The organism is Thermoactinomyces sp. CICC 10521 (assembly GCF_016055135.1).
GTDB classification, from domain to species: Bacteria; Bacillota; Bacilli; order Thermoactinomycetales; family Thermoactinomycetaceae; genus Thermoactinomyces_A; species Thermoactinomyces_A daqus.
The window spans coordinates 1-57,671 of sequence record NZ_JAECVZ010000019.1 but is presented as its reverse complement, the minus strand read 5'-3'; the positions used below and the strand labels follow the sequence as shown (position 1 = coordinate 57,671).

The 57,671-nt window shown below is 49.9% G+C and carries 51 protein-coding genes, 1 pseudogene and 1 riboswitch (1 of these 53 running past the window's edge); of the genes and pseudogenes, 44 read left to right on the top strand and 8 right to left on the bottom strand.

Annotation, left to right across the window (positions count from 1 at the left end; translation table 11 throughout):
- The 18 genes from rbfA to metE form a co-directional block, all read left to right on the top strand.
- A protein-coding gene (gene rbfA, locus I8U17_RS12960) for a 30S ribosome-binding factor RbfA (protein ID WP_033099620.1) crosses the window boundary here: on the top strand, window positions 1–338 show its 3' portion. Its footprint begins 19 nt before the window's first position; only the last 338 of its 357 coding nucleotides appear in the window; its start codon lies beyond the left edge, outside the window; the stop codon is at window positions 336–338.
- On the top strand, window positions 338–1,312 hold the full coding sequence (locus I8U17_RS12955; RefSeq protein ID WP_033099621.1) for a DHH family phosphoesterase: 975 nt from the start codon (window positions 338–340) through the stop codon (window positions 1,310–1,312). Before rbfA ends, I8U17_RS12955 begins: the two co-directional genes overlap by 1 nt.
- Window positions 1,309–2,217 carry a tRNA pseudouridine(55) synthase TruB gene (gene truB / locus I8U17_RS12950; RefSeq protein WP_198055736.1) on the top strand — a complete coding sequence of 303 codons (909 nt, stop codon included), beginning with the start codon at window positions 1,309–1,311 and terminating at the stop codon, window positions 2,215–2,217. Before I8U17_RS12955 ends, truB begins: the two co-directional genes overlap by 4 nt.
- Window positions 2,217–3,161 carry a riboflavin biosynthesis protein RibF gene (gene ribF, locus I8U17_RS12945; RefSeq protein ID WP_198055737.1) on the top strand — a complete coding sequence of 315 codons (945 nt, stop codon included), beginning with the start codon at window positions 2,217–2,219 and terminating at the stop codon, window positions 3,159–3,161. Before truB ends, ribF begins: the two co-directional genes overlap by 1 nt.
- A gap of 142 nt (window positions 3,162–3,303) precedes the next feature.
- Window positions 3,304–3,573 (top strand): 30S ribosomal protein S15, encoded by a 270-nt coding sequence (gene rpsO, locus I8U17_RS12940; RefSeq protein ID WP_033099624.1) that lies wholly within the window; start codon window positions 3,304–3,306, stop codon window positions 3,571–3,573.
- Window positions 3,574–3,704: 131 nt separating this feature from the next.
- On the top strand, window positions 3,705–5,822 hold the full coding sequence (pnp, locus tag I8U17_RS12935) for a polyribonucleotide nucleotidyltransferase (RefSeq protein WP_033099625.1): 2,118 nt from the start codon (window positions 3,705–3,707) through the stop codon (window positions 5,820–5,822).
- Between the two features lie 110 nt (window positions 5,823–5,932).
- The gene (locus I8U17_RS12930) at window positions 5,933–6,898 is read left to right on the top strand and encodes a polysaccharide deacetylase family protein (RefSeq protein WP_232331085.1); all 966 of its coding nucleotides are present in this window, start codon (window positions 5,933–5,935) and stop codon (window positions 6,896–6,898) included.
- Between the two features lie 81 nt (window positions 6,899–6,979).
- Window positions 6,980–8,230 carry a M16 family metallopeptidase gene (locus I8U17_RS12925; protein WP_033099627.1) on the top strand — a complete coding sequence of 417 codons (1,251 nt, stop codon included), beginning with the start codon at window positions 6,980–6,982 and terminating at the stop codon, window positions 8,228–8,230.
- On the top strand, window positions 8,227–8,670 hold the full coding sequence (gene dut, locus I8U17_RS12920; protein ID WP_033099628.1) for a dUTP diphosphatase: 444 nt from the start codon (window positions 8,227–8,229) through the stop codon (window positions 8,668–8,670). The genes I8U17_RS12925 and dut overlap by 4 nt, the downstream gene beginning before the upstream one ends.
- Before the next feature lie 15 nt (window positions 8,671–8,685).
- Window positions 8,686–8,868: a Spo0E family sporulation regulatory protein-aspartic acid phosphatase gene (locus I8U17_RS12915; RefSeq protein ID WP_033099629.1), complete on the top strand. Its 183-nt coding sequence runs from the start codon at window positions 8,686–8,688 to the stop codon at window positions 8,866–8,868.
- 226 nt (window positions 8,869–9,094) lie between these two features.
- On the top strand, window positions 9,095–9,337 hold the full coding sequence (locus tag I8U17_RS12910; protein WP_033099630.1) for a YlmC/YmxH family sporulation protein: 243 nt from the start codon (window positions 9,095–9,097) through the stop codon (window positions 9,335–9,337).
- Between the two features lie 109 nt (window positions 9,338–9,446).
- Window positions 9,447–10,343, top strand: coding sequence for a dipicolinate synthase subunit DpsA (gene dpsA / locus I8U17_RS12905; protein ID WP_198059512.1), 897 nt, complete (start codon window positions 9,447–9,449; stop codon window positions 10,341–10,343).
- Between the two features lie 8 nt (window positions 10,344–10,351).
- On the top strand, window positions 10,352–10,954 hold the full coding sequence (locus I8U17_RS12900; protein ID WP_033099716.1) for a dipicolinate synthase subunit B: 603 nt from the start codon (window positions 10,352–10,354) through the stop codon (window positions 10,952–10,954).
- Window positions 10,955–11,057: 103 nt separating this feature from the next.
- The gene (locus tag I8U17_RS12895; protein WP_033099632.1) at window positions 11,058–12,095 is read left to right on the top strand and encodes an aspartate-semialdehyde dehydrogenase; all 1,038 of its coding nucleotides are present in this window, start codon (window positions 11,058–11,060) and stop codon (window positions 12,093–12,095) included.
- A 14-nt stretch (window positions 12,096–12,109) separates the two neighbouring features.
- Window positions 12,110–13,339 carry an aspartate kinase gene (dapG, locus tag I8U17_RS12890; RefSeq protein ID WP_033099633.1) on the top strand — a complete coding sequence of 410 codons (1,230 nt, stop codon included), beginning with the start codon at window positions 12,110–12,112 and terminating at the stop codon, window positions 13,337–13,339.
- A 28-nt stretch (window positions 13,340–13,367) separates the two neighbouring features.
- Window positions 13,368–14,240 (top strand): 4-hydroxy-tetrahydrodipicolinate synthase, encoded by an 873-nt coding sequence (gene dapA, locus I8U17_RS12885; protein ID WP_198059511.1) that lies wholly within the window; start codon window positions 13,368–13,370, stop codon window positions 14,238–14,240.
- Between the two features lie 183 nt (window positions 14,241–14,423).
- Complete coding sequence (gene rnjA, locus I8U17_RS12880) at window positions 14,424–16,097, top strand: ribonuclease J1 (protein WP_033099635.1); 1,674 nt, start codon at window positions 14,424–14,426, stop codon at window positions 16,095–16,097.
- A 208-nt stretch (window positions 16,098–16,305) separates the two neighbouring features.
- A riboswitch (cobalamin riboswitch) is annotated at window positions 16,306–16,509 on the top strand.
- A gap of 143 nt (window positions 16,510–16,652) precedes the next feature.
- Entirely contained in the window at window positions 16,653–18,944 is a 2,292-nt protein-coding gene (gene metE, locus I8U17_RS12875) for a 5-methyltetrahydropteroyltriglutamate--homocysteine S-methyltransferase (RefSeq protein WP_198059510.1), read from the top strand.
- Between the two features lie 232 nt (window positions 18,945–19,176).
- On the opposite strand, the gene I8U17_RS12870 is transcribed toward metE, so the two are convergent.
- Window positions 19,177–19,524, bottom strand: a complete 348-nt coding sequence (locus I8U17_RS12870; protein ID WP_033099636.1) for a YkgJ family cysteine cluster protein — start codon at window positions 19,522–19,524, stop codon at window positions 19,177–19,179.
- Between the two features lie 507 nt (window positions 19,525–20,031).
- Between I8U17_RS12870 and I8U17_RS12865 the strand changes: the two genes are divergently transcribed.
- Entirely contained in the window at window positions 20,032–21,297 is a 1,266-nt protein-coding gene (locus I8U17_RS12865) for an alkaline phosphatase (protein WP_198059509.1), read from the top strand.
- A 63-nt stretch (window positions 21,298–21,360) separates the two neighbouring features.
- Here the strand turns inward: I8U17_RS12865 and pdaA are convergent, their stop codons facing one another.
- Together pdaA and I8U17_RS12855 are read right to left on the bottom strand one after the other, a co-directional pair.
- Entirely contained in the window at window positions 21,361–22,146 is a 786-nt protein-coding gene (gene pdaA / locus I8U17_RS12860) for a delta-lactam-biosynthetic de-N-acetylase (RefSeq protein WP_198059508.1), read from the bottom strand.
- Window positions 22,147–22,276: 130 nt separating this feature from the next.
- Entirely contained in the window at window positions 22,277–22,642 is a 366-nt protein-coding gene (locus I8U17_RS12855) for a four-helix bundle copper-binding protein (protein WP_198059507.1), read from the bottom strand.
- A 195-nt stretch (window positions 22,643–22,837) separates the two neighbouring features.
- Here I8U17_RS12855 and I8U17_RS12850 point away from each other — a divergent pair, with 195 nt between their 5' ends.
- The 4 genes from I8U17_RS12850 (at window position 22,838) to I8U17_RS12835 (ending at window position 27,602) form a co-directional block, all read left to right on the top strand.
- Window positions 22,838–23,542 (top strand): cysteine hydrolase family protein, encoded by a 705-nt coding sequence (locus tag I8U17_RS12850; RefSeq protein ID WP_198059506.1) that lies wholly within the window; start codon window positions 22,838–22,840, stop codon window positions 23,540–23,542.
- Window positions 23,543–23,680: 138 nt separating this feature from the next.
- Window positions 23,681–25,792, top strand: a complete 2,112-nt coding sequence (locus tag I8U17_RS12845; RefSeq protein ID WP_198059505.1) for a HelD family protein — start codon at window positions 23,681–23,683, stop codon at window positions 25,790–25,792.
- On the top strand, window positions 25,764–26,249 hold the full coding sequence (locus I8U17_RS12840; RefSeq protein ID WP_198059504.1) for a hypothetical protein: 486 nt from the start codon (window positions 25,764–25,766) through the stop codon (window positions 26,247–26,249). Before I8U17_RS12845 ends, I8U17_RS12840 begins: the two co-directional genes overlap by 29 nt.
- Before the next feature lie 378 nt (window positions 26,250–26,627).
- Window positions 26,628–27,602, top strand: coding sequence for a pyridoxal-phosphate dependent enzyme (locus I8U17_RS12835; protein ID WP_198059503.1), 975 nt, complete (start codon window positions 26,628–26,630; stop codon window positions 27,600–27,602).
- Between the two features lie 50 nt (window positions 27,603–27,652).
- Here the strand turns inward: I8U17_RS12835 and I8U17_RS12830 are convergent, their stop codons facing one another.
- A complete protein-coding gene (locus I8U17_RS12830) occupies window positions 27,653–28,270 on the bottom strand; it encodes a DedA family protein (RefSeq protein WP_152568464.1) in 618 nt (205 codons plus the stop codon).
- 303 nt (window positions 28,271–28,573) lie between these two features.
- On the opposite strand from I8U17_RS12830, the gene I8U17_RS12825 reads away from it, so the two are divergent.
- Genes I8U17_RS12825 through I8U17_RS12815 form a run of 3 tightly spaced genes read left to right on the top strand, consistent with a single transcriptional unit; the run spans window position 28,574 to window position 31,002 of the window.
- Complete coding sequence (locus I8U17_RS12825; protein WP_235281589.1) at window positions 28,574–28,810, top strand: FeoA family protein; 237 nt, start codon at window positions 28,574–28,576, stop codon at window positions 28,808–28,810.
- A complete protein-coding gene (feoB, locus tag I8U17_RS12820) occupies window positions 28,807–30,819 on the top strand; it encodes a ferrous iron transport protein B (protein WP_198055750.1) in 2,013 nt (670 codons plus the stop codon). The genes I8U17_RS12825 and feoB overlap by 4 nt, the downstream gene beginning before the upstream one ends.
- A gap of 15 nt (window positions 30,820–30,834) precedes the next feature.
- Window positions 30,835–31,002, top strand: coding sequence for a FeoB-associated Cys-rich membrane protein (locus tag I8U17_RS12815; protein WP_081943679.1), 168 nt, complete (start codon window positions 30,835–30,837; stop codon window positions 31,000–31,002).
- 127 nt (window positions 31,003–31,129) lie between these two features.
- Here I8U17_RS12815 and bacA read toward each other — a convergent pair whose 3' ends face one another.
- Window positions 31,130–31,933: an undecaprenyl-diphosphate phosphatase gene (gene bacA / locus I8U17_RS12810; RefSeq protein ID WP_033099645.1), complete on the bottom strand. Its 804-nt coding sequence runs from the start codon at window positions 31,931–31,933 to the stop codon at window positions 31,130–31,132.
- 275 nt (window positions 31,934–32,208) lie between these two features.
- Here bacA and I8U17_RS12805 point away from each other — a divergent pair, with 275 nt between their 5' ends.
- The 8 genes and pseudogenes from I8U17_RS12805 (at window position 32,209) to I8U17_RS12775 (ending at window position 41,059) form a co-directional block, all read left to right on the top strand.
- Window positions 32,209–33,279 (top strand): undecaprenyldiphospho-muramoylpentapeptide beta-N-acetylglucosaminyltransferase, encoded by a 1,071-nt coding sequence (locus I8U17_RS12805; protein WP_232331084.1) that lies wholly within the window; start codon window positions 32,209–32,211, stop codon window positions 33,277–33,279.
- 387 nt (window positions 33,280–33,666) lie between these two features.
- On the top strand, window positions 33,667–34,407 hold the full coding sequence (locus I8U17_RS12800) for a ClpP family protease (protein WP_033099646.1): 741 nt from the start codon (window positions 33,667–33,669) through the stop codon (window positions 34,405–34,407).
- On the top strand, window positions 34,404–34,619 hold the full coding sequence (locus I8U17_RS12795) for a YlzJ-like family protein (RefSeq protein WP_033099647.1): 216 nt from the start codon (window positions 34,404–34,406) through the stop codon (window positions 34,617–34,619). The genes I8U17_RS12800 and I8U17_RS12795 overlap by 4 nt, the downstream gene beginning before the upstream one ends.
- Before the next feature lie 344 nt (window positions 34,620–34,963).
- Entirely contained in the window at window positions 34,964–36,307 is a 1,344-nt protein-coding gene (locus tag I8U17_RS12790; RefSeq protein WP_198059502.1) for an FAD-binding oxidoreductase, read from the top strand.
- Window positions 36,297–37,625, top strand: a pseudogene (locus tag I8U17_RS18375) ((Fe-S)-binding protein); the annotation flags it as partial. The gene I8U17_RS12790 and the pseudogene I8U17_RS18375, both read left to right, overlap by 11 nt.
- Window positions 37,626–37,667: 42 nt before the next feature.
- Window positions 37,668–39,098 carry an FAD-binding oxidoreductase gene (locus I8U17_RS12785; protein ID WP_033099723.1) on the top strand — a complete coding sequence of 477 codons (1,431 nt, stop codon included), beginning with the start codon at window positions 37,668–37,670 and terminating at the stop codon, window positions 39,096–39,098.
- A gap of 59 nt (window positions 39,099–39,157) precedes the next feature.
- On the top strand, window positions 39,158–39,361 hold the full coding sequence (locus I8U17_RS12780; protein ID WP_198055751.1) for a hypothetical protein: 204 nt from the start codon (window positions 39,158–39,160) through the stop codon (window positions 39,359–39,361).
- A 222-nt stretch (window positions 39,362–39,583) separates the two neighbouring features.
- Entirely contained in the window at window positions 39,584–41,059 is a 1,476-nt protein-coding gene (locus I8U17_RS12775) for an NAD-dependent malic enzyme (protein ID WP_198059501.1), read from the top strand.
- A gap of 157 nt (window positions 41,060–41,216) precedes the next feature.
- On the opposite strand, the gene I8U17_RS12770 is transcribed toward I8U17_RS12775, so the two are convergent.
- Genes I8U17_RS12770 through I8U17_RS12760 form a run of 3 tightly spaced genes read right to left on the bottom strand, consistent with a single transcriptional unit; the run spans window position 41,217 to window position 44,090 of the window.
- Complete coding sequence (locus I8U17_RS12770) at window positions 41,217–41,930, bottom strand: LutC/YkgG family protein (protein ID WP_033099650.1); 714 nt, start codon at window positions 41,928–41,930, stop codon at window positions 41,217–41,219.
- Window positions 41,927–43,354: a LutB/LldF family L-lactate oxidation iron-sulfur protein gene (locus I8U17_RS12765; RefSeq protein WP_198059500.1), complete on the bottom strand. Its 1,428-nt coding sequence runs from the start codon at window positions 43,352–43,354 to the stop codon at window positions 41,927–41,929. The genes I8U17_RS12770 and I8U17_RS12765 overlap by 4 nt, the downstream gene beginning before the upstream one ends.
- Complete coding sequence (locus I8U17_RS12760; RefSeq protein ID WP_033099652.1) at window positions 43,344–44,090, bottom strand: (Fe-S)-binding protein; 747 nt, start codon at window positions 44,088–44,090, stop codon at window positions 43,344–43,346. The genes I8U17_RS12765 and I8U17_RS12760 overlap by 11 nt, the downstream gene beginning before the upstream one ends.
- A gap of 382 nt (window positions 44,091–44,472) precedes the next feature.
- Between I8U17_RS12760 and I8U17_RS12755 the strand changes: the two genes are divergently transcribed.
- The 10 genes from I8U17_RS12755 (at window position 44,473) to I8U17_RS12710 (ending at window position 57,529) form a co-directional block, all read left to right on the top strand.
- The gene (locus I8U17_RS12755) at window positions 44,473–46,809 is read left to right on the top strand and encodes an FtsK/SpoIIIE family DNA translocase (RefSeq protein WP_033099653.1); all 2,337 of its coding nucleotides are present in this window, start codon (window positions 44,473–44,475) and stop codon (window positions 46,807–46,809) included.
- A 190-nt stretch (window positions 46,810–46,999) separates the two neighbouring features.
- Window positions 47,000–48,016 carry a BMP family lipoprotein gene (locus tag I8U17_RS12750; protein ID WP_033099654.1) on the top strand — a complete coding sequence of 339 codons (1,017 nt, stop codon included), beginning with the start codon at window positions 47,000–47,002 and terminating at the stop codon, window positions 48,014–48,016.
- A 171-nt stretch (window positions 48,017–48,187) separates the two neighbouring features.
- The gene (locus tag I8U17_RS12745; RefSeq protein WP_033099725.1) at window positions 48,188–49,690 is read left to right on the top strand and encodes an ABC transporter ATP-binding protein; all 1,503 of its coding nucleotides are present in this window, start codon (window positions 48,188–48,190) and stop codon (window positions 49,688–49,690) included.
- Window positions 49,691–49,713: 23 nt separating this feature from the next.
- Window positions 49,714–50,763 carry an ABC transporter permease gene (locus I8U17_RS12740; protein ID WP_198055816.1) on the top strand — a complete coding sequence of 350 codons (1,050 nt, stop codon included), beginning with the start codon at window positions 49,714–49,716 and terminating at the stop codon, window positions 50,761–50,763.
- Window positions 50,756–51,691 (top strand): ABC transporter permease, encoded by a 936-nt coding sequence (locus I8U17_RS12735; protein WP_033099655.1) that lies wholly within the window; start codon window positions 50,756–50,758, stop codon window positions 51,689–51,691. Before I8U17_RS12740 ends, I8U17_RS12735 begins: the two co-directional genes overlap by 8 nt.
- 509 nt (window positions 51,692–52,200) lie before the next feature.
- On the top strand, window positions 52,201–53,598 hold the full coding sequence (locus I8U17_RS12730; protein WP_033099656.1) for a peptide MFS transporter: 1,398 nt from the start codon (window positions 52,201–52,203) through the stop codon (window positions 53,596–53,598).
- Between the two features lie 149 nt (window positions 53,599–53,747).
- A complete protein-coding gene (gene yfmF, locus I8U17_RS18810; RefSeq protein WP_033099657.1) occupies window positions 53,748–55,052 on the top strand; it encodes an EF-P 5-aminopentanol modification-associated protein YfmF in 1,305 nt (434 codons plus the stop codon).
- On the top strand, window positions 55,039–56,331 hold the full coding sequence (gene yfmH, locus I8U17_RS12720; RefSeq protein ID WP_198059499.1) for an EF-P 5-aminopentanol modification-associated protein YfmH: 1,293 nt from the start codon (window positions 55,039–55,041) through the stop codon (window positions 56,329–56,331). Before yfmF ends, yfmH begins: the two co-directional genes overlap by 14 nt.
- A 107-nt stretch (window positions 56,332–56,438) precedes the next feature.
- Entirely contained in the window at window positions 56,439–57,188 is a 750-nt protein-coding gene (gene ymfI / locus I8U17_RS12715; RefSeq protein WP_033099659.1) for an elongation factor P 5-aminopentanone reductase, read from the top strand.
- Between the two features lie 86 nt (window positions 57,189–57,274).
- A complete protein-coding gene (locus tag I8U17_RS12710; RefSeq protein WP_198055756.1) occupies window positions 57,275–57,529 on the top strand; it encodes a DUF3243 domain-containing protein in 255 nt (84 codons plus the stop codon).
- Window positions 57,530–57,671 lie beyond the last annotated feature (142 nt).

The window sequence follows — 57,671 nt, the reverse complement described above, 5'->3', positions numbered from 1 at the left end:
GCCGTGTCGGCGAACAGGTAAAGAAAGAGCTGAGCCAAATCATTCAGCAAGAGATCAAAGATCCGCGCATCGGCTTTGTCACCATCACCAGGGTGGAAATGACGGGCGACTTGCAAATTGCCAAAGTGTATATCAGCGTATTGGGAAGCGCTCAAGAAAAAGGAGAAACGCTGTCCGCACTGGAAAAAGCCAAAGGTTATATCCGTTCGGAAATCGGGCGCCGCATCCGGTTGCGCCACGTTCCCGAGCTGCTGTTTGTGATGGATGAGTCGCTGGAGCACAGCGAACACATTTCCCGCTTGCTTTACGAAGTGAAAACAGAGGGGACTAAAGAATAATGGTGTGGTTTGAGTCTCTTCAACATTTCATCAGCGAAGCGGATCAAGTGCTGATTGTATCTCATGTCAATCCGGATGGAGATGCAGTCAGCTCCACCCTTGCCGCAGGATACCTGTTGAAAAGATGGGGCAAACAGGTGACAATGGTGAATGAATCCCCCGTTCCCAAGAAATTTTTCATCCTGGAGGGAACAAAAGAGATCGTTTCCACTGATCAGATTAGCGGGCGCTTTCGTCATGTGATCGCGCTCGATTGTGCTGATCGGGAACGGATGGGCAACATCCGGCAGTTGCTCGCAGAAGATGCCTTCATCATCAATATTGATCATCATGCGACCAATGAACGCTTTGGAGATGTCAACATCGTCGTGCCCGATGCGGCGGCGACGGTTGAGATTCTGTTCGATTGGGTTGAACAGGCGGGGGTTTCCCTAGATCAACGGCTGGCCAGTTATCTTTATACCGGTTTATTGACTGATACCGGCGGATTTCGCTATTCCAACACCACCCCCAAAGTCCTGAGAATTGCCGCACAGCTGGTGGATACGGGCATCGAGTCCCACAAAATCGCCGATGCCGTTCTTGAAACGGTGACCATCGAACAGCTTCAATTGCTGCAAAAAGCGCTCTCCAGCCTGCGCCGATCCGATGACGGGCTTGTGGCTTGGATGAGTTTGAGCAGGAAGGATACGGACGCTTTTTTGCAGTCACATGAAGATCTGGATGGCATTGTGAATTACGCCCGAAACATCTTGGGGGTTGATGTCGGAATCCTGTTCCGGGAAACGGAGGACGGGACGGTAAAAGTGAGTTTGCGGTCCCGGGAGTTCGTTGATGTCGGAAAGGTGGCCAAAGCGTTTGGCGGCGGTGGACATGCCCGGGCAGCCGGATGCACCTTTCACGGTTCGCTCAAGGAAGCGGAAGAAAAAATGCTTCCCCGCCTTCGCCTGGAACTGGAGTGTGAAAAAAGATGACATACCACGGGATTTTGCCGGTATTTAAGCCAAAAGGGCTCACTTCCCACGACGTTGTGGCCAAAGTGAGGCGTTTGGCAGGACAAAAAAAAGTGGGACATACAGGCACGCTTGATCCGGAAGTGGAGGGCGTGCTGCCTGTTTGTTTGGGACAAGCGACCCGCATAGCCGAGTATATTCAGGCCATGCCGAAGCGGTACCGCGGTTCGTTTATGGTGGGAATCTCTACCGATACGGAAGACCAGACGGGTGAAATCACGGCAAAGGCAGATTCCGTGGAAAAATTGGATCATCCTTGTGTTGAAGCGATTTTCAGCCGCTTTACAGGAGAGATTGAGCAGGTTCCGCCGATGTATTCTGCGGTAAAGATCAAAGGAAAGAAACTGTATGAACTGGCTCGTGAGGGAAAAGAGATTGAGCGTCCTTCGCGGAAAGTCTTCATTTATGAACTGCATCTGCTGGGGATCGAAGATACACCTTATCCCAAGATTTCGTTTGATGTCCTGTGTTCCAAAGGGACTTATGTCCGTACGCTTTGCGTCGATCTCGGACGAGCGCTCGGTTACCCTGCCCACATGACCGGGCTTGTCCGCACGCAAAGCGGTCCGTTTCACTTGGAAGATTGCTGGATGTTGGAAGAACTCGCCCAGGCGGCAGAGCAGCAAAAGCTGGGAGAATATCTCGTTTCCCCCGGCGATGCGCTCAGCTTATGGCCATCGCTGGTTGTTGGTGATGAAGATGTCAAACGCGTCCTGGACGGTTGGGAACTTCGGTTTTCAGGCTTGCCTGCATCGGGAAGCCTGGTGCGGGTTTACTCGGAATCCGGACGATTTTGTGCTTTGTATCGAGTGATGCCCGGCGGATTGGCGAAACCGGAAAAAGTGTTTCGGGAAGTGGAATGTTGATGGAAACGATATTTTTAACTTATCCGATTGAGAAACAAGATCCAAAAGCGCAAAAAATTGTGCTTGCGATCGGTTATTTTGACGGTGTGCATCTCGGGCATCAGGCTGTGATCAAGGAAGCGGTCATGCTGGCTAAAGAACTGGATGCGGTGCCGGCGGTCATGACGTTTCATCCCCATCCGCGAGAGGTGTTGGGGCAGGCGGGCGTGAATCGCTACCTGACTCCGCTTCCGGCCAAGCTGGATCAGTTTGCGAAGTTGGGAGTACAGCGAACGTATGTTATAAAATTCGACCTTGATTTTGCCTCGCTCAAGAAGGAAGATTTTGTGGAGAAAGTATTGCATCCGCTGGGGGTCAAAGGGATTGTCACCGGCTTTAATTTTACGTTTGGCCGATGTGCCGCCGGAAAGGCGTCCGACCTCCCGCTTCTCGCCCGGGGCCGGTTTGTGACGCGCATTGTTGAGCCGATCTTGTCAGGAGAAATCGCCGCATCCAGCACCCGCTTGCGTCAGGCGCTGGATGCGGGAGATGTAGAAGTTGCCTGCCGAATTCTGGGCCGTCCCTATGAGCTGAAAGGGAAAGTGGTGACCGGGGACCAGAGAGGACGGAAGATCGGTTTTCCCACTGCCAACCTCGATTTGCTTGATCCTTATCTTGTGCCCAAACGGGGCGTATACATCGTCAGTGCTTCAGTCGGCGGTGAAAAATCATATGGGATTATGAATATCGGGGTTCGTCCCACCTTTGCGGACCCGGTTCCCCGCGAGAGCCTGGAAGTTCATCTTCTGGGGAAAAATGTGCAGTTATATGGACAGATTTTATCAGTGGAATTCCTCTCATTTATCCGGGAAGAGAAGAAGTTTCCCTCTGTGGACGAATTAATTAAGCAAATTCAGTCCGATCGGGAATACGCGGAGAACTGGCTGAAAGAATTTGTAGAATAATGGTTATTGTACTCCGTGCTTTCCTGTGATATACTTATCCGGTGTCAGCAGGCGCTGTCTGCTGGGTTTAACCCTGGCTCGGTGGATCGATGCCTCGGCGATACTCTGGGTCACGGGGGTTTTAGCAAAAGGAGGATACACAATGGCATTGACAAACGAACGCAAAAAAGAAATCATTGACCAATTTAAAAAGCATGAAGGAGATACAGGATCTCCGGAAGTGCAAATTGCGATTTTGACCCATCGCATCAATGAGCTGAACGCTCACCTGAAAGACCACAAAAAAGATCATCATTCCCGCCGTGGTCTTTTGAAAATGGTAGGGCAACGCCGTAATTTGCTCAACTACCTGAAGAACAAAGACATTACCCGTTATCGCGAGCTGATTGAAAAACTCGGATTGCGTCGATAGCCAAAAAGTGGGGCATTTGCCCCGCTTTTTAACTTATTGTCTTTTAAAATGACCGGAGAAGGATCATAATGTACATATGAAGAATTATGGATTGTTTATGTACGTTTTCGAGAGGAGGAAAATACTGTAACATGGAACCGGCAATATTTGAAACGATGCTCGCAGGTCGTAAACTGATCTTAGAAGTTGGAAAATTTGCTGGTCAGGCAAATGGTTCCGTCATGGTTCGCTATGGGGAGACGGCGGTTTTGGCCACAGCCGTAGCTTCCAAGGAGCCGCGGGACACGGATTTTTTCCCGCTCACGGTCAATTATGAAGAGCGGTTGTATGCAGTAGGAAAAATCCCGGGCGGTTTTATCAAACGCGAAGGACGGCCCAGTGAAAAAGCGATTCTTGCTTCAAGGCTGATCGACCGTCCGATCCGTCCGCTTTTTGATGAAGGGTTTCGCCATGAAGTCCAAGTGGTGACAACCGTAATGTCGGTCGATCAGGATTGTTCCTCTGAGATTGCTGCTCTGATCGGGGCCTCGGCAGCACTTTCCATTTCCGACATTCCTTTTAAAGGGCCGATCGGCGGTGTCGTGGTCGGCAGGGTCGACGGGAAGTTCGTCATCAATCCGACAGTGGAGCAGATGGAAAAATCGGAAATGCACCTGGTCGTGGCCGGCACCAAAGACGGAATCAACATGGTGGAAGCCGGATCTGATGAAATCCCCGAATCGGTGATCTTGGAAGGGATTCTTTTCGGCCATGAGGTAATCAAAGAGCTGGTTGCCTTCCAGGAACAGATTGTGAGCCAAGTGGGTCTTCCAAAAATGGAGACACAGCTGTATCAGGTGGATGAAACCATCAACCAGCGGGTACGCGAACTGGCAACTTCGGCGATCATTGACGCGGTTCAGGTGACGGAAAAGCAGGCGCGCCAAGATGCGATTGACCAAGTGAAAGAACAGGTGGCACAGCAATTGGCGCAAGAGATGGCCGAGGAGGAATATGCGGAAAAAGAAAGCGAGATTTTCCACGTATTCGATCAGATCGTAAAAGAACAAGTACGCCGTCTTATCTTGGAAGAAGAAAAGCGGCCGGATGGACGGAAATACGACGAGATCCGCCCTCTGTCCAGCGAAATCGATATTCTGCCCCGCACGCACGGTTCCGGTTTGTTCAAACGGGGACAGACGCAGGTTCTCAGCGTTTGTACCTTGGGTGCGCTCGGTGATGTGCAGATTTTGGACGGGCTTGATCTGGAAGAGTCCAAGCGGTTTATGCATCATTATAATTTCCCTCCTTTCAGCGTGGGCGAAGCGAAACCGATTCGTGCACCCGGACGCAGGGAGATCGGACATGGTGCTTTGGGGGAACGGGCCCTGGAACCGGTGATCCCCTCCGAAGAGGTATTCCCGTATACGATTCGCCTTGTTTCCGAAGTTTTGGAATCAAACGGTTCCACTTCCCAAGCGAGCATTTGTGCATCCACCCTCGCCTTGATGAGTGCCGGGGTGCCAATTAAAGCGCCGGTGGCCGGGATTGCCATGGGATTGGTCAAAGAGGGAGACAATGTGGTTGTCCTGACTGACATCCAAGGCATGGAAGACCATCTCGGCGATATGGATTTCAAGGTGGCGGGTACCCGAAAAGGGGTAACAGCGCTGCAAATGGATATTAAAATTGAAGGGATCGACCGGGAGATCCTGGAGCGCGCCCTTGATCAAGCGCGGAAAGCGCGCCTGTTTATCCTGGATCATATGGCCGAAGTGATTTCCGAACCGAGAAAAGAGCTCTCGCCGTATGCGCCCAAGATCCTCACAATGAAAATTCATCCTGACAAAATTCGCGATGTGATTGGCCCGAGCGGTCGCGTCATCAATAAAATTATCGAGGAGACCGGCGTCAAGATCGATATTGAGCAAGACGGACGCATTTACATCGCTTCGCCCGATCCCACACAAAATGAACGGGCAAAACAGATCATTGAAGATCTGGTGCGCGAAGTCGCCGTGGGAGAAACCTATCTCGGCAAAGTGAAGCGCGTGGAAAAATACGGCGCATTTGTGGAACTCTTCCCTGGAAAAGAGGGGCTTGTCCATATTTCCCAATTGGATATCAACCGTGTGGGCAAGGTGAGCGATGTAGTCAAGGTCGGTGATTCGATCATGGTGAAAGTGACAGAGATCGACGACCAAGGCCGGATTAACTTATCCCGGAAAGTGCTTCTGAAGGAGCAGGCGGATAAGAAAAAAGAATCGTGACAGGGAAGCAACAAAAGAGTCAGAGCGATCTGTCTCTTTTTTTACGTTTTCAGGGGAAGAATAGGAAGATGCCTGCCCGCATATGGTAGGAAAAAAGGAGGTGACAAGCCTTGTTTCCGATCCGGGCGGCATCCATACTCTTGTCTGTTGTTTTTATGGTCGTCTTGGTGCAAACACCAGTAATCGAATCTTATGTGGCATCTGTGAAAAATCATAAATCAATACAGGTATTTCATTATTTTGATGAAGAAAACCCGCTTTATGAACGGGTGAAAAAAGAGGCAGCCAAGTATTACATAAAACCGATTGATGCACGGGTTGATCGGGTATGGAAAGCGATTCCCGGCCTAAATGGCAGGGAAGTGAACATAGAAGAAACGGTGCGACGGACTCTCAGACAAAAAGATCAGTCGAAAATCGTTTGGGTTTATCGGGAGATTCCCCCGAAAGTCTCTTTGAGCGATCTCGGTCCCCAACCGGTTTACCGTGGGAATGAACGAAAAAAAGCGGTTGCTTTGATGGTGAATGTGGCCTGGGGCACGGAATATATTCCTGACATGCTAAAGATATTGAAAGAGGAAAAGGTAAAAGCCACATTTTTTCTTGATGGTTCGTGGCTGGAAAAAAATCCGGACATGGCACGGCGAATCGCAGCCGACGGGCATGAGATCGGCAATCACGCTTATTCGCATCCGTTGATGAGCAAAATTAGCAGGAATCAAATGGAACGGGAAATCGGGAAAACCGAGTCCCTGATTGAGCGAACGTTGAACACCAAAAGCAAATGGTTTGCTCCTCCCGCAGGTGATTTTAACCGGATGGTATGTGAAGTCGCAGCCAAGCACCAGCTGCAAACGGTTTTATGGACTGTTGACACTGTCGATTGGCGCAAATCCGTCTCCCCGGGGATGATGGTTACCAAAGTGAAAAGGGAACTCGGACCAGGTCACCTTTTGTTGACGCATCCGACAGACCGGACGGTAAAAGCTTTGCGGCAAATTTTGCGTGAGGGGAAGAGAAAAGGATTAAAATGGACAACGGTCGGTGAAGTTCTTTCATCCAATCGGGCAGATTGATTTGAGCGGATATGCAAGTTTTGTTATAGTATGGATACTGCTTGATTAATGCTCTCTTGCCGTGGATAAGGAGGATCTTACTTGATCGTAAAACATACGTTGCCAAACGGGGTTCGGATCGTCGCCGAGAAAATCCCGCATGTCCGCTCTGTCGCGCTGGGCATCTGGGTGGGTGCGGGTTCAAAAGATGAAAATCAACAAAATAACGGAATTTCCCATTTTATTGAGCACATGATGTTCAAGGGGACGGAAAAAAGATCGGCGAGGCAGCTGGCGGAGGCTTTTGATGCGATCGGCGGCCATGTCAACGCATTTACTTCCAAAGAAATCACCTGCTATTACGGAAAAGTGCTGGATCAACATTTTTCCACCGCTCTGGAAATTCTCACGGATATGTTTTTTGGCTCCGTTTTTGCCGAGGGCGAAATTGAAAAAGAGAAAAAGGTGATTGTTGAGGAAATTCGCATGGTGGAAGATACACCGGACGACTTGGTTCACGATTTGCTGTCGGTCGCCTCACTCGGGAATCACACTCTCAGCTATCCCGTGCTCGGAAATGAGGAGACGGTCCTCCGCTTTACGAGAGAAGCCCTGCTTGAATACAAAAAGGATCATTATACGCCGGACCAGGTGGTGGTTGCGGTGGCCGGGAATCTGCCGGATGATTATTACGACCAAATCGTCGCATCATTTGGCGGATTTCAAGGAAAGTCGGCGGTCAAAGGGACGAATCCCCTCCGATTTGTGCCGGGGGTGAAAGTAAGACAAAAGCCGACGGAACAGACTCATCTCTGCATTGGCCTTCCGGGACTTTCGATTCGGGATTCACGCATTTATACGCTGGTTTTACTTAATAATGTTCTCGGAGGAAACATGAGTTCGCGTTTGTTCCAGGAAATCCGGGAAGAGCGGGGCCTCGCTTATTCTGTTTACTCATATCACTCCGCGCATCGCGATGGGGGCGTGTTTGCCGTTTATGCCGGAACCAAGCATGGCCAGGAAGAAGAAGTGTGCGAATGCATTTGCCAGACACTGGAGCAAGTGAAACGGCATGGATTGACCGCTGATGAATTGAACAAAGCAAAAGAACAGCTGAAAAGCAGTTTGATGTTGGGCTTGGAGAGCACAAACAATCGCATGAGCCGTTTGGGAAGAAATGAGCTTCTGCTGGGAAGGCATCTGTCCATGGATGAAATCGTGGACAGTGTGGAGCGGATTACCTTAAATGATGTCAATGAGCTGGCTTGTGAGCTTTTCACCTCTCCCATGTCGCTGGCTCTCATCTCACCTGACGGTAAAATACCAGAAGGTTTCAGGGAGGAACTCGCTTGATCGGTGTCAAAGTTATTCAACTACAAGGAAACGAAGATTTGCCTCTTCCAACAAAAATGTCCATTGGTTCCAGCGGATTTGACCTTCATGCAGCGGTAAAGGAAACATCCGTGATCGAGCCGGGGAAATGGAAGTTGATCCCTACCGGAATCGCCGTTTCCATGCCGACGGGCCTGGAAGCGCAAGTACGGCCCCGAAGTGGCCTGGCCTTAAAGCAGGGGATCACCGTTCTCAATTCTCCCGGTACGATCGACGCTGACTATCGGGGCGAAATTGGTGTCATTTTGCTTAATTTGGGGGATGAACCGTTTAGCGTTGAACGCGGAGATCGCATTGCCCAGCTTGTCTTCGCAGAGGTGCCGCAGGTATCGTTGGAGATCGTGGAGCAGTTGGATGAAACAGCTCGCGGTGCAGGTGGGTTTGGTCATACCGGCAAATAGGAAGAGGGGATCTTCATGGCTGAAATCTTGCCATGCAAGGCAGTGGAAGAAGAATTGGAGCGGCTCAGGCATGAGCTGTATCAGTTTGTGAGCGGTGAACCCGTTCGCTTGGGAGCTGCGGAAGTCTTGCCGCTTTCCATGAAGTTGGATCTGCTCATCCTCGAAGTGCAAAAAGCCAAAAAAAAGTGTTGTCAATAAAGAAAGCCTGGGGGGCGCATCAGATAATCCCCCGGGCTTTTTTGTGTCAAAGCGCAATGAGGAACGGGTCTGTTCAGGCTTTCCCCCGGATCGTGCTTGCGATAAGAGGAATGTTTATTTTCCCCTGCAACAGCGGGGGGATTTTTCTTATGTTTTGCTTTTTCCGTTCATAAATATGAGGTAAAGAAAGTTTTTTTATCATGCTGAGCAAAAATGGAGGAGAAATATGCGTTGGAGTGAATTTGCCGAAAAGGAATGCATTGATTTGGTTAACGGTGAGCGACTGGGAAACTTTTTGCATGCGGATCTGACTTTTCACCCGCAGACCGGAAAAATCGAATCCATTTTGATCCCGGTGGGTTCCTCGTGGTTCAAAAAGAAATCGCGGCAGATTGAATTATCCTGGCGTCTGGTCAAAAAAGTGGGGCCGGAGATGGTGATCATCAGCACGGCTGAGCAGAAAGGATAAAAAGTGCGGAACCGAATACCCAACACCCTCATATGATGCAAGCAAGGATTGATTAGTTGGCAATGCCTTTTTGTGTACTTATTCTTCCGGGGAAAGGAGTTAATTGCATATGCTGGAAGGTAAGCATGTTGTCTTCCTCGGTGGAGATGCGAGACAGTTGGAAGTTATAAAAAGCTGTATCCAGATGGATGCCAGGGTAAGTCTCATCGGTTATGACAATTTGCAAAGCCCCCTCAGCGGCGCGACCTTGAAGGAATTATCGGCAGATGTGTTGAGGCAGGCTGATGTCCTCGTTTTACCCATTATCGGAACAGATGAGTACGGGATGGTAAACAGCGTATTTACCTCCAAAACCCTGGTGCTCACAGAAGAACATGTGGCGGCGCTTCCCAAGCAATGCCTGATGTTTGCTGGGATGGCAACACAATATTTGAAAAATCTCTGCCAAAAATATCAGATCGCTCTGTTTGAACTGATGGAGCGGGATGACGTTGCCATTTATAACTCGATTCCGACCGTGGAGGGAGCATTGATGATGGCGATCCAAAATACGGACATCACCATCCACGGTTCTGAATGCATCGTTCTCGGGCTGGGAAGATGCGGGATGTCGCTGGCGAGAACGCTTCATGCAATCGGGGCACGGGTCAAGGTGGGGGTGCGTGGTTCCGCCTATAAAGCAAGGGTCTTTGAAATGGGGATGGAATCGTTCGATATCGAGGATTTGGCTCAGTATGTCCGCAATGCCGATTTGATTTTTAATACGATTCCCGCCCTCATTATCACTTCCACAGTGCTGGCACAAGTTCCTCATGATGTGGTGATCATTGATCTGGCTTCCAAACCGGGCGGAGTGGATTACACCTTTGCCGAGAAACGGGGAATCAAGGCGATTTTGGCTCCGAGTTTGCCGGGTATAGTGGCGCCGAAGACGGCGGGTCGTATCCTCGCCCGAACCATCACGCAACTGATGACAACCGAATTGCAAAAGGAGGGAGCCGTGTAGTGAGGGAGATCAGCTTTGCCGGATTGACAATCGGTTTTGCCATGACAGGGTCCCACTGCACGCATGACGAGGTTCTGCCGCAAATGCAGCGATTGGTTGAAATGGAGGCAAAAGTGGTTCCGATTATTTCCCATACCGTCGCAACGGTGGACAGCCGGTTTGGGACGGCGGAGTATTGGAAGCGAAAAATCAAAGAAATTACCGGGCAGGAACCGCTTATGTCCATCCCCGAGGTTGAACCTCTCGGCCCCGCCAAAACTTTGGATTGCCTGGTGATTGCCCCTTGTACGGGGAATACATTATCGCGTCTGGCAAATGCGATGACAGATGGGCCGGTGCTGATGGCCGCCAAGGCGCAGATGCGCAATCACCGGCCGGTCGTGTTGGCCATTTCCACCAACGACGCGCTGGGGTTGAACGCAAAGAATCTGGCCTGTCTGCTGACAACAAAAGATGTATATTTTGTTCCTTTTGGTCAGGATGCTCCGGAAAAAAAGCCGAAATCAATGGTGGCGCGGATGGAACTGATCCCCGAAACCTGTTTGTCAGCCATTGAAGGAAGGCAGTTGCAACCATTAATAGTTGAAAAATATCGCGATTTCACTTCATAATAGATAAGAGCTTTCGCAATAAGACAGACGTCCTCCAATTGCCTGCTTTTTTGCTGTTTGGAGGACGACTCCCATATGATCAGGATTATTGGAGGGAAATTGAGTGGCAAACAGGGAATACACAGTAGCTGTCGTCGGAGCAACCGGGGCTGTGGGACAACAAATGCTCAAGTATTTGGATGAACGAAATTTTCCGGTAAAAGAATTGCGCCCTCTTGCATCCAAAAGATCTGCCGGGCAAACGATCACTTTTCGCGGGGAAGAAGTGGTGGTCGAAGAAGCGACGCCGGAGAGCTTTGCCGGTGTTGACTTTGCCCTGTTCAGTGCGGGCGGCGGTGTCAGTAAGGTGCTCGCGCCGGAAGCGGCGAAAAGAGGAGCGGTTGTGATTGATAATTCCAATGCGTTTCGGATGGATCCGGAAGTTCCCCTGGTGGTGCCGGAAGTAAATCCGGAAGCGGCGAAAAATCATAAAGGGATTATTGCCAATCCAAACTGTTCAACCATTCAAATGGTCGTTGCACTAAAACCGCTGTATGATCGCTACGGCATCGAACGCGTGATCGTTTCCACCTACCAGGCTGTTTCGGGAGCCGGCTGGCAGGCGATCCACGAGCTGGAGCAGCAAACGAAGGCGAGTTTGAACGGGGATGAAGTGACCGCCAGTGTGCTTCCGGTGGGAAAATTGGATCGGCATTACCAAATGGCTTTTAATGTGATTCCGCAAGTGGATGTAGCTGAAGAAAACGGGTTTACCCTGGAAGAGATGAAAATGGTCCGTGAGACGAAAAAAATCTTTGCCGATGACTCGATCGGCGTAACGGCGACATGTGTGCGCGTACCGGTTTTCCGCGGACACAGCGAATCTGTTTATGTGGAATTAAAATCAGATTTTGAATTGGATGAGGTTCGGGCACTTTTAAGCGAGATGCCGGGAATTGTGGTTCAGGATGACATTGCCGGGCAAATTTACCCGATGCCGCTTCATTCTGCGGATCGCACCGAGGTGTTTGTCGGACGGCTGCGGCGTGACCTGAATCATCCGCGCGGACTCAACCTGTGGGTCGTTTCCGACAATCTGCTCAAAGGGGCAGCCACCAATGCGATTCAAATTGCGGAAGTACTCATTGAAAATGAAAGATAGAGAAGGGATACACCATGAGGATCATCGTACAGAAATTTGGCGGAACCTCAGTGGCGACCCCCGAACAGCGCCAGCGCGTATTGCATCATATTCGCAAGGCGCTGGCCGAAGAATATCGTCTGGTCGTCGTGGTTTCTGCGATGGGGAGAAAGGGAGACCCCTATGCAACAGATACACTATTAAGTATTTCCAAACAATATGGGGACGTAATCACTCCGCGCGAAAAAGACTTGTTGATGAGCTGTGGTGAAATTATTTCCGCCGCCACGATTTCTTCCCTCTTAACAAAACATGAAATTCAAAACTGTGTACTGACTGGTGGACAAGCGGGAATCATTACGAATAATCATCATACCAACGCACAGATTATTACCGTCAATCCCAAGCGGGTCAAACATGAACTGGAAAAAGGAAATGTCGTGATCGTGACCGGTTTTCAAGGGCAGACAACCGATGGGGAGATCACGACATTGGGCCGGGGCGGCAGCGATACGACCGCGACCGCTTTGGGGGCCGCTTTGCATGCAGAATATGTGGATATTTTCACTGATGTCGAAGGGATCATGACCGCTGATCCGCGCATTGTTGAAGATGCCGCCCAACTGGAACAGGTTACGTATACCGAGATGTGCAACCTGGCGTTTCAGGGGGCCAAAGTGATCCACCCGCGGGCCGTTGAAATTGCCATGCAAACGCAAATCCCGATTCGCGTGCGGTCGACGATGTCGGATCATAAGGGAACACTGGTGACGCATTTGACGGAAATCGACCGCCCGGCCAGTGAAGTGCGGGAAACCACGATTATCGGGATTACACAGATGCCCAATGTGACGCAAATAAAAATCCGTGTAAACCAGGGCCAATATGATTGGCAGGTAAGCGTGTTTAAAGCGATGGCCGACCATGGGATCAGTGTCGACTTCATCAGTGTCAATCCGTGTGAGATCGCTTATACGGTTTATGATGACCTTGCCGACCAGGCAGCAGCCATCATCAGCGACTTGGGATTAACTCCGGAACTTTCCCGCGGCTGTGCCAAAGTTTCGGTCGTTGGTGCGGGCATTGCCGGGGTGCCGGGGGTTATGGCGAAAATCTCTGAAGCGCTGACTGAAGAAGATGTACAAATTTTGCAGTCGGCCGATTCGCATACGACGATCTGGGTGCTGGTGCACGGAGAAGATATGGTAAAAGCCATTCGTGCCCTTCACCGGAAATTTAACCTGCATAATCTCAATTATGCGTGAGCGTGCATTTGGAAATGGAGTGAGAGATATGTTTTTTGGCCGGTTAATTACTGCGATGTACACCCCGTTCACCAAGGAAAACGAAATTGATTGGCCCCGGCTGGAAGAATGCATTGAGCGCTTGATCGAAACGGGGAGCGACGGGATCGTCGTTTCAGGAACAACAGCCGAATCGCCTACTTTGACTCACGAAGAGAAATTGGCTTTGTTCCGTTTTACCAAAGAGAAAGTGGCCGGACGCGTGAAAGTGATTGCGGGAACCGGCAGCAACAATACACAGCAAAGCATCGAACTGACCAAAGAGGCGGAAGAGATCGGTGTCGACGGAATCATGCTGGTTGCACCGTATTATAACAAGCCTTCGCAAGAGGGACTGGTGCAACATTTTAAGGCGATTGTGTCTGCGACGTCACTGCCGGTCATGCTTTACAATGTCCCCGGGCGCACCAGTGTCAATATGACTGTTGATACGATGCAGCGCCTGGCCGAATTGGATCAGGTCGTGGCGATCAAAGAGGCGAGCGAAAACATGGGGCAAATCTCCAACCTGATCGCTTCCATTTCCCCGGATGTGGCCGTTTACAGCGGCGATGACGGAATCACCCTGCCGGTGCTGGCTGTGGGCGGAGCCGGTGTGGTCAGTGTGGCCAGTCATTTGGTCGGCAGAGAGATAAAAGAGATGATCGATGCCTTTTTTGCCGGTGACAATCAGAAGGCGATCGCCATTCATCAGAAACTGTTGCCCGTCTTCCACGGTTTGTTTATCACATCCAGCCCTGTGCCGTTAAAGTATGCGATGGCGCAAAAGGGCTGGTCGGAGCCTTATGTCCGGTTGCCGCTCACAGAAATGGATGAACTGCAAAGGGCGGCAACGGATGAATGGATCAGGGAATTATTATAATCAGAATGAGCCGATCTGTATGTGCAGGTCGGTTTTTCTCATTTTTCCTCAATCGCGATGATTTCTTCAGCTCCGTTTCAACAAGAATTGGTTGCATACATATTTTTTGATCGTATATAATGAGAACAAGTGAGATTTGTGCGGTTTAGGGTGACGACAACAGAATATATAGGAGGTACATTTGTGACAAAAAACCAGCGGGGCAAACTCTACGTTTTTGCTCTCGGTGGGTTGGATGAAATCGGAAAAAACATGTATGTGGTGCAGTACGAGAATGACATTGTCGTCATTGACTCGGGCTTAATGTTCCCTGAAGAGGACATGTTGGGAATCGACATTGTCATTCCGGACATCACGTATCTTGTTGAGAATCGGGAGAAAGTACGCGGAATTATCTTAACACATGGACACGAGGATCATATTGGCGGTCTTCCATATATCTTGCGGCAACTAAACGTTCCCATTTTCGCGACGAAACTGACAATGGGATTGGTCGAACATAAGCTTCGAGAAGCACATCTGCTGAATGACACGAAACGGCATGTGATCAATAACCAGTCGGAAATCAAATTAGGTTCCCATTTGAAGGCCACGTTTTTCAATACGAACCACAGCATTCCGGACTCGGTCGGAGTCTGCATTGAGACTCCCGAAGGGGCTGTGGTGCATACGGGTGATTTCAAATTTGATTTGACCCCTGTCGGGGGTCGTGTGGCCGACATGCACAAAATGGCGGAAATAGGGAAAAAAGGCGTTTTATGTTTGTTGTCGGACAGTACCAACGCAGAACGTCCCGGGTTTACCGGTTCGGAACGCACGGTTGGTGACGGAATTAAAGAAGTATTTCGGAAAGCGAAGCAACGGGTCATTGTAGCCACATTTGCCTCCAACATACACCGCATCCAGCAAGTGGTGGACGCTTGCCACACGTACGGGCGGAAATTGGCGGTGGTCGGACGCAGTATGGTGAATGTGGTAAATATCGCCTCGGAATTGGGTTATCTGGAGATTCCATCAGATTTATTGATAGATCCGGATGAAATTAATCACCTTCCGGCCAACAAGGTTGCGGTGATTTCCACCGGCAGCCAGGGGGAATCGATGTCTGCACTTACGCGCATGGCAAACGCTTCCCACCGGAAAGTGGAGATTTTGCCCGGCGATACGGTGATCATCGCCGCGACGCCGATTCCGGGGAATGAAAAATTGATCGGCCGCACTGTTGACCAGCTGTTCCGCATCGGCGCTGATGTCGTTTACAGTACGACTTCTCATGTTCACGTGTCAGGACATGGTTCTCAAGAAGATTTGAAACTGATGCTAAGCCTGATGAAACCCAAATATTTTATTCCGATTCACGGTGAGTACCGCATGTTGCGTGCTCACGCCCAACTTGCCGAATCTGTGGGAGTGCGCCCAGAAAATATTTTTATCTGTGACAACGGAGATACAGTCGAATTCTCAGACGGAAAAGCGAGATATGGTCCCAAAATTCAGACAGGGAAAGTGCTGATTGACGGACTAGGCGTTGGAGATGTTGGAAACATCGTACTAAGAGATCGTAAACTACTCTCCCAAGACGGCATTTTAGTCGTTGTGGTTACCCTAAGTAAAACAAACGGTACGATTCTTTCCGGTCCGGATATTATTTCGCGCGGCTTTGTCTACGTTCGCGAATCAGAACAGCTTTTGGAAGAAGCGAATCGCATTGTAAGCCAAACGATGGAAAAATGTATGAGGGAACAAGTGAGCGAGTGGGCTTCCCTGAAAACAAGTATTCGTGATGCGCTAAGCAAATTCTTGTTTGAGAAAACCCGCCGCCGTCCCATGATTCTGCCAATCATCATGGAAGTATAATCGGATCTAAACCGCACAAGAGGCTGCAACCCTTGAAACATCAGGGGTTGTGGCTTTTTAATTTGAGGTAAAATCGATTGCTGACAACATTTATAAACGGATTGTGTTATGGGCGCATGGAGGAAATCTGTTTTTGGGACAGTAAAAAAACAATTCAGCAATTTGTTCTTGTTCTTTCTTTGATGATCCTTTATAATAGCAAAAACAAATGAAAATAGTGGGAATAGGTACTTTAGAGGAAGCCATCTCTAAAGTTTAATAGGGAAACCGGTGTGAATCCGGTGCGGTCCCGCCACTGTGACAGGGGAATCAGCTAAAAAGATGATGTCACTGATCCTTGACTGGATTGGGAAGGCGGTTTAGCTGGTGAAGATCCTGGAGCCAGGAGACCTGCCTATTCTGACAACACTGCTTGACCTACGGGAGATAGGGAGGTGTTAGAAAAGTGAAGGGGTTCGTCTGTCTGATCCTGCTTATTTTCGCATTTCTAACGCTCTCTGTGAACGTTGGGAATGCTTTTTTATTATGTATGAACTCATATGGGAGGTTTGCAGAATGAGCGGGATCAAAAGCAGTAACTTAGGCTATCCGCGCATTGGGGAAAATCGCGAGTGGAAAAAGGCTCTGGAAGCGTTTTGGGCAGGAAAATTGGAAGAAGCCGATTTTCTTAAACGAATGGAACAGATTCGTCTGTCGCATCTGCAAAAGCAAAAAGATCATGGAATCGATTTGATCCCTGTGGGCGATTTTACGTTTTATGATCATATGTTGGATATGGCTGTCATGTTTGGGCTGGTACCAAAACGGTTTCGCCATGAAGGAGGAGAAGTTCCGCTTCATATTTATTTTTCGATGGCGCGAGGAAATCAGACAGCAGTTGCCTGTGAAATGACAAAATGGTTTAACACGAATTATCACTACATTGTTCCGGAATATGAGGGAGTGCAACCAACCCTGACGGAAAATAAACCTCTTAAAGCTTATCGCGAGGCAAAAGAAAAACTGGGGATTCAAGGGAAGCCGGTGATTGTCGGGCCTTATACGTTTATAAAACTTTCCAAGGGGTACGAACGCGCACAGCTGCCTGCGTTTATCTTGCAGTTGATGCCGTTGTATGTGCAAATCTTGCAGGAATTGGAGCAGGAAGGCGTTGAGTGGATTCAATTTGATGAACCGGTTCTGGTTACATCCATCAGCAAAGAAGAGATGGAAACGGTCGCATACATTTACAGGCAATTGCACGAAGCAGCCCCTCAGCTTTGCATCATGCTGCAAACTTATTTTGATTATGCCGAATGGTATCCGGAGCTGATCGATTTGCCCGTCCAAGGGATTGGGCTGGATTTTGCATACGGTTTGGAGAAGAATCTTGAATATATCAAAATGTATGGTTTTCCTGCTGACAAAGTGCTGGGGGTTGGGCTGGTTGACGGGAGAAATGTTTGGCGTTCGGATTTGCCGAAAAAATCGGAGTTGATCAGGGAAATCACCGGTTATGTTTCCCCGGACCGCATATGGCTGCAACCATCCTGCAGTTTGTTGCATGTTCCTGTCTCCGTCAAACATGAGACTTATTTGGAACCGGAAATAAAAAATGCACTCGCTTTTGCCGATGAAAAACTGGATGAAATCGCCGCTTTGGTCAAAGGGTTTAACCATGGTTTCCACACTGTTTCGGAGAGATTGGACAACAGCCGTGCGGCACTGCGTCAATTGGCTCAATCCCCGGTGAGAAACCGTGCGGAAGTGCATCGGTCTGTCGAAAATCTGCAAACTCATCATCTGCAACGTAACCTCCCGTTTGAGGAGCGGCGAAAGAAGCAACAGGACGTATTGAAACTCCCGCTGTTGCCGACCACGACGATCGGGAGTTTTCCGCAGACTTCAGAAGTGCGGCAAGCCAGGCGAAAGTGGAGAAAGGGAGAGTGGACAGGAGAGCGTTATGATGAATTTATCCGGAAGCAAATCAAAAACTGGATCCATATTCAAGAAGAGATCGGGCTCGATGTTCTGGTTCACGGGGAATTTGAACGGACCGATATGGTGGAGTTTTTTGGTGAGAAGCTGGGAGGGTTTGCCTTTACGCAGAATGGGTGGGTTCAGTCATATGGATCGCGCTGTGTAAGACCACCCATCATTTATGGTGATGTGGAGTTTCTTGAACCCATGAGTGTGAAGGAAAGTGTTTTTGCCCAATCCCTCACGGAAAAACCGGTCAAGGGAATGATTACAGGGCCCGTAACCATCTTGAATTGGTCATTCGTTCGTGATGATCTGCCGAGACAGCAAGTGGCCTGGCAGATTGCTCTGGCATTGAGAAAAGAAGTGGAAGCGTTGGAAGCTTCCGGAATAAAGATGATCCAAGTGGATGAACCAGCCCTCAGGGAGGGATTGCCGCTTAAAAAATCGTCACGGAAGGAGTATTTGGATTGGGCAGTGAAGGCATTTCGCCTAACGACTTCTTCGGTGAAAGACACGACGCAAATCCATACGCATATGTGCTACTGTGAGTTTCATGACTTTATCGACTCCATAAGCCGGTTGGATGCGGATGTGATTTCAATCGAAACATCGCGAAGCCACGGGGAATTGGTATCTGCGTTTACAGATTATGACTATGACAAAGGAATCGGACTGGGAGTATATGATATCCACAGTCCGCGAATTCCGTCCGCTGATGAAATCATTGCCATCATTGAACGCGGCCTGCAAGTTCTGGAACCTGAACTATTCTGGGTTAATCCTGATTGCGGCTTAAAAACCCGTGGAGTTGAGGAAACCGTCGCTTCACTGAAAAATATGGTGAAAGCGACACAGATTGTCCGTAATCGTTTGTCCGAGTGCTGAACAATCTGCAGAACGGGGTAATTTCCGGAACAATGCCGGATTGGGATCAACGGAGAGGTCGGCGCAGTGGGTAATGAATCCAAGGCCATCGAACTGTTTTATGGCCTTGGATTTATTCTTTATAGTGAAAAAATTGTTTTCTTTCGAACAAAAGATGCATCCGCATTCCATTCACGCAAATGAAGGATGGCGGATGATCAAATTGCCAAGCGTTGAAAAAAACCAAAAAACGTCATTTGAAGTCCTTCCAAGTAAAATCCTGAGACAATATACCAACATGTTTTTCTTTGGCTGTCCAATTATCTTTTGTCGCCAATTCGGGTTTGCGGAAACAAGACAGGTTTTTATGATAGCCAAACACACGGCAAATTTCCGGTCTTGCCGAATAAATCCCACATCGGTCCTTTTCCAGGTCATAAAAGATACACGTTCCATAAAACCGCGGTTGTTTCTCCAATGCCAAACGTTGTTTATGTGGCATCGATCTAATTTTCTTTTTTATTATCTTAAGCTCTCGCTCTGTAACAGGAACAGGTCCGCAACATAATCCTCTGCATCCCTTGCATGGTAAGTTTTCCATATGTACCCCCTGTCTCTGTGGATTGCCGGATTGGGTTTCGTCTCGTATCCATCATAACAGGTGGCGTTTTAGTTTGTCAAATAAATTTTAATAATAACATAAAATTAGTTATTTGTCAATATTAAATGGGTGCGTGGAACGCGCTTTATTCGAAAACAAGACGTTGTTTGTGTAAACGCCGGGCAATTTTGGACATGCTCTTCCTTGTACCCCGGTAACCGTCTCCCGCGCTAAGTTTTTCTTGTCTGAATTTCAAAATCCCTTCATCTCCTTCCGGTTCAAAAAATGGATTATCATCATTCGGGAAATGCTGATGCCTCTTCTCGAGCATGATGGATCTCGGTCTGTTCAGCGCGCAGGCTGTAGGTCTGTCTCTTAGGTCAGTTGTTGGAAATTTGATTCAGTAACACGAAATGAATTCTATTTTTGCAGTTTCTTCAAGATTGTTTAATAAAACCGATTTAGAATGGAGGAGATTAAACAAATCAGTGATAGGAGAGGGAAAAGTTGAACAGAAAATTGATCGCATCGGCTGCGCTGTCCTTGTCCCTTCTGTCCGCTTGCGCATTGACCGGTTTTGTTCAGGCCAAAGGATCTGGTGTTCGTCCCGGACATGTCAAGGCGAAGAACGTGATTTTATTCGTGGGAGACGGAATGGGAACCTCTGCCCGGGAAGCAATTAAACTTGCCACCGTTGGAACAAAAGGTGAACTGTCCATGAATGATATGCCTTACATCGGTCAGGTTCACACTTCTTCAGCCAGTGTGGTGACGGATTCGGCCGCTGCCGCAACGGCAATGGCATCCGGGGTAAAAACTTACAATGGGGCCATCGGAGTGGATGTCAATCACCAGCCGGTGGAAACTGTTTTGGAACGGGCGAAAAAGGCAGGCAAATCAACCGGTTTGGTTACAACCAGCCAGATTACCGATGCCACGCCGGCAGCCTTTGGAGCACATGTCTCCGATCGTTCCTTGCAGAGCGAGATCGGCAAACAGTATCTTGAAAACAGCAAAGTCGACGTTCTCCTTGGCGGTGGGGAAGATTATTGGTACCCGGCGGGAAATCCCGGCGCTTATCCTGATCATCCGGCGGAAGGCCAAAGTGAAGCGAGCAAAGGGACAAAGGGAAATCTTGTTGAAGAAGCGAAGCGGCTCGGTTATGACTATGTTACCAATGCAGAGCAATTAAAAAGAGCGGATGGTGACAAACTGCTTGGGCTTTTTGCGAATGAAGAAATGTTCAAACAGCATCCTGAAGGCGATGGCGATCAGTATGCCCCGGTTGTTTCCCTCCCTGAAATGACGAAAAAAGCGATCGATACCTTGTCCAAAAACAAAAAAGGTTTTTTCCTGATGGTCGAAGAGGAAGCGATTGATGAGATGGGGCACCAAAATAACGCGACACAAATGATCAAAGCAGGACAACAGCTGGACAAGTCAGTTGCCCTGGCAAAGGAATATGCCAAAAAACATCCGGATACTTTAGTCATCGTCCTCGCTGATCATGAAACCGGCGGCTTGGCTGTGGAAGAGGCGGACAGCAAAGATGAGTCTGGTGACGAAAAATCCATATCCGGAGAAGACGGGCCTTTCGATGTAGCCCATTCTGACCAGAAGTTTTTTGCTGATTGGACAACCACGGGGCATACGGCTGTTGATGTTCCGTTGACGGCAGCAGGATGTGGTGGCCGGCTGTTTATGGGGGTTTATGAAAACACGCGAATCCATGAAGCCCTGATTCAGGCCATGGGTTTATCAAGAAAAGAATAAGGACATACCCGTGAAAAATGAAGTCGAAGGAGCCGGGCATGGCTCCTTCTTTTTTCCATATTCCTACCGGTAATTTTTCACTTTCAGTTGTTCCAAGCTCTTAAATTGGTACCCCTGCTTTCTGGCATCATCGATGATTTTGCTCAATGCCTCGGCATTGTCCTTAGAGACGGTATGCAGCAGAATCACAGCCCCGGGATGGAGTTGGGACATTACATTCTCATAAGCATATTTCCAGCCTTTTTGCCTTTTGGGATCCCAATCCTTGTAAGCGACGGACCAGAAAACGTTCGTATAGCCAAGTTTGCCGCTGACAGCCAGGGATTGCTCGCTGAAAATCCCCCGGGGCGGTCGGAGGAAATGCATATCTTTCGTACCGGTTATACGGGTGACCTCGTCTTTCACTTGGGTCAGCTCGTTTTTGATCGTGTCGGCCGAAACCCGGGTCAGGTCCGGATGATTCCATGAATGATTGCCAATCACATGTCCTTCTTTAACCATTCGTTTGATCAATTCGGGCTGGTCTTTGACATAATGACCCGTAACAAAAAAGGCCGCAGGAACCTTTTTTTCTTTGAGAATATCGAGGATTTTGCCGGTATATCCATTTTCATATCCGTTATCAAAGGTGAGAAACAGCTCTTTTTTATGAGAATCCCCGAGGAAAATGGCCCCATGCTCTTTCAGGATCTCCATGAATCCTTCCTGGGCGATGGAAGGAAGCTGGCCGTTTTTGCTCTTTTTAAACCCGAAGTGATACGGTTTTGCTTCATGTGCCTTGGCGTCAAGGGGAACAATTAACAGACAGATGATGGCGAATACAAGGCCAAACAATCGCACTTGTTTCATGTTGGTTTTCACTCCTTTCCTTTTGATGGCTCCTGAATTTGGCTAGGGGTAATATCTCTCGCTCAGCGGACAGTTATCCATCCATATATAGGATATGGATGGATGCATAAAAAAACCGGGAGGCCCCGGTTTAAAAATAGCTGTACAGATCCCACTCATAACTGAACGACCGAGCGCGGACGTAGTTTTGGCAATCTCTGGCGCAGTTCGTGCACACCTCGGCGCAGTGGCGGGATTCCGGATCGGAGAATTTCCGACACTCCCTGGCGCATCTTTCGCAGATTGAAGCACAGCGCTCCGCTTCTTGTCTTGCTTCCGGACGATTTCTGATAAGTAACAGGTGTAAATGTCTGCAGGAAAAGGCACAATCCTGCAACAGGCGGATTTGTCTCATTCTCCGGTGCACGTCCTGCCGGTGCCAAAGGGTATGGGCCAGCTGTTCACAGGTTCGTGCACATTGTTCGGCCGTCCGGGCCAATTCGGTACGACGTGGCATCATGATTCCTCCATTTCCTCTGCTGATGTCCCTAATTAAGCTATTCGTCATGAACACAAAAGGATATGGCCGTTTTTCCCATGTTCAGGGATTTATTGCAATGGCCTGCTGTCCGGTTACAGATGAGACAGTCTCTTTTGTGAAGAACCGGGCATACATTGAAGAAAGGATCAGAGGGGTAAAAAGGGGAATATTATGAATAGGAAGCGACGTGGCACTTTTACGGAAGTGCACCATGAAGTGCATCATGAAGTTCATAATGAACGCCATTATGAAGGTGTTGATCCCGGTTGGTTTAAAATAGGAAAACCGTTTCCGGAAATGGGGCCCGCTCCTCCGCAGCACGATCCGGGCAGGATGGTTCTGGTCTATCTGGATCTGGAAGAGGAGCTGCTGGCTGCTGCCGGTCCGGTGGCACATTCCGGATTGATGAAACGGATGATTGTGCTTGGCCGGCTGGCGGGGATTTTTCAGATGCCGGCGTTGATATCTTTGCTGAGGACGGAGAAGGGAAGCAGGAGAGGGGTGCTGGAGCAAAAATTGCACAGCCTCTTTCCGGCAGTGCCGATTCTTCCGAGAACAGAGACCAATGCCTGGGAGCATTGTGATTTTGTTGGGGCAATCAGGCAGACGAAGTGCAAAAGTCTGATTTTGGCCGGGATAGGACTCGATCCGGCCGCCGTCTTTACCGCGCTCACGGCAGTATCACAGGGATACCAGGTGTTTATGGTGATTGGAGAAGAAGAGGAGAAAACGGTTGTGACGGAATCCGTCATTCAGCAGATGATCTTGGCGGGAGTATGTCTGATCAGCTGGAAAACTTTGGCGTTTGTTTTGCAAAGAGATTGGTGTTTGCCCACTTCGTCTTCTGTACTGGACCTTTTTTCGGAATTCGAATGAGTTTTGATATTATTTTTGGAGGAAAGAAAGAAATGGTGTAGAATATAACCATTTCCCGTTTTAAAAAATTACATGGATTTAATGCAAGCACCGTCCAATCCCGGTGCTTTTTACTGTTCTTGGAAGGATGTGAATTGGTTGGACACCCCTTTTAATGAGGAGAAGAAAAAATTGGCAGATGTATTGAAAAAAGTGGAACAGCAACAAAAAACACTGGATGGAATCCCCCGTTATTATGGGAAGGATCCGGTGGAACAAGCGCTGGACGCTCAGCGGCAAAAACAAAGGCAAAATCTGGACATTGCCAAAAAGGAACCTTATTTCGGACGGCTTGATTTTCAGGAGCAGCAAACAAGCCGGGTGGTTCCCATTTATATTGGCAAAGTGGGACTTCAAGACGAGGATACCGGCGATTTGCTGGTGGTTGATTGGCGGGCGCCGGTTTCGAGCATGTTTTATTCTTTTTCCGGACAGAGTGATCGGGCTTATTATGATTCTCCCGATGGACGCATTGAAGGAACAGTCCATTTGAAACGGAATATCGCCATTCGCAATCAGCAGTTGGAGCGGGTCGTCGACAGTTATGTGCGCGGTGCGGAAAATGTGAACGTGACTGATGAATTTTTGCTTTATCGTCTGGAGGAAAATAAAGATCACCGCCTGCGGGACATTGTGTCGACGATTCAGTATGAACAGGATCAGATTATTCGCGCGGAGCGTAACCGGGCCATCATCATTCAGGGTGTACCCGGCAGCGGGAAAACGACGGTCGCGCTTCATCGGCTCGCTTATCTACTCTACCGCTACCAGGAAAAGATCCGCCCGGAGAAAATGATTATATTTGCTCCAAACCAAATGTTTATTGATTATATTTCCGATGTACTGCCGGAACTGGGAGTGGGGGATGTAAAACAAACCACATTTGCCGACTGGGCTTTGGAACAATTGGAAGAGCAAGTGGAGTTGCGAAGTCAGGATGAACGGTTGGAATGGTGGTTTGAGCAGCGAACGGAGGGGACAAAGGGCAGTGAGGTTGCCCGTTTCAAAGGAAGCATCCGTTTTATGCAACTGGTGGAAAAACGACTGGATGAGTATGAGGCGTCCTTTGTGCCAGACCGTCCGTTTGTGGCCTGGGAGAACAAGCATCTGCCGGCTGAAGAAATTCAAAAATGGTTTTATGAGGAATATCGGCATGAGCCGCTGATGAAGCGCAAAGAGCGGGTGATGGCCCGGATCAAACGCTGGTTGGAAACGGAATATAAAGAAATCCGCCATCTTGATCCGCGCAGAGAGATAAAAAAGAAAGCATCCGCCCGGTTGCGCAGCTTTATGAAAACATGGCCGAATCACACTCCCTTGAAATGGTATCAGCAGCTGCTGCGATCTTTGCCGGCGGAATACGGGATGGTGGCCGGGAAAAAGAAAGAAATCGAATGGGAAGACTTGGCCCCGCTCGTGGCAATTAAGCACCGCTTTTTCGGACTGGATGCCAAGGAAGTGTATGATCACATTGTTTTGGATGAGGCGCAAGACGTATCGCCTTATCAACTGGCGATCTTAAAAAAGCACTGCCGGGGAAATTCTTTTACAATTTTGGGCGACTTGTTGCAAAACATTTATTCCTTTCGCGGGATTACAGAGTGGCGTGAATTGGCTGAGGTGTTCGATCAGGATCAGGTTCGGAAATTTGAGCTGAATACAAGTTATCGCTCCACGATGGAGATCATACGCTTTGCCAATCAGATTGTGAGCAAATATGCAGGGGATGTCGCTCTGGCCAAACCTGTTTACCGCAGCGGGGAACCCGTCCGTGTGATTCACGCCGGCAGGGAGGAGAGGCTGGAGAAGCTTTTGCAATTGCTCCGGCAAACGTTTGCCAAAGTTCAATCGCTGGCGATTATCATGCGAACGGAAGAAGAAAGCAGAAAAATATATGAACAATTGTTGGCGAACGGATGGCAGCCCAACCTGATCCTCTCCGGTCAAACTGAGTATCGGGGCGGCCTTTCCATCCTGCCCGTTTATTTGAGCAAAGGGATGGAATTTGATGCGGTGGTGATGATGGACCTTGATGATCAACATTATCCTGATGACGAATTAAACGCAAAGTTGCTGTTTGTCGGGTGTACACGGGCCCTGCATCAGCTTTATTTGCTCTGCAACGATCCTTGTTCGCCGCTCATCGGCCGTTCGTTGGCCGATGCTGTACAGGAAGGGGCAGTTGAAGGCCTTTTGTCTTCAGTTGATTGAACCGTCTATTTTTCCTGGCGGGGTGAGAAAATCATGCAGAGTGGCGGGGCCAAAAAACGGGCTGACGGTTTCTTTCAGTTGGAAATCGTCAGCCCTGTCGATGACGCGCCAAGGTGTTCTTAATACCGATGCGGCGGTCGATAAATATATTGAAGAAACCATTGCAGGGGATTCGGCATCGAACGGGTCGGACCAGTTCCGAGCCCCGGCGGTGAAGGTTGTTGCGGTCTGGCTGGCATGGGGGATGGGTACGATGGCCTGGTCGGGGAAGGTCCTCCCGGTCCGGGTTGCGAAGGTTGCCGTGGCATCATCGGGTATGGCGTTAGCGGCTGAGACGGGGTGGTTGGTTGTCCGGGCTGCATCGGTTGTTGAGGCCGGCTCGGAGGAAACGGAAATGGCTGTTGCTGGAGATGGGCATAGGGGTGGTCAAATTCTCCCCTTTGTTTGTGGTGCATAGTCTTCATTCCTTTCGCACTGACAATTGGGATACAATATATGTATTCGTTATATGTAGTCTTTGGCACAGCCGTATGGATGATTGCCCAGGAAGGAGAAAAGCGGGGGAATATTGCTCACGCATCGCATTTGCATGTTTTGAGGTGGTTCAGCCGGAGGACACCGGGCTGTGCTGCGTTTTTCGGCAGTGATTCCCGGTGAAGAGGCGGATTTCTGAAGAAGGGAATGGGTTTTTTTCCTTGAGGGTGATCTAAAGAAGGCGAAGGAAAGAAACGGAGCGGGCTTGTTTTCTATCCGGGCTTTGGTTACTGCCCGGAATTTTGCCGGCGTATCCCGGATCTTGCGATGGCCGGCTCCAAGAGGGGAGAAGCGGATCGAAGTGGGGAAAAGCGTAAACTTTGATGATATTGTGCAAGCAGCGCAGAATCTGGACGTGATTGCAAACCGGACTCCGGTCATGACTTCCCGTTCATTTAATGAGTGGACGGGGTACGAAGTTTATTTCAAATGCGAACATTTTCAGCGCGGCGGAGCCTTTAAGTTTCGCGGGGCTTACCATGCTGTCAGCGGACTGGACGACGATGACAAAAAAAGGGGCGTTATCGCTTTTTCTTCCGGAAATCACGCCCAGGGGATTGCGCTGGCCGCCAAAATTCTGGGGATTGAGACGGTCATCGTCATGCCTCAGGATACCCCCGGGGTAAAAGTGGAAGCAACCCGGGGCTATGGGGCGGAGATCGTTTTTTATGACCGGTGGAAAGAAGATCGCGAACAGGTTGCCAAGAGGTGGATGGAGCAAAAGAGAATGGTCTTGATTCCCCCTTTTGATCATCCGCGCGTGATCGCCGGGGCAGGGACGGCTGCATTGGAGCTTTTGAGAGAAGTACCGGAATTGGATGGAATCATGACCCCGGTTGGCGGGGGCGGATTAATTTCCGGGACGGCCATTGCCGCGCATGGAGTGAATCCGTCGATTCGCATCGTCGGAGCCGAACCCGCCAAGGCAAATGATGCAGCCTTATCCTTGGCAAAAGGAGAGCGGGTAACCATCGACTCACCCGATACGATCGCGGACGGACTGCGAACCACTTCACTCGGGACATTGACGTTTCCCGTCATCCAAAATCATGTTTCCGAAATCGTCACGGTGACGGAAGAGGAGATTATCGAGGCGATGCGCTATATTTTTACTCGCTTCAAGTGGGTGGTGGAGCCGTCAGGAGCCGTAACGGTGGCCGCCTTGTTGGCAGGGAAAGTTCCCTTTGCATGCGGGCAGAAAATCGGTGTCATCATCAGCGGGGGGAATCTGGACCCCGGCTTGTGGGCGAAAATCAGCGGAAAGTGGGATATATAGCGGAGCCAAAGAGGATGGCGCGGAAAAGAAAGGCCCCGGAAGGCGGCATGTTAATCATGTTCGGGATTCTTCCGGGGTTTTGTCATGGTTTTTTTGAGAGACCAGCCGAACAGCAACAACATTGCGGCCAGACAAACGGCAATCAGCATATAGCGGTGAATGGCCGCCAGCAAAAACAGCCAATCCCGTCCGAGCAACAGGCCCAAAGAAAGAAACAGGGTGATCCAGAAGCCGGCGCCGATGATGGCAAACAGGAGAAAACGGGGGTAGGATAAACGGCTGAAACCGGAAAAGTAAGCGATCACGTGACGCAAACCGGGAATGAAGTAACTGGCGCTGATCGTCCATTTTCCGTACCGTTCAAACCATGTATGTGCCTTTCCCAATCGCTCCGGGGTGATGCCAAACCAACGGCCGAATCTTTTGACTAAGGTCTTGGTTAAAGCCCGGCCGATCCAGTAGCTGAAAGACATCCCCGTTACGCTGCCTGCATAGCTGGTCAGCGCGCTCGGGATCAACGCCAGTTTTTTTTCTGTGACCAAAATGCCGATGAGTGTGAGCAATACTTCATCCGGCACGGGCAGCCCGATCAACCCGAACATAAAGAGGCTGAAGATGCCGATATATTTGTAATGCAGGAGCAAGTGAATAAGTGCTTTGTGTTCCAAAGGAATCCCTTCTGTCAGGTGGTTTGTCAACTGATTTGAGGCAATGTTACAGAAGCAACATGCTGGCAATCGGATTTGATACTCCTCCCCTTTATTTTTTCCTTTTTTTCTTGCTGTGAAAACAGCAGATATAATGATCAAATTCAAGTGCGTTGATTATTGACATAGACCACTTCAGCGGAGACAAAGGCCGCTCGCTTTCATGAATACCTCCATCACATGCTTGCATTAAATCATTTACAGATGAGAATTTATCTCATATAATGTAAATGAATTGATAATGATTATCATTATTTTACTGGGGTGAGAACCATTTTACTCACGGAAATCAAACAGGGAGATCGTGTACGGATTATCGATACAGCGAATGTAAATCCGATTGTGCAACAGCGTTTGGTCGATTTGGACATTATGGAAGGCTCCGTTGTTTCGGTTAAACGGATTTTGCCGTTTCGGGGGCCGATCGCAATCGAGATCGATGGTCAATGCATTGGCATCCGGCGTCAGGAAGCTCTGGGCATTCAAGTGGAACGCATATGATCAACATTGCGTTGGCCGGTAACCCAAATACGGGGAAAACGTCCCTGTTTAATATCCTGACCGGTTCATACGAATATATCGGCAACTGGGCCGGAGTGACCGTCGAAAAGAAAGTGGGTACCCTGAAAAACAAGCAAGGCACCTTAATCGACCTTCCCGGAATTTATTCGCTCAATCCTGTATCACGCGATGAGAGCGTGGCGACGCACTTTTTGCTACATGATGAATTTTCCTTGATATTAAATATTGTCGATGCTTCACAGTTAAAACGAAATTTGTATTTAACCATCCAATTGCTGGAGTATGGAAAACCGGTTTTGATCGGGCTTAATATGATCGATGTGGCCCAAAAACGGGGGAGCCTGATTGAGGCGGAGCGTTTGGGAGAACAGCTCGGCTGTCAGGTGGTTCCCATTGTCGCCCGCACCGGCAAAGGTTGCGCCGAATTGGCCGGCCGATTGTCGGAAAGTGCCAAAGAAAACAAAGAGCCTTTGCATCTGGATTACGGTTTGCCTTTGGAACGAGCCATGCGCGAGTTGTGTTCAAAGATTCCGGACGGGCTGTCATTGCCTTCAAAGCGCTGGCTTGCCCTGCAATTTTTTGAAGGCAACCAGACGGTGAAAGGGCTGTTAACCAAATACATTTCCGAAGAAGACTTGAAGCGTTTGTTTGAACAGGCAGAACGTGAGGTGTGCGCCGAAGCGTCTGTAAAATCGCTTCAGCAGCATATACACCGGGTGCGCAGCCGCTTTATCCAATCCGTTTTGGAAAGCTGTGTGACCCGGGCCAAGGAAGTTGGCGTCACCTTCACTGATCGCCTTGATCAGATTGTGACGAACCGCTTTCTGGGCATTCCTGTTTTCTTGCTGTTTATGTACTTGATGTTTAAGCTTACTTTTGATTGGCTCGGCACACCATTGTCCGACTTGCTTGATGAATGGATCAATGGTCCGCTCGCTGACACCCTGACGCAGTTATTGACACAAATCGGGGCGTCGGAATTTATGAAGGCTGTCGTGATTCAGGGAATTGTGGCCGGAGTCGGCGGCGTTCTCGTCTTTGTTCCGCAAATTTTTATCCTGTTTTTGCTCATTTCCTTTATTGAGGATTCAGGATATATGGCGCGTGTGACGATGGTGATGGACAAATTGATGGAAGCGGTGGGCCTCAACGGCAAAGCTTTTATTCCGATGATTATCGGCTTCGGCTGTAATGTGCCGGGAGTGATGGCCGCCCGCACCATCGAGCAGCCAAAAGAGCGGTTGCTGACCATCATCCTGACCCCTTTGATGTCCTGTTCAGCACGGTTGACGGTTTACAGTCTGTTTGTGGGAACTTTTTTTAAAGAACATCAGGCGCTGATCGTCCTGTCCCTCTATGTGTTGGGGGTGGTTGTGGCTTTGATTTTGGCCAAACTGTTCTCAACCGGCCTGATGGATGACGGAGAATCGATTTTTGTCGTGGAGTTGCCGCCCTATCGGGTTCCGCAGTGGCTCACGTTAATGCGGAGCACCTGGGAAAAGGGAAAAGGTTTTATGAGAAAAGCGGGGACGTTTATCTTTGGGGGTTCCGTTGCCATCTGGCTGTTGGGGTATGCGGGACCCGGTGGGTTCGGAGTCGAGATGAACCAGAGCTTTTTGGCCAAAATCGGAGGAATCCTCGCTCCGCTTTTGGCCCCGCTCGGATTTGGCAATTGGCAGGCGGGAGCATCCTTGCTTACCGGTTTCCTGGCCAAAGAGGTCGTTGTGTCGACCATGAACATCATTTACGCGACTTCGGGTGATGCCGGCCTGGGGCAAATCATTTCGCACTTTTTCACCCCGCTGCAGGCATACAGCTTTATGGCCTTTATCCTCCTCTATATTCCGTGTCTGGCGACTGTGGCCGTCATCAAAAAGGAAACCGGATCGGCGAAATGGACCTGGTTCTCCGTCGGATATGCGCTGGCGGTCGCCTACGTGATCTCGCTGATCATTTATCAGGGGGGCAAATGGTTGGGATTTCAATGAAAAGGGGGAGAGAGGATGCTGGTGGACATTTTGCTCGGTCTCATCATTTTCGGTTATGCCGCCTTCACTTTGTTCCGTTTTGTCAAAAGGAGCAAGCTGGGGAAATGTCAGGCCTGTTCGATGAAAAAATCATGCTCCAGTCCGTGTGCCGACCTTAAAACCGACCCATCAAAACTGACATAAGGACAAGGCAAAAGAACAGCTTTGAGAGTTTCGCCTCTCCGGCTGTTCTTTTTTTCGGGTTGTTCGGACCGGGCCGCGCGATCTCTTTGTTCCCGGCTTTTCTGATATTGATCATGGTATCTCCGCATCATTTCATAAGACCCCAAAAGGCGATGGCCAGGATAAACCGGTAAATGGAGAAAGGCGTCAATTTCAGCCGGCTGATCAGTCGAAGGAAAAACCGGATCGAAATCAGGGCAAAGACAAACGCAGTGACAAACCCGGCTATAAAGAGAGGAAGGTCGCTGGCGTGAAGAAGCTCCCAGTTATCCAGAAGGTCTTTTACGGTAGCGGCCACCATCATCGGAACAGCCAGGATAAAGGTGAATTCCGATGCCGTCTGATGATTCATTCCCGCCAGCAATCCACCTGAAATGGTCGAACCGGAACGCGAGAAACCGGGCCACAGAGCAAGGCATTGAAACAAGCCGACAATAAACGCCTGGCTGTAGGTTACCTGATCCAAGTTTGCAGCAGAGGGGGGCGCTTTGCGAAATGCCTCAGCTAGGATCATCAGAATCCCGCCGAGGATTAAAGCCCAGATCACCGTTTGCGCTGTAAACAGCTTCTCTTTTATGTAGTTGTGAAACAAGAGTCCGAGGAGACAGGCCGGAAACATTCCGAGGAGGATATGAACGGGATTCAAGTGCGCGCTTTTTTCCTGCCCGGGGGTGCGATAGAGCCCAACCAGGCTCAGCAGGCGTTTCCAAAAAAAGACAACGACAGCCGAGATCGAACCGAGTTGGATCACCACCTCAAACGTCGTAGCCCGGACGGTTCCTTCAAATCCCAGCAGATGACCGGCGAGTATCATGTGTCCGGTGGAGGAGACAGGGGCGAATTCCGTCAAGCCTTCCACCATGCCCAAAATCGATCCGATTAAAATATCCATTAATTTTCACTCCGCCTTTCTCGGGATGAATAAATCAGGTTGCAGCTGATCACAGGATTTTAACCTGACGGAAAAAGTAAATGTCCACATGTATGGTATGCCCTCTTTGGATGATTACGGTTATGGTTTTTTACCCGGATGATCAGGGGGATCATCCATTAAAATGGAAATTTCTGTTTTCCATTATTCTTTCAAATAATTTTTTGATGTGGTTGGTGAAAAAGCTGTTAAAATGGATTTATTCCAAAAGGCAAAAGCGGAAAGGAGGCTTTTCTTTGCGTAAGAGTATTTTGTTTACCGGCGGCGGGACTGCAGGGCATGTCACCGTCAATCTGGCGTTGATTCCGCACTTTTTGCGGGAAGGTTGGGAAGTGGAATACATAGGATCTGAAAACGGGATTGAAAAGCAGTTGATCGCCGGGCTGGATCAGGTCCGGTACCATGCGATTTCCACCGGTAAGCTGCGCCGTTACTTTGACTGGAACAATTTTAAAGATCCGTTTCGCGTCTTAAAAGGGATTTTTCAGGCTTACCGGCTGATCAGACGGCAAAAGCCCGGGCTTATTTTCTCCAAGGGAGGATTTGTTTCCGTCCCTGTTGTAATCGGCGGTTGGTTGAATCGGGTTCCGGTGATCATCCATGAATCCGATTTAACTCCGGGTCTGGCCAACAAATTGGCGACCCCGTTTGCCTCGAAGGTGATTACGACCTTTCCGGAAACGACCCGCTATTTCAAGTCGGATCGCGCCGAATATGTGGGAGCCGTGATCCGTGAAGAGCTGAAACAAGGAGATCGCGAACAGGGATTGGCGATCTGCCGGTTTTCGCCGAATAAACCCGTTTTGCTTATCATGGGAGGAAGTCTTGGTGCCAAGCGGATTAATGAAGCGGTAAGGGAAAATCTGGTTTCACTGCTGGAACAATTTCAAATTGTCCATATTTGCGGTAAAGGGCAAATTGACAGTTCGCTGCAATTTGAGGGTTATAAGCAGTTTGAGTACGTTTCTGACGAATTGCCGCATCTCATGAATATGGCCGATCTGGTCATTTCCCGCGCCGGTTCCAATTCGATCTTTGAATTTTTGGCCCTGAGAAAACCGATGCTCTTGATTCCGCTTTCAAAAGCAGCGAGCCGCGGGGATCAGATCCTGAACGCAGAGTCATTTAAAAAGATGGGATATTGCGACGTGCTGCAGGAAGAAGAAATGACGGCGGAAACTTTTTTAAATGCAGTATTTCGCCTGTTTGACCGGAGGGCGGAAGTGGTTGCGCAAATGGAAAAAAATGAGGGTGAAGATCCGCGCGACAAAGTGATCCGGATGATTGAGGAACTGGCAAAGGCTTAAGAGCGCCGTGTTCCGGCAACAGGACAAACCGACACTTCTTGGTCAAACCAGTGAGCACCTGCCTCCTTTCCGGGGAGAACAGGTGCTTTTGCATGCAAAAAAAAGAGGACGACTGGCGTCCTCAAAACCGGGGAACATCGTTTCCGTTTGAGATAGCTTGGACAAGGAGTGCAAATGGAAGGATGCTATCTCTCCTCTATTATAAGAAAAAGGAAGGAAAGTTGAAATAAAGATAACAAAGGAATTTATGGAAAATAAATGAAGAAAGATGCGCCGTTGGTCAAAATATTGGAAAACATTGAGACCCGGCGTTATTGTTTAATTTTTTATTAGAAGGCCTCCCTCTCGTACATACTAAGGAGAGATGAGAGGAAAGGATGATTTTCCATGACCAACCAACCGAATGAGGAAAAAGAAAAAACCGAGGCGAGGCCCTCCGAAGAGGAGTTAAAGAAGAAGAATGAAACGGTTCATGCCTTGCAACAGTTAGGGCAAATTAATGTGCCCCAGTTGGAAACCAATGTCTTTTGTCTAAATATTATCGGCCAGATCGAGGGGCATTTAGTGATGCCGCCGCAGAACAAAACAACAAAATATGAACACGTGATTCCCCAGATTATCGCGGTGGAACAAAATCCCAAAATCGAAGGGATGATCGTCGTCCTTAATACGGTCGGCGGAGATGTCGAGGCAGGACTGGCCATTGCGGAGATGATCGCCACGATGAGCAAGCCGACGGTTTCAGTCGTTCTCGGGGGAGGGCACAGCATCGGGGTGCCGATCGCTGTCGCTGCCGACACTTCCTTTATCGCCGAAACGGCAACCATGACCATCCATCCCGTACGCTTGACCGGTTTGGTGATCGGTGTGCCACAAACATTTGAATATCTGGAAAAAATGCAGGATCGGGTTGTCCGGTTTGTGGCGGAACACTCCGATATCTCGGAAGAAAAATTTCGCGAATTGATGTTCCGGACGGGGGAATTGGCGCGGGACATCGGAACGAACGTGATCGGCCGGGATGCCGTCGAGTATGGATTGATCGACAAGGTCGGGGGCATCTCTGATGCACTGGCCGAATTGAACACGAGAATTGAAGCCCGAAAAAAGGGAGCGTTGCTGCAATGATTTATTATTCTGCCTTTCCGTTGGACCTCGCTTATTATGATCCGTCGCAAATAAAACTGGAAGAGATGACTGTGGATGGAATAACCATGCTGGTGAACAAGCAAAATGAAGGAGAGGCGACGCTGGTTCGCCTGATCAGTCCCGATCCGGCTCATTACCTGGATCCGCGCTACCAACCGGGCATGAAGATTACCAACCAGCCACGGGTTTAATTTGTGAAAAACACCTCAGGAACTCTTAATTCGTTAAGGGTTCTTTTTTTCTTTTTGGGTAATGTTGCCGGAGTTCTCCTTGCGATGACAGAGATGAAATGACATGGGAAAATAATTTAATTATTCTATATAATATATTATATACGATATACGTTGGCTGGACTGAAACAAGGGGAAAAGGAGGATGATGCGATCGGTTGTTTTTACGGAGTCCGAACGGAACGGCGGCGAAGGAACTGGAGCATCATTTGCACCATCAGAGACAATCGTATGTTGAATTGTATCAAAGGGAAAATTGAAATCCCGGCGCTGTCATCTTGTCATACAGGGGAGAGGCTGTGACCGTGAATAAACGCGATATAACCCAAACAGACCGAAACCGTCTGATTGAACGGCTGGGAGAAAACAAAGTGATGTTACCGGCTGATGATGCCGGTGGCGATTTGGTCGTTTTTGCCGAATCGGAGGAAGATGCAGTTGAAGTGATCCGCTGGGCCGGCGAGGCGCGAGCAGTAATCAACCCTCAAGGTCTGGGGGCGCGCGCAAGTTATGGCCATCCTGACCGGAGAGAGGCGGTGGTTACCTTGTCGCTGGCCAGATACAATCAGATTGCGGAATATTCCGCCGGAGACTTGATGGTGACAGTGCAAGCGGGTATTCCGCTGAGCAGGATCCAGTCGGTCTTGCGGGAAAAAGGGCAAATGTTGCCGCTCGATCCGGGATGGCCGGAGTTGAGTACGGCGGGCGGAATAGTCGCTGCCGCCCTGACCGGCCCCAAACGGTTGAAGTATGGAACGCCGCGTGACTGGGTGACCGGACTTAAAGTGATTCTGGCTGATGGCGAGATCATTTCGACTGGTGGAAAAGTCGTCAAGAATGTCGCCGGATATGACATGAACAAGCTGTTTGTCGGATCGCTCGGAACTCTGGGCGTGATTAGTGAATGCACATTTAAATTGCGTCCCTTGCCGCCGGAGGAAACAGTGATCATCCTGGAAAACGGGGATCTTCCTTCCCTGAAGCGGTTCAGCCGGCGCCTGCTGGATTCGTCACTGGAACCTTCTGCGGCCGAATTGGTGAATGATTCGGTGCTGACATCGCTTCTTCCCGGTGAGCATGATTCGTTTGGCTTGATGATCGGATTTGAAGATGAGAGCAAGGCGGTTGCCAAGGAGCAAAACCAGGTGGTGAACTGGGCAAAGGAAGAAGGGATAACGATCCGGGAGATTTTGCGAAATGAATGGGCGGCTGCACTATGGCGTTCATTGGGAGAACTTCTGCCACATGCCAGGGATGCGCAAAGTGCGGAAAAAGTTGCCTTGAAAATCAGCACGCTGCCTGATCAGGCGGACTCGGTAGTTGAACTGGTGCATCGTCTGGCGGAAGAAGCGGGCATAGAAGCGTTGGTTCACGGGGGACCGGGCACCGGGATCACCCTGGCTGTCCTCCGGCCAGACGAGAATCAATGGGCCTGTGCCAAAGAACTGATTGAAAAGGTGCGGCAGCGGATTGAAGAAGGGTTTGGTTATGTGGTGATGCTGCATGCCCCTTCCTTTTTGAAAGAGAAGATCCCCGTTTGGGGCAAAATGCCGTCCGGACTGTTTTTGATGCAAAAGATCAAATCCAGTTTGGACCCGGAAGGGCGTTTTAATCCGGGTCGATGGGCAGGAGGGATCAATCGTGCCTGATCCGATCAAGAAAACAAAACCGCTGACAGGATATCCGTTTGCTGATCCGCCCGATCCGGAGAAATGGTCAAAATGCATCCATTGCGGCATGTGTTTGGACGCGTGCCCCACTTATCAGGAAGAGAAACTGGAGCCCCATTCTCCGCGAGGGCGCGTTCATTTGATCAAAGCAGCGGGCGAAGGGCGGATTTCCTTAAACCAGGGCTTGTTTGATCCGGTTTTTCAGTGCCTGGATTGCCGGGCTTGCGAAACGGCCTGTCCCTCGGGGGTGGAGGTCGGTGCCTTGATCGAAGAGGCGCGCGGTCAGCTTTATCAGGCCATGCCTCCACGGGGAGTAAAGGGACGGATCAACCGGTTGTTTTTGCGGCATTTTTTTCCCAATCCCGGCCGCTTGCATGCGCTGGGCCGTCTGCTCCGGTTTTACCAGCAATCAGGTCTTCAGTCTTTAGTCAGAAAAACGGGGATTCTCCGGTTGTTACCCGAGCACATCCGGAAGATGGAGGCGGTTCTGCCGCCGGTTCCGAAGCGATTTTCCCGGCAGACCCTGGCGGAAGTGACCCCGGCGCTTGGCGAAAAGCGCGGGCGTGTGGCTTTCTTGGCCGGGTGTGTGATGGATGTTTTATACGCGGGAATCAATGAAGCAACAGTCCGGGTTTTAAGCCGCAACGGTTTGGAAGTGGCGGTGCCGCGGGGGCAGGTTTGCTGCGGGGCCCTGCAAATACATGCAGGGGATCGGGAGACCGCAAAAAAAATGGCGAAACAAAATATTAATTCGTTTTTGCGGGCGGATGTGGATACCATCATTGTCAATGCGGCTGGTTGCGGGGCGGCGATGAAAGAATACGACCAACTCCTCAGAAACGATCCCGATTACCATGAAAAGGCGCAGGAGTTTGTAAAAAAGGTGCGGGACATTTCCGCTTTTTTGTGCGAGATCGGTCTGAGACCGCCGTCCGGCAGGGTGGAAGGGGTCGTTACCTATCACGATGCCTGTCATTTGGCCCATGCACAAAAAGTGCGAAACGAGCCGCGGCAGCTGCTTAAACAAATTCCGGGGCTGACTTTGATTGAGATGCCCCAAGCCGACCGTTGCTGTGGGAGTGCGGGGATTTATAACCTGGTTTACCCTGATATGGCCGGGCGCCTTCTGGAACGTAAAATGGATGACGTTCCACCGGACGTGGACTGGATTGCCATGGGAAATCCCGGTTGCATGCTGCAAATATCGATGGGCGTTCATCAGCGCCGCGGACGGGAACGGGTCGTGCATACGGTTGAATTGCTGGACGAAGCTTATCGCTGCGGGGAAGGGGATGAGCAGGAGACGGCCGGCAGACAGGATGGCGGTGAACATCAGGAACTGATTGCCGCCCTGCAGCGCTGTGTCGGAAAGGATGCCGTCCTTTTCCGTCAGGAAGATTTACTCGCCTATGAGTGTGATGCCTACACCCTGAAAAAGGCGTTGCCCAGAGCCGTTGTCTTTCCCGGGAGCACGGAAGAGACAGCAGAGGTCGTCCGCTTTCTGGCTCAGAGGGGAATTCCCTTTATTCCGCGCGGAGCGGGAACCGGTTTGAGCGGAGGGGCCACTCCGACGGGTGGCGAGGTCATCATCAGTCTGGCCAGAATGAACCGCCTGTTGCAAATCGATCTCCCGAACCGGCGGGCAGTGGTGCAACCAGGGTATATCAATCTGCACCTGACAGAGTCCGTTGCCGGTCACGGCTACTATTACGCCCCGGACCCCTCGAGTCAGCAGGTTTGTACCATCGGGGGAAATGTGGGTGAAAATGCCGGAGGGGCCCACTGTCTCAAATACGGCGTCACCACCAACCACGTTCTCGGTTTGACCATGGTGTTGCCCGACGGTCAAGTGGTTCAACTCGGCGGTCTTCCCGACGAACCCGGGTATGATTTAACCGGATTGGTTGTCGGATCGGAAGGGACGATGGGCATTGTGACGGAGATCACGGTACGGCTTGAAAAAAAGCCGGAAGGGGTGCGAACCGTGCTCGCCATGTTCGATGAGGTGAAACAGGCGAGCGAAGCGGTTACCGGCATCATCGCTGCGGGGATTTACCCGGCGGCTTTGGAGATGATGGACAACCTGGCGATAGAAGCCGTGGAAAAAGGGACGTTTCCGATAGGGTATCCACGCGATCTCGGGGCTGTTTTATTGGTCGAGGTGGACGGAATTGCCGAGGGTTTGGACGAACAGATTGAGCGCATTGTGGACGTGTGCCGGAAACACGGGGTGCGGGAAGTGCGCCCGGCTTCTTCCGAGGAAGAAAGAAAGAGCTGGTGGAATAACCGCAAGACTGCTTTTGGCGCCGTCGGAACCATTTCCCCGAATAATCTGGTCCAGGACGGAGTCATCCCCCGCAGCCGGCTTCCGGAAGTGCTGTCCCGGATTGAAGAGATCAGCCGCGAACATGGAGTGCGCATTGCCAATGTTTTTCACGCCGGAGACGGTAACTTGCATCCGCTCATCATGTTTGACGCGCGAATCCCCGGTGAAGAAGAGAGAGCCGTCCGGGCGGGATCGGCGATTTTGAAGGTTTGCACCGAGGTGGGTGGCAGCATCACCGGGGAGCACGGTGTCGGTCTGGAAAAGCGGGAAGAGATGCGCTATCTCTTCTCCGAGAAGGAGCTGGCTGTGCAATTGGCAATTCGCGAGGTATTTAATCCTGAAAATTTATGCAATCCCGGCAAAATATTTCCGACGCCGGCCCGCTGTGCCGAGATGAAAAGGCGGCCGGCAGGAACGGATGACAGAAGTGGAGGCCGCTCTTGATTGAAGTTCACGAAGTGTTAAAAAAAGAGAAAAGGAGTTCCGGTGGGGATGGATAAGAAATGAAAATAAAGGGAGTCGAAATAACCACAACGAATGAAGCCCTTGCGTTCCCTTTCGGGATTGGCACGCGAATTTTTTGTCCCGGGATGCCATGGAATAAAAGCGGATTGAACGGCAGAAAGCGATTGATGCCGGAACATTGCCGGATTTCTGATAAAACCGCTTCCGTCGAGGCGGGGCTGGAAAATCGTTCCCGTCCCTGAAGGTGTACAGAACCGGGTCCGGCAACCGCAAAATGGTGAAACATGCCCTGAACGCGGGGCATCGGTCTTTAGGCTGTTTTGAAGCTGCCGATTCATCCGCATGGGAGAATGCGGTCGGAGGACAGGAGCGATCCGGCGGGCAAACCAATCAGGGCTTATACCGGAGGTTAATCGGGCCATTTCCTTCCCGGACTATATATCATCAGAAAAGAGGCGATCTGAATGAGCATTTCAATGGGGGCAAAGACGAGTATCATCTTGCGATTAAAACTGGAAAAAGAATTGGTTTCGTTCGGGAAAATCGCCTCAATCATCAGTGAAGCAGGCGGGGATATCATTGCCATCGACGTGATTCAGGAAGGAAAAACATTCACCATTCGCGATATTACCGTCAATATTACCGACTACGGATTGGGCGACCGGCTGGTGTCGATCGTGAAAGAAATTTCCGGTGTTCACGTCATCAACGTTTCGGACCGCACCTTTTTAATGCACTTGGGAGGAAAAATCGAAACGGTGCCCAAAATGCCGATCAAAAACCGCGATGATCTGTCCCGCGTCTATACTCCGGAAGTGGCGAGGGTCTGCAAGGCGATTCAGGAAAAATCCTCGCGGGCCCATTCACTCACGATCAAACGAAATACAGTGGCGGTTGTCTCAGACGGTTCAGCAGTGCTCGGGTTGGGAAACATCGGACCGGAAGCGGCCATGCCGGTGATGGAAGGGAAGGCGATGCTGTTTAAACAGCTGGCCGGAGTGGACGCTTTTCCAATTTGCCTGGCGACGCAGGATACGGAGGAGATCATCCGAATTGTCAAGGCGCTGGCCCCGACGTTCGGCGGGATTAATCTGGAGGACATCGCCTCTCCGAAATGCTTTGAGATTGAACAACGGCTTTCGCAGGAACTGGATATTCCCGTGTTTCATGATGATCAGCACGGAACGGCGGTCGTGGCCCTGGCCGGGCTGATTAACGCGGTCAAATTGGTCGGCAAAGATCTGGCCGATTGCAAAGTGGTCGTTTGCGGCATCGGTGCAGCCGGAATTGCCTGCACCAAGATGCTGTTGGCCGCCGGTGTGCGGGATGTGATCGGTGTCGATCGGGAAGGGGCGATTGTCGCAACCCGCAGGTATGAGAATTCTTTCTGGAATTGGTATGCAGCCCATACCAATCCCCGCAGGCTTGAAGGCTCTCTGTCCGAAGTGATAAAAGGAGCGGATATTTTTATCGGGGTTTCGGGTCCCGGTGTCTTGAAAGTGGAAGATATTCAAAGCATGGCTCCCGATCCGATTGTATTTGCCATGGCCAATCCGGTTCCGGAAATTGCGCCGGATCAAGCGGAACCTTATGTTCGGGTGATGGCGACAGGCCGGTCCGATTATCCGAACCAAATTAATAATGTGCTGTGTTTTCCCGGGATTTTTCGAGGCGCCCTCGATTGCCGCGCGTCCAAAATCACCGAAGAGATGAAATTGGCTGCCGCTCAGGCCATCGCTTCCGTCGTTTCCGATGAGGAGCTGAGTGAGCAGTATATCATTCCCAGTGTATTTAACAGCCGTGTAGTGGAAAAGGTGAGAGAAGCGGTGATCGAAGCCGCCTATCAGTCGGGAGTGGCCAGGCGCGACCGGCGCAGCACGCAAAAAGAAATGGCCAAAGGGATTGCTGCCAAGGAAAATGCCTTCAGTTTTTCGATGTGACAGAATGACAAAGCCTGAGTGGAAGAGGTTCCTTTCCCCACTGGCGATCACTCCTGCCATGTGATTGGATTTGCCGGAAATAGCCCGCTCGATCAAAAGAGTGGGCTTTTTTTGCGCTCAGATAAGCACTCGTCCCTTCTCACCGCAGGGATAACGCTTAGCGGTCATCCACGACGATATAAGTGACCTCCACCGGTCCGTGAACGCCCACCACCAGATTCATTTCAATATCTGCGCTGTTGCTCGGTCCGGAAATAAAGTTAATGCAGGAAGGAAGCAATTCCCCTTTCTCTATGCGGCGACGGATTTCACGGGTTGCATGGGTGAGCCGTGGCACGATGGTGCTTCTTGGAATGATGGCGATGTACTTGTGCGGCAACAGGCTGACGGATCTTCCTTTTCCCCGTCCGTTGAGTAACATCACGGTTGCAGATTCGGCCAGAGCCAAGTCACTGAAGGTGATGCCGATCATCGCCTGTTCAGCCAGCGAAATGCTTTCCGCTGCTTGTTCGTCACACCATTGCTGAAGCCTGATCCTATGCTCCTCCAACTTGGCATTCAATGCCGGATCGAGTCCGTACTCGTTCCAACGCACATCATCCCAGGTAATAACCGTTTTCGCCCCGGCCTTTTTGATCATCTTCCAAACTGCTTCGGGCAGGAAGTCAGCCGGTATGCGGAAAAAGGTGGTGCGATTGAGTTGTGCTTGTTTTTCCAGGCGCTCAACCCACTCTTCACACCCCTTTCTATCTTCCGGCGGAACGAGTCTGGCCTGATCCCACTCCGGTTTTTGTATCTCCTCCCGCATGCGCGGGCGCCCCAGCCTTTCGGCCAACTTATTTAAAAAAGCGTCCCGGTTTAAAATGGTCATGAATTTTCCCCCTTTTTCCGCCGTTTTTGGAACCACTCCCGAAAAGTTTCCTGTTCCGGTGCCGGGAAGTCACGTGTTTCCAGCCAGGGTTTAAGCGGACCGAAGCCCGTTTTCAGCTTTGCTTCTTCCGTTAACGGTTTTGCCATTATGGACGCGGCTTTGGACGCAAGCCGATAAAGTTTTGGCGAAGTGGCGGCCAGGCGAAATCCTTTCATGGCCAGCCGTTCACCCGGCGGAGCTTTTTTCTCGTCCTCCGCGATTTTCCGGCGGTGCTCGATCAATAATTCATGGAGGGGAATCCGGACAGGGCAAACTTCGGTGCATGCCGCGCACAAACTGGAAGCGTAAGGAAGCTCCTTATACTCGTCATAACCAGCCAGCAGCGGAGTCAAGACTGCCCCGACCGGCCCGGGGTAAATCGATCCGTATGCGTGCCCGCCGATATGGCGGTAGACGGGGCAGACATTGATGCAGGCAGCACAGCGGATACAGTGAAGGATGCTTTGAAATTCCGTGCCCAATATATTTGAACGGCCATTATCGAGAATGACCAAATGGAATTCTTCCGGCCCGTCTCCCTCGCCTTCCCGCCGGGGACCGGTCAGCCCGGTTACGTAAGTGGTCAATTTTTGGCCGACAGCGCTACGGCACAATAATGTGACCAATACATCCAGTTCTTCCCAAGTGGGAACCAGCCGCTCCATCCCCATTACGGTGATTTGCGTCTTGGGAAGGGTTGTGCAGAGGCGGGCATTTCCTTCATTTGTCACCAAAACGACCGAACCGGATTCGGCTACGGCAAAATTGCAACCGGTAATGCCGATTTCGGCGGACAGGAACTTCTTGCGCAGATAGTTGCGGGCAAAACGCGTCATTTCTTCGGGGACGGCAGAACCCTGATACCCCAGGCGCGCAAATATTTCACGAATTTTTTCCCTGTCCTTGTGCAAAGAAGGGACGACAATATGGGAAGGAGGGTCATGATCATCGGCTTGCAAGATAAATTCGGCCAAATCCGTTTCCAATACCTCGCAGCCTGCTTCTTCCAAGGCTTTGTTTAAACTGATTTCCTCAGTCATCATCGACTTGGATTTCACAACACGGGTTGCTTGTTTGCTTTTAATGACCCGGATGATGTATTCATTCGCTTCCGCGGCAGTCCGGGCGAAAAAAACGTGCCCGCCGGCTTTGCTTACATTTTCGGAGAGTTGCTCCAAATAGTAGTCCAGATAGCGCATGGTATGAGCGCGTATCGCTTCACCCCATTTTCTCCACTCTTCCCAGTTTCCAAGCTCTTCTGTTGCCTCCCGCCGGCGTTTCTGAAATCGTTCCTGTGCGGAACTGCCGGCTTTCTGCATCTGCCGGTCGTTGATTCCGCTTTCGACGCGTTTAAAAAAGGGATCTTGTCCGATTTTAATCGGCATCTTTTTCATCCCCTCTCTGCCGGAGATGGTTTAACACTTGGGCGATATGCATCACTTTGACCGGTTTTCCCAAGCGGCTCAAACGGCCGCCGATATTCATCAGGCAGCTGCAATCGGCTCCGATCAGGAGCCCGGCTCTTGTTTCCTCGATATGCTGTGCTTTTTCATCGACCATCCGGGATGAAATCGCATTCATTTTGACAGAGAAGGTGCCGCCGAACCCGCAGCAATCATGCGCATGAGGAAGTGGAATCAACTTCAGCCCTTTGACATTTTCCAGCAGGCGGTACGGAGCTTCCGTTACCCCCAAAAGACGGTTCATGTGGCAGGAAGGGTGATAAGTGGCTGTTGCGTGGAGTTCCGCCCCGAGGTCGTCAACCTGCAAGATCTCAGTCAAAAATTGGGTGAATTCATAGGTTCTGTTCGCCAGGGCCCGGGCACGTGCTTGTAAATCCGGCTGACCGCTGAATAACTGTTCATATTCATGGAACATCGCTGCGCATGAACCGGATGGTGTTACGATATATTCAGCCGGTTCGAACGTTTCGATCATATGCTCGGCCACCTCTTTGGTTTCCAGGTGGTACCCGCTGTTATAGGCAGGCTGGCCGCAGCATGTCTGCGTTTCGGGAAAATCCACCTCGCATCCAAGCCTTTCCAGTATCTCGACAACGGCTTTACCCACTTCCGGGAAAAATACATCAGTCAAACAGGTTACGAATAAGGAAACCCTCATTTTTTACGCCTTGGACCACTTGCGAAAGGCCAGTGACGGCGCCTGCCTCCTCTCTGTAACAATTAAATTTTTTAGATTATTATATCATATCTAATTATTTCCGTATAAAAGACCCGGCCGCCTCAACTACGCTTGGAGGGGAATGATCCTTTTTGAAAGCTTGTTGCAAATCGGCTCGTGAATATGCTATCCAACCTGCCTGTGTTCCGAAGGGTCTCAACAGGCCCGATCCCCTGCTGAGATTGGCAAAACGTACCTCTTCGGTCAGGCAATAAAAATATCTCTTCTTTCACTCTATTCCCAAAATTTAGGACGGACCATTCTGCAGGCAAGCTTTTCCATGTTATAATGAAGAGTGACGGTTTTGTGAAAGGTGATACATATGGCACGAAAAAAGAAAAAAGCAAATGCGGAGAAATCGCTCAAAAATGAGATTTTGTTTGAGATTTACGGGATTGTGATTCTCGCTGCCTCTTTTATTACCATGGCCAGCTACGGGGCAATCGGGCGGAACTTGACTTACTTGGCCCGGTTTGTCTTCGGTACATGGAATTTTGTGATTCCGCTTCTGGGAGTCTGGCTGGCCGTTTATGTCATGGCCAACCGCAAATGGCCACGGAAATGGACTCCGCGCATGAGCGGGTTGACGATGATTCTCGTTTCATTTCTGACGTTAAATCACTATTGGACTTTTCAAACGATCCATACGAACAGCGGAATTGTGGACACGACATGGAATTTGCTTTTGGAGGAACGGACTTCCCGCCTTCCTCTTGATGTCGGGGGCGGAATGACCGGTGCTTTCGCTTATGCCTTATTGCACTTTTTATTTGATGATATGGGGACATTGATTGTACTGGGCGCATTGGTGCTGTGCGGAATTTTGCTCGTGGCCGATTTTTCTTATGTGAAATTCTTCGGGATCGTGAAACAATTATTCCGTGCCTGGAAAAAACGGGGCAGACAGCTGATCATCGATTGGTTGCGCCAATACTACAAACAGAAGCAACCACCGAAGCGGATCAGGAGAAAAAGATCCGGGGAAACGAAGGCGGCAGCCTCTGTCAGCCGCGATCCGATCGAACCGGTGATTTATGACTTTGAAGACGCCATCTACGGGGGAAATGAAAAAGAAAAGGCGCAGCAAGCAACGCAAATGGAGCTGGAACTGGAAAAAATGATTCCGGAAGCGCTAAAGTTGAAAACGAAACCGAAGACTGAGCAGGTGGAGAAGCAGGATGCCGAGGAAGAAGAAACGATGGAAGTGCGCTTTCATTCGAAAGATGAAATGGCGCATTATCTGATGCCGCCGACGACCTTGCTCCGGGAAACGAAAAAGCGCAGTCTGGTGGACCAAGACGACCATAGGGAGAATGCGCGCACACTGAAGGAGACGCTGGAAAGCTTCGGAGTCAAGGCCAAGGTGACCGGGATTCATCGGGGCCCGACTGTGACGCGGTATGAAATTCAGCCGGAGATCGGGGTGAAAGTGAGCAGGATTGTCAATCTCGCAGATGATATCGCTTTGGCCCTGGCCGCGAAAGATATCCGCATTGAGGCGCCCATACCGGGAAAACCGGCTGTTGGCATCGAGGTGCCGAACCAGGAGGTTTCTCTGGTCGGACTGAGGGATATTTTGGAAAGCCCTGAATATCGCGATCATCCCTCCAAATTGAGCATTGCGCTGGGGCGGGATATTTACGGCAAACCAATTGTTGACAACCTCGCGCGCATGCCGCATTTGCTGGTAGCGGGAGCGACCGGCTCGGGAAAAAGCGTCTGCATCAACGGAATCATCACCAGTTTGCTGTACAAAGCCCGGCCGGACGAAGTGAAATTGATGATGATCGATCCCAAGATGGTGGAATTGAATGTATATAACGGAATTCCCCATCTGCTGGTCCCTGTTGTCACGGATCCGCGCAAGGCGGCGATCGCCCTGAAAAAAGTGGTGACCGAGATGGAAAAACGGTATGAAATGTTTGCCAAGCACGGGGCGAGAGATATTGAGCGCTATAACCAGATGGCGGCCGAAAACAAAGAGAAGAACCTGGAGCCTCTTCCCTTCATCGTCGTCATTGTGGACGAGCTGGCCGATTTGATGATGGTGGCTCCTTCCGACGTGGAAGACGCGATTTGCCGGCTTGCCCAAATGGCCAGGGCGGCAGGGATTCATTTAATCATCGCCACGCAGCGGCCCTCTGTCGATGTAATCACAGGGGTGATCAAGGCGAATATTCCTTCGCGAATTGCCTTTGCCGTTTCTTCACAGGCCGACTCCCGCACCATCTTGGACATGGGGGGAGCGGAAAAATTGCTGGGACGGGGTGATATGCTTTATTTGCCGATCGGTGCTTCCAAACCGATCCGCGTACAAGGGGCATTTCTCTCCGATGATGAAGTGGAAGCGGTTGTCCGCTTTGTGAGCAAACAGCAGGAACCGCGTTATCAGGAAGAGTTGATTCCCACGGCCCCGGATCAGGGGATGGACGGGGTGGATGATGAACTGTTTCCGCAGGCGGTTCAGCTCGTTTTGGAAGCGAAGACGGCGTCCGTTTCGCTTTTGCAACGGAGATTGCGGGTTGGTTATACAAGGGCGGCGCGCTTGATCGACATGATGGAAAGCAATGGAATCGTCGGGCCGTATGAAGGCAGCAAGCCCAGGGAAGTATTAATAACACTGGAGCAATATCAAGAAAAGAAAAATGTAGCCAAATAGTGAACAAGCATGATATAAATTACTATGAGCAATAAAAAACAGCCGGAAAAAATGGATTCAATTTATATAAACATAGTTCTCCGAAATACATAAAATTCGGTTTCGGAATATGTTTATTTCCGGCTGCCTTCCGATTATTCTGCAATCGGAAAGAACTCATATTCTAATTTTTTTGGAGGAGGGCCACTGCATGGCAAAAAGATCCTGGCTTGCACTTTTCCTTTGTGCGGCATTGGTGTTCACAGTAGTCGGATGTTCGTCGGCGACTACCAAAAAAGGCGGTTTTGCAGCCGGGTTGGTGACGGATACCGGCGGGCTGAATGACGAGTCGTTCAACCAATCCGCCTGGGAAGGGCTGGAGAAAGCGAAAAAAGATTACGGTGTCGACATTAAAGCCCTTGAATCAAAAAGCGATGATGATTATATACCGAACTTGACGAAGTTTGCACGTGAGGGACGCAATATCACCTGGGCGATCGGTTACAAATTCGACAAGGCGATTCCTGATATTGCCAATCAGTTCCCTGATGCGAAATTTGGCATTGTCGACAGTGATCTCGGAGGAAAAATCCCGAAAAATGTGACTGCCGTTACCTTTAAGGAAGAGGAAGGCTCATTCCTGGTCGGTGTGATTGCCGGTTTAACAACGAAAACAAACAAAGTTGGATTTATCGGCGGGGTGACATCTCCGCTTATCAAAAAATTTGAAGTGGGCTATATAGCCGGGGTAAAAGCAGTAAATCCGAAAGCTACCGTTTCGGTCGCTTATGCCGAGAGTTTTGCTGACGCGGTAAAAGGACGTTCCCTGGCCCAAAGCATGTATAACAACGGAGCAGATATTATTTTCCATGCTGCGGGCGGTACAGGCAAAGGCTTGTTTGATGAAGTGAAAACCCGCGAGAAAGGGAAGTACTGGGCGATCGGTGTAGACCGTGACCAATCCAACCTCGCTCCCGACCATACCCTGACTTCGATGGTCAAACGCGTCGATGTGGCTGTTTACAATGTGACCAAGGAATTGAAAGACGGAAAACTGAAACCGGGTCAACATGTGGTGATGGGTCTGAAAGAAAACGGAATCTCCATGGCTGATAAACATGTGAGTCCCGATGTTGAGAAGAAAGTGGAAGAGTACAAACAAAAAATTATTAGCGGTCAACTCAAAGTTCCGAGTACCGAAGCAGAACTTGCCAACTTTAAACCATAATATTGGAAATCGGGTCAGCGTCCATGCTGGCCTTTTTAAATAGAAATCCCTTTGAAATATGCCCTAATACCTTGTATACTTAAATCCTCAAGCTTTTTTCGCTTTTTAATTTAATGACAAATGGAAAAATATGCCGCCGAGAAGGGGGGAATCAGGGTGAATGTAGTGGAAATGGTTGGGATTACGAAGCGTTTTCCCGGAATTATCGCCAATGATCAGATCAATCTGACGGTCAGAAAAGGCGAAATTCATGCGTTATTGGGGGAAAATGGTGCAGGAAAGTCGACGCTGATGAACATTTTGTTCGGCCTGTACCAACCGGACGAAGGAGAAATCCGCATTAACGAGAAGCCGGTCAAAATTACGGGACCCACTGTGGCCAACAAACTCGGAATCGGGATGGTTCACCAACACTTTATGTTAGTTGAGCCGTTTACCGTAACGGAAAACATCATTTTGGGTGATGAGCGAAGCAAGTTCGGCCTGTTAAATATCAAAAAAGCGGAGAAAGAGATTCAGCGCTTATCGGATCAGTACGGCCTCAAAGTGGATCCGCGGGCGAAAATTGCCGATATATCCGTCGGGATGCAACAGCGTGTGGAAATTTTGAAAACGTTGTACCGCGGAGCAGATATCCTCATTTTCGACGAGCCGACGGCAGTCTTGACGCCGCAGGAGATTGAAGAGTTGACGGAGATTATGCGACGGCTGGTCGACGAAGGCAAGACGATCATTTTTATCACCCATAAACTGAAGGAGATCATGAGCACCTGTGACCGGGTGACGGTGATTCGCCGCGGAAAAGTGATTCAAACGGTCGATGTGGCCGAAACGAATGAAAATGAATTGGCCGCCTTGATGGTCGGACGCGAGGTTTCCTTCACCGTGGAAAAAGAGAAAAAGCAACCCGGTGAACCGATTGTCAAGATCTCACAACTGGTCGCTCTGGATCATCGCGGTGTCCGTGCGGTAAATGGCCTTGATCTGGAAGTGAGAGCCGGTGAAATCGTCGGACTCGCCGGTGTTGACGGAAACGGACAGACGGAATTGATCGAGGCGATTACCGGATTGCGCGACATCGAGTCCGGTTCCATTCACATCAATGGAAAAGACATGACCCGGTTCAAACCGCGAAAGGTGATCGAAGCTGGTGTCGGCCATATTCCGGAAGACCGGCATAAACGCGGGCTTGTGCTCGATTTTACCGTCAGTGAAAACATGGTTTTGCAATCATATTATCAAGCCCCGTTTACCAAGAGGGGAATTATTCAAAATGGCGAGATTGATCAATATGCCAAGCGCTTGATCAAAGAGTTTGATGTGCGCACCCCAAATGAACACGTTCCGATTCGGGGACTGTCGGGCGGTAACCAGCAAAAGGCGATCATCGCGCGGGAAGTGGACCGCGATCCCGACTTTCTGATTGCTGCACAGCCAACCCGAGGCCTGGATGTTGGTGCGATTGAGTCGATCCATCGCCGTCTTGTCGAACAACGGGATAAAGGCAAAGCGGTTCTGCTGGTCTCCCTGGAACTGGATGAAGTCCTGAAACTGAGTGACCGCGTTGCCGTGATCTACGAAGGGAAAATCGTCGGCTGGGTTGATCCGGAAACGACGACGGAAGAAGAATTGGGTCTCCTGATGGCGGGCGGCAAAAAACAGGAGGTGAAATAGCTGTGCAGCAACTGTTCTCGCGGATGAACAAGATGTCAACATTTCTGGCTTCCCTCATTTCGATTGTGCTGGGAATGTTGATTGGGGCCATTATGATGGTCGCGGCCGGGTATAACCCGCTCGAAGCCTATAATGCCCTCTTTGTCAGTGCTTTGTTTCAGCCTTATGATCTGGGAGAGACGATCCGGACCGTCACCCCTTTGTTATTGACGGGTTTGGCCGTAGCCATTGCCTTTCGCACCGGTCTCTTTAATATCGGGGTTGAAGGGCAGTTTATCGTCGGACAGATGGCCGCTATCATCGTCGGTTTAAAATTACCGCTCCCTTCCGGTTTGCATGCCGTTGCAGCCGTGATCGCCGGCGGGCTGGCTGGAGCGATCTGGGCTTATCTTCCCGGCCTCTTAAAAGCAGTGCGCGGGGTTCATGAGGTAATTATCACGATTATGATGAACTATATCGCCCTTTATCTTTCCAATGCCGTTGTTTTTCATTGGCTGGCCCCCGGAGCTGATTCCACGGAGAAAATTCCCGATTCCGCTTCACTGAGGGTTCAGTGGTTATCCGATCTGTTTGGAGGAGCGCGCGTTCATTTGGGCATTCTGATCGCCTTGGCCGCTGCTTTCGTCATGTATGTCCTCGTTTGGCGCACCCGGCTGGGTTACGAACTGAGGGCTGTCGGTTTCAATCCGCTCGCGGCTGAATATGCCGGGATGAATGTGAAGAAAAGCGTCATTTTGTCAATGATGATCAGCGGGGCATTTGCCGGTTTGGCCGGAGCGGTCGAAGCGCTCGGTACGAATGGTTATTTGCCGATTATGAACGATTTCACCGGCATTGGCTTTGACGGGATCGCCGTCGCTTTGCTGGGAGCCAATACACCTGTCGGAGTGATTTTGGCCTCCATCCTTTTCGGGGTTCTGGAATATGGCGGCGGAAACATGCAGTTTGAAGCAGGAGTGCCGTTTGAGGTCATTCGCGTTGTATTTGCGGCGATCATTTTGTTTGTGGCCGCCAACATTGTGGAAAAGATCTTTCATTCCCGGCGCAAAAAAGGGGTGAAAACCAATGCTTGAAACCCTGACAAACATTTTATCGATGACCGTGCTTTACTCAACACCACTGATTTTGGCCGGACTTGGCGGATTGTACTCGGAGCGTTCCGGGGTGGTGAACATCGGGCTGGAAGGCCTGATGACGATCGGCGCTTTTACCGGAGCGGTAACGACGATCTTCTTCGGCAACGCCTGGATCGGACTCTTGTGCGCGATTGTTGCGGGCATTTTGTTAGCTTTGCCGCATGCGATTGCTTCGATTACGTTTAAAGCGGATCAGGTGGTCAGTGGGGTTGCGATTAACTTTTTGGCGCTTGGACTGGCTGTCTATCTAACCAAGCATATGTATAACGGCTCTTCGCAAACGCCGGTTGTCCCGGATAAGCTGAGTGTGATTTCGATTCCCCTCCTGAATAAGATCCCGGTATTGGGTCCTTCGATTTTTCAGGCGCTTCCGACGACCTATATCGCGATCGCCTTGGTCATTATCACTTATTTTCTCTTTTACCAGACGTCATTTGGCATGCGGTTAAGAGCGGTCGGGGAACATCCGCACGCGGCGGAAACGGCCGGAATCAACGTGATTGTGATGCGCTATATCGCTGTCATGATCAGCGGTGCGCTGGCAGCAATCGGCGGTGCGGGCCTTTCGATTGCCATTGGCAGCCAGTTTACGCAGGTGACGGTGGCCGGACAAGGATTTATCGCCCTGGCTGCACTGATTTTTGGCAAATGGCGTCCTTTCGGCGTTTTGTGGGCCGGTCTGTTCTTCGGATTGGCTGTGGCTTTGGCACTTACCGGTCAGCTGTATCATTTGACGAATTACGTGCCGAGTGAAGTGCTGAGCATGCTTCCGTATATCCTGACCATCTTGGCCTTGGCCGGATTTGTCGGCAAGGCAGAACCGCCCGCGGCAAACGGAAAGCCATATGAAAAAGGGGCCCGATAAACGGTCGTGAAGAGACCTCAGCAATCAGCTGGGGTCTTTTTTGCGTAATTCAATCTCTCTTATAAAATTTTGTTTATTTTACACAATTGATACTATTATCTCGATTTACATATCTATATTGAAATTTTAACAATGATTTCTTTTATTCTCTTGGATTCAAGAAGTGCTACGATCATTTGGATTGTGATAAATACAGGCTTACTCTCTCTTTTTCTAATTTTTTCCTTTGATTTATCTTTTGGTTTATACTAAAATATTCCTACGGCAATTTTATAAAAATGGTGTAAAAGCCAGAAAATTCGGCGCCGTCTCTGCTCTGGTAATCATTTTTTTCGTGGTTATTTTCTTTAAATTTAAATCATATTGTCATCGGGGAAAACATCACGGATATTTTTTTATACAATTGTTTTACTTTATAAAGCATTTACTTAGTAAAACTTTTTTTCGGATAACGGAAATTCGTATCTTTCCAATGGATGTTCCGACGACATGCTCTAAGGAGGTCTGTCATGGAAGCTGCAGTAAAAATAGAAAAAAGTAACGTGCCTGTACCAGAGCCGAAAAAGAAACACCCGCGCGGCCTTTATCTGCTCTTTTTCACAGAGATGTGGGAGCGGTTCAGTTACTATGGCATGAGGGGGATTCTCGCCCTTTATCTGGCCGCCTCTTACCTGAGCGGAGGCCTGGGTTATGATCAGGGGACGGCTTCTCTGATTTTCGGTTTTTATACCGGTGCTTGTTACTTTACACCGTTGGCCGGTGGTTATCTGACCGACCGCTTTCTCGGACGGCGGTGGGCGATTACTCTCGGCGGGGTCACCATGGCGCTGGGAAACTTCATTTTATTTGCCGAACACAGTCGGTGGGGATTGTATTTGGGGCTTGCCCTTTTGGTGTTCGGTAACGGATTTTTCAAGCCGAACGTGTCAACTTTGGTCGGCGAGCTCTATGAAAAAGATGATAAACGGAGAGATGCTGCGTTTACGATCTTTTATATGGGGATCAACCTCGGTGCCTTTCTGGCTCCGCTGGTCGTCGGGCTGGTCGGCGACTACTTCAGCACGAATGTGAATGGAGTCATTCAACACGGCTATCGTTATGGGTTCCTGGCTTCTTCCATCGGGATGATTATCGGGCAAGTGCTGTTTAATGCGCTGTCCAACCGTTTCCTCGGTGAGATTGGAAAAAAACCGGTTGGCAAAATGGCGCCGTCCAAGCAGATGCCGGCGGTGGATAAAAAAACGCCGCTGACGAAACAGGAAAAACGGCGAACCCTAGCGATTATTATTTTAACTTGCTTCGTTGTTTTCTTCTGGGCCGGATTTGAGCAAGCGGGTACATCGTTAACTTTCTATACCCAGACTTTTGTGAACCGGAATGTTTTCGGCTGGGAAGTTCCGACGGAAATGTTCCAGTCGATTAATCCCGCTTTTATCATCATCCTTGCCCCTCTGATTGCCAAGCTGTGGTCTGCCTTGTCCAAGCGGGAAAAAGGTGACTGGCCAACCCCGGTCAAAATGGGATTGGGAATGATCCTGCTCGGAATCGGATATATGGTGTTGTTGACAGCAGTGATGCAAACCGGCGGTGATGCGCATCATGTCACCGTGAAAGCCAATATTCTCTTTATCATTTTCACTTACTTCTTCCACACGGTCGGGGAATTGTTCCTGTCGCCGATCGGCTTGTCGATGGTGAGTGAAATTGCACCGATCAAATACGCATCCCTGTTGATGGGAGTATGGCTGGCCAGCACCGGTATTGCGGACATTCTTGCCGGACAGTTGGCTGCCTTCACCGAGACGATGGGTTACTTCCAGATATTCGGTGCGATCGGTGCCCTCTCGATTATCTTCGGGATTATCCTTTTGGCGCTTTCGAAAAAAATTGCCAAACTGATGGCCTGACGAAAACATTTTTGGCCTCTATCCAAAAAAAACGGGTAGAGGTTTTTTTCTGCTTTTCGGTCATACTATAAGTGGTTATCGTTTCCAACCGCGGCTAATTAGACTATAATGTTTATACATCGGCCCATTTAAAAAGGAGAGGTGTCAACGTGTCGACAATCCAATTTGAAACCGTTTCAATCGGCGACGTGCGCGTTCACGTCTGCTCGAGCGAAAAATTTAAGACGACGGCGTTGCTGGCGTTTATCGCTCAGGAATTAAAGCCGGAATATGTGACGAAAACAGCACTTTTGCCGAGTGTGCTTCAGCGGGGAACAGCTTCTTACCCCACGACGATCGAATTGAGGAGAAAACTGGATTCTTTTTACGGTGCGACACTGTTTGGTGATGTGTTCAAACGGGGGGAGCGCCATCTCATCCAGATCGGGATGGAAATTGCCAACGAACGGTATCTCAGCGAGAAAAAATCCCTGTTGGATGAAGGAATTAATCTTTTTAGTGAAGCCTTGTTTTCACCGCACTTGGAACAGGGAGGCTTTAAAGCTTCCTATGTGGAGGCGGAAAAGAAAAATTTGAAACAGAAAATTGAAAGCCTTCAAGATGACAAGATCCGATATGCCTCCCAGCGCATGGTGGAAGAGATGTGCAAAGGTGAGCCATACGCGCTGTTCAACCATGGCCGGATCGAGGATTTGCCGCAGATTGACGCGCAGAATCTCTATACATATTACCAGGAAGTGATTCAAACCTGCCCAATCGATATTTATTGCGTCGGCAATGTCTCTGCGGACGATGTGGTAAAACGTTTGGAGAGAAATATTGGCGATTCACTTCGGCAGAGGCGGAAAACGCTTGCTGTGCCTTCAGCGGTTCACTCCGCAGCGCGCAAGGAAAAAACAGTCATTGACCGCCTCAATGTGAAGCAGGGAAAACTCAATCTGGGATGCCGAACCAACGTGACCATCCAGGATGATGATTATCCCGCTTTGATGATGTACAACGGCATTTTCGGCGGGTTTCCCCACTCGAAATTGTTTTTGAACGTGCGCGAAAAAGCAAGTCTCGCTTATTACTGTTCATCCAGGCTGGAAAGCCACAAAGGGTTGCTCATCATCCAGTCGGGGATCGAAATTTCCAACTTTGAAAAAGCGGTGGATATCATCAAGAAACAGTTGGCGGCCATGCAGCAGGGAGATATCAGTGACAAGGAATTGGATCAGACCAAGGCGACGCTTTCCAATCAGCTGAAAGAACAGCAGGATCGTTCGTTTGAACTGATTCATTTCCATTTTAATCAGTCGGTATTGAGCGGAAGGGAAAGAACGCTGGAAGCGTTGCTTCATGATCTTGAGCAGGTGCGCAAAGAGGATATTACGCGGGTTGCCGAAAAAATTCAGCTTGAAACCATTTACTTCTTGCGCGACCAGGAGGGAAACGCGAATGCAAAAAATTGAGCACCGGCAGATTGAAGAAACCTTGTATTACGAAAAACTGCCCAACGGGCTGCAGGTATATCTGTTGCCAAAGCCCGGCTTTAACAAGACCTATGCGACCTTTACCACCCGATACGGCTCGATTGACAACACCTTTCAGGTTCAGGGGCAAGAAAAGATGTCTGTCCCGGACGGAATCGCTCACTTCTTGGAACACAAGATGTTTGAGCAGCCTTCAGGGGAAGATGTGTTTCAGGAGTTTTCCCGCCAGGGAGCTTCAGCCAATGCGTTTACGAGTTTTACCCGTACAGCATACCTGTTTTCCTGCACGGACCAGGTGCAAAAGAACTTGACGACCCTGCTCGATTTTGTGCAAAGTCCCTACTTTACGGATCAAAATGTGGAAAAGGAAAAAGGGATTATCGGCCAGGAAATCCGAATGTATGACGACAATCCCGACTGGCGCTCTTATTTTGGCTTGATTGAAGCGATGTATCAACAACATCCGGTTAAAATTGATATCGCCGGCACCATCGAGTCGATTTCCAAAATTACAAAAGAGTTGCTTTACACCTGTTACCAAACATTTTATCATCCGAGCAATATGCTTCTGTTCCTGGTTGGGCCGGTCGACCCTGAGGCGACGATAGAACTGATCCGCGAAAATCAGTCGGCCAAAACGTTTGATGAGATCAAGGAGATTCACCGCTTTTTCCCGGATGAACCTGATCAGGTGGCGGAAAAAGTGAAGGAAGTGGAACTGAGTGTAGGGATATCCAAATGTTTGTTTGGCTTTAAGGAAGGGAAAGATGCTGTCAACCTGACGGGGGAAGCCCTGATGAAACAGGAGCTGGCCACCCAGATCGTCCTGGAGGCGCTCATCGGCTCCTCTTCCGAGCTTTACCAGTCCCTGTATGATGACGGCTTGATCGATGACAGCTTTGGCTGTGATTATTCGCTGGATCGCGGTTACGGATTTTCCATGATCGGCGGGGATACTTTTGATCCGGATCAGCTGTTGCAAAGAATTCGCGATGAACTGCCGAAACGGGTGGAACAGGGGATATCTCCCAAAACCTTTGAACGGATTCGCAAAAAAAAGATCGGGGCCAATTTGCGTTTCCTCAGCTCGCCGGAGTGGATTGCCAATCAGTTTACCAACTATCGCTTTAACGATGCGGATTTGTTCAAAATCATACCCGTGCTGGAAAGTCTCAGCGTAGACGATATAAACCGGCGCATGCAACAGCATATTGATTGGAATCGTTTTGCTGTTTCGATTGTGCGCCCTCATTCATGATGGCTGAAAAGATGCAATTGATCGTACATGCGGGGATGAGAGCCCCGACATAAACATTGACTGAAAAATGCGTCCGATTGGGCGCATTTTTGTTGGAGGGAGATCGAGTGAAACCATTGCATGGTGAAATCGCCTGGATCACAGGGGGGAGCGGCGGAATCGGAAAAGCGGCGGCAGTCGAATTGGCCGCAGCCGGAGCAGATGTGATAATTGGGTATCATTCAGCGGAAACGGTCGCCAGGCAGACAGAGCAGATTTGTCGCCGGTTCGGAGTGCGGGCGCTGGCTGTGCCGGTCGATGTGAGAAACAGGGAGTCCGTATCTGCGGCTTACCGGGAAATCACCCATCATTTTGGCAATCCGACGATTTTAATCCATGCTGCGGGAAACAGCGTGGCGGGGTTGATTCAAGACATGACGGAAAAGGATTACGACCAGGTGATGGATACACATGTACGCGGCGCATTTTCCTTGGTTCAAGCCGTTCTCCCGGCCATGATTCAACAGCAAAAAGGGCGGATTGTGCTGGTTTCTTCCATTTGGGGGCAAACAGGTGGGGCGTGTGAAGTGCTTTATTCGGCGGCAAAAGGGGCACAGATCAGCATGGCCAAAGCGCTGGCGAAAGAGTTGGCCCCTTCCGGAATTACAGTAAATGCAATCGCCCCGGGAGCAATACAGACCGCGATGTTGGAGAGGCAGCTGACCAGGGAAGAACGAAGCAGCCTTGCGGAAGAGATACCGGCTGGGAGGCTGGGGCTGCCGGAAGAGGTGGCCTCCTTGATCCGTTATGTTTGTTTGCCGGAGGCGGCCTACGTCACAGGTCAAGTTCTGGCGGTCAACGGTGGCTGGTATACCTGAAATGAACTTCCAATACATAAAATAAGGGAAATAAACTCATATTACCTCCTAGGAACGTTGAACAGCATCTAAGGAGGAAATGCAAAATGTCTGTGTTGGATAATTTTCAGGAGTGGAAAAACTTTCTTGCCGAGCGCGTGGACCAAGCGAAAGGAATGGGCATGGATGCCAACACCATCTCTGACCTGGCCTATCAGCTCGGTGATTACCTGGCCAAGGATATTGATCCGCAAAATGACCAGGAACGCTTGTTAAAAGACCTCTGGAGCGTCGCGGACGAAAATGAACAGCGCGTGATGGCAGGTTTGATGGTGAAATTAGTTGACGATGGAAAAAAATAACGGTATGTAGTTCGCGAATTAAAACACCCGATATTTTTGGGTGTGAGGTTGTTGACAAAGAAGGTCAACAGCCTTTTTTTGTTGAAAAGGTATAAAAAAAATTCCGAAGGAAGGTTTCTATGTTCAGGACGAATTCATCCAG

What these genes read in the sequence shown, in the direction of transcription:
- I8U17_RS12955 (WP_033099621.1), top strand. Translation starts at nt 338, where the DNA reads ATGGTGTGGTTTGAGTCTCTTCAACATTTCATCAGCGAAGCGGATCAA.
- truB (WP_198055736.1), top strand. Translation starts at nt 1,309, where the DNA reads ATGACATACCACGGGATTTTGCCGGTATTTAAGCCAAAAGGGCTCACT.
- ribF (WP_198055737.1), top strand. Translation starts at nt 2,217, where the DNA reads ATGGAAACGATATTTTTAACTTATCCGATTGAGAAACAAGATCCAAAA.
- rpsO (WP_033099624.1), top strand. Translation starts at nt 3,304, where the DNA reads ATGGCATTGACAAACGAACGCAAAAAAGAAATCATTGACCAATTTAAA.
- pnp (WP_033099625.1), top strand. Translation starts at nt 3,705, where the DNA reads ATGGAACCGGCAATATTTGAAACGATGCTCGCAGGTCGTAAACTGATC.
- I8U17_RS12915 (WP_033099629.1), top strand. Translation starts at nt 8,686, where the DNA reads ATGGCTGAAATCTTGCCATGCAAGGCAGTGGAAGAAGAATTGGAGCGG.
- I8U17_RS12910 (WP_033099630.1), top strand. Translation starts at nt 9,095, where the DNA reads ATGCGTTGGAGTGAATTTGCCGAAAAGGAATGCATTGATTTGGTTAAC.
- dpsA (WP_198059512.1), top strand. Translation starts at nt 9,447, where the DNA reads ATGCTGGAAGGTAAGCATGTTGTCTTCCTCGGTGGAGATGCGAGACAG.
- dapG (WP_033099633.1), top strand. Translation starts at nt 12,110, where the DNA reads ATGAGGATCATCGTACAGAAATTTGGCGGAACCTCAGTGGCGACCCCC.
- dapA (WP_198059511.1), top strand. Translation starts at nt 13,368, where the DNA reads ATGTTTTTTGGCCGGTTAATTACTGCGATGTACACCCCGTTCACCAAG.
- metE (WP_198059510.1), top strand. Translation starts at nt 16,653, where the DNA reads ATGAGCGGGATCAAAAGCAGTAACTTAGGCTATCCGCGCATTGGGGAA.
- I8U17_RS12870 (WP_033099636.1), bottom strand. Translation starts at nt 19,524, where the DNA reads ATGGAAAACTTACCATGCAAGGGATGCAGAGGATTATGTTGCGGACCT.
- pdaA (WP_198059508.1), bottom strand. Translation starts at nt 22,146, where the DNA reads ATGAAACAAGTGCGATTGTTTGGCCTTGTATTCGCCATCATCTGTCTG.
- I8U17_RS12855 (WP_198059507.1), bottom strand. Translation starts at nt 22,642, where the DNA reads ATGCCACGTCGTACCGAATTGGCCCGGACGGCCGAACAATGTGCACGA.
- I8U17_RS12850 (WP_198059506.1), top strand. Translation starts at nt 22,838, where the DNA reads ATGAATAGGAAGCGACGTGGCACTTTTACGGAAGTGCACCATGAAGTG.
- feoB (WP_198055750.1), top strand. Translation starts at nt 28,807, where the DNA reads ATGATCAACATTGCGTTGGCCGGTAACCCAAATACGGGGAAAACGTCC.
- I8U17_RS12815 (WP_081943679.1), top strand. Translation starts at nt 30,835, where the DNA reads ATGCTGGTGGACATTTTGCTCGGTCTCATCATTTTCGGTTATGCCGCC.
- bacA (WP_033099645.1), bottom strand. Translation starts at nt 31,933, where the DNA reads ATGGATATTTTAATCGGATCGATTTTGGGCATGGTGGAAGGCTTGACG.
- I8U17_RS12800 (WP_033099646.1), top strand. Translation starts at nt 33,667, where the DNA reads ATGACCAACCAACCGAATGAGGAAAAAGAAAAAACCGAGGCGAGGCCC.
- I8U17_RS12795 (WP_033099647.1), top strand. Translation starts at nt 34,404, where the DNA reads ATGATTTATTATTCTGCCTTTCCGTTGGACCTCGCTTATTATGATCCG.
- I8U17_RS12780 (WP_198055751.1), top strand. Translation starts at nt 39,158, where the DNA reads ATGAAAATAAAGGGAGTCGAAATAACCACAACGAATGAAGCCCTTGCG.
- I8U17_RS12775 (WP_198059501.1), top strand. Translation starts at nt 39,584, where the DNA reads ATGAGCATTTCAATGGGGGCAAAGACGAGTATCATCTTGCGATTAAAA.
- I8U17_RS12770 (WP_033099650.1), bottom strand. Translation starts at nt 41,930, where the DNA reads ATGACCATTTTAAACCGGGACGCTTTTTTAAATAAGTTGGCCGAAAGG.
- I8U17_RS12765 (WP_198059500.1), bottom strand. Translation starts at nt 43,354, where the DNA reads ATGCCGATTAAAATCGGACAAGATCCCTTTTTTAAACGCGTCGAAAGC.
- I8U17_RS12760 (WP_033099652.1), bottom strand. Translation starts at nt 44,090, where the DNA reads ATGAGGGTTTCCTTATTCGTAACCTGTTTGACTGATGTATTTTTCCCG.
- I8U17_RS12755 (WP_033099653.1), top strand. Translation starts at nt 44,473, where the DNA reads ATGGCACGAAAAAAGAAAAAAGCAAATGCGGAGAAATCGCTCAAAAAT.
- I8U17_RS12750 (WP_033099654.1), top strand. Translation starts at nt 47,000, where the DNA reads ATGGCAAAAAGATCCTGGCTTGCACTTTTCCTTTGTGCGGCATTGGTG.
- I8U17_RS12745 (WP_033099725.1), top strand. Translation starts at nt 48,188, where the DNA reads ATGGTTGGGATTACGAAGCGTTTTCCCGGAATTATCGCCAATGATCAG.
- I8U17_RS12740 (WP_198055816.1), top strand. Translation starts at nt 49,714, where the DNA reads ATGAACAAGATGTCAACATTTCTGGCTTCCCTCATTTCGATTGTGCTG.
- I8U17_RS12735 (WP_033099655.1), top strand. Translation starts at nt 50,756, where the DNA reads ATGCTTGAAACCCTGACAAACATTTTATCGATGACCGTGCTTTACTCA.
- I8U17_RS12730 (WP_033099656.1), top strand. Translation starts at nt 52,201, where the DNA reads ATGGAAGCTGCAGTAAAAATAGAAAAAAGTAACGTGCCTGTACCAGAG.
- yfmH (WP_198059499.1), top strand. Translation starts at nt 55,039, where the DNA reads ATGCAAAAAATTGAGCACCGGCAGATTGAAGAAACCTTGTATTACGAA.
- I8U17_RS12710 (WP_198055756.1), top strand. Translation starts at nt 57,275, where the DNA reads ATGTCTGTGTTGGATAATTTTCAGGAGTGGAAAAACTTTCTTGCCGAG.